This is a genomic window from Stenotrophomonas sp. GD03930 (genome assembly GCF_029839665.1).
Classification (GTDB): Bacteria; Pseudomonadota; Gammaproteobacteria; order Xanthomonadales; family Xanthomonadaceae; genus Stenotrophomonas; species Stenotrophomonas forensis.
Window position 1 is genome coordinate 398,181 of record NZ_JAOCAV010000003.1, and the last position, 54,628, is coordinate 452,808.

Genomic DNA, 54,628 nt, shown 5'->3' on the forward strand with positions numbered 1-54,628 from the left:
CGCGCTGCGCGGACACTCCAACATCCAGGGCCTGACCGACATCGGCCTGATGTCCGACCTGCTGCCCGGCTACCTGACGTTGCCGAAACAGGACGAACAGGACTACGACGCCTACATCGCCAAGCGCACGCAGAAGCCGCTGCGCGCCAACCAGATGTCGTTCTGGCAGAACTATCCGAAGTTCCACGTCAGCCTGATGAAATCGTGGTGGGGCGACGCCGCCACCGCCGACAACAACTGGTGCTTCGATTACCTGCCCAAGCTCGACAAGCCGTACGACATGCTGCAGGCGTACGAGCTGATGAACGAAGGCAAGATCCATGGCTACATCTGCCAGGGATTCAACCCGCTGGCCTCGGCGCCGAACAAGGGCAAGCTGATCAGCGCGTTCTCCAAGCTGAAGTTCATGGTCAGCATGGACCCGCTGGAAACCGAGACGATTGCCTTCTGGCAGAACCACGGCGCGCTGAACGACGTCGATCCCCGCGCCATCCAGACCGAAGTGTTCCGCCTGCCGACCACCTCCTTCGCCGAGGAAAACGGCGCGGTGGTGAACTCCTCGCGCTGGCTGCAGTGGCACTGGAAGGGCGCCAACCCGCCGGGCGAAGCACGCAGCGACATCGAGATCATGTCCGAGCTGTTCCATCGCATCAAGGCGATGTACGAGAAGGACGGAGGCGCATGGTGGGAGCCGGTGCGCGATCTGGCCTGGAAGTATTCCAACCCGGAGGTGCCGACGCCGGAAGAACTGGCGATGGAATACAACGGCAAGGCGCTGGCGGACGTGTTCGATCCCAAGGACCCGACCAGGCTGGTGCGCAAGGCCGGCGAGCAGCTGGCCGCGTTTGGCGACCTGCGCGACGATGGCAGCACCTCATCGGGCTGCTGGATCTACATCGGCGCCTGGGGCCCGACCGGCAACATGATGGCGCGGCGTGACAACAGCGACCCGACCGGCATCGGCAATACGCTGGGCTGGGCCTGGGCGTGGCCGGCCAACCGCCGCGTGATGTACAACCGCGCCTCGTGCGACGTGGCCGGCCAGCCGTTCGATCCCCGGCGCACGCTGCTGGCGTGGAACGGCAAGAACTGGGGCAGCGTGGACGTGCCCGACTTCAAGGCCGACGAAGATCCGGCCGGCGGCATGGGGCCGTTCATCATGAACCCCGAAGGCATCGCCCGCTTCTTCGCCAAGGCCGGCATGGCCGAGGGCCCGTTCCCGGAACACTACGAGCCGTTCGATACACCGCTGCGCAGCAACCCGCTCAGCCCCGGCCAGGCGCTGACGCTTAACAACCCGGCGGCGCGCGTGTTCGCCAGCGATCGCGCGCAGATCGGTTCGCCGGACGAGTTCCCGCATGTGGCCACCACCTACCGCCTGACCGAGCATTTCCACTTCTGGACCAAGCACGGCAAGCTCAACGCCATCATCCAGCCCGAGCAGTTCGTCGAGATCGGCGCGGCATTGGCCGACGAACTGGGCATCAACAACGGCAGCCGCGTGCGGGTCAGTTCCAAGCGCGGCCACATCGAAGCGGTGGCGATGGTGACCAAGCGCATCAAGGCCCTGCAGATCGATGGCCGCACCGTGCACCAGGTGGGCGTGCCGATCCACTGGGGTTTCCTCGGTGCGGCCAAGCCCGGCTACATCGCCAATACGCTGACCAACGCCATCGGTGACGGCAACTCGCAGACGCCTGAATCGAAGTGCATCCTGGTCAAGGTCGAGAAGGTGTAGGAGACACGCCATGTCACTGCAATCGCTGGACATCATCCGCCGCTCGGCCACCACCACGCCCTCGCCGGAGGCGCGTGGTGCGCACACCGGCCAGGTCGCCAAGCTGATCGATGTAAGCAAGTGCATCGGTTGCAAGGCCTGCCAGGTCGCCTGCATGGAGTGGAACGACCTGCGCGACGAGGTCGGCAGCTGCGTCGGCAGCTATGACAACCCGCCCGACCTGAGTGAACAGTCGTGGACGGTGATGAAGTTCCGCGAGTACGAGGACGAGAAGGGCAAGCTGGAATGGCTGATCCGCAAGGAAGGCTGCATGCACTGCAGCGATCCGGGTTGCCTGAAGGCCTGCCCGTCGCCGGGCGCGATCATCCAGTACGCCAACGGCATCGTCGATTTCCAGGAAGAGAACTGCATTGGCTGCGGCTACTGCGTCACCGGCTGCCCGTTCGACGTCCCGCGCATTTCCAAGAAGGACCACAAGGCCTACAAGTGCACGCTGTGCTCGGACCGCGTGGCGGTGGGCCAGGAGCCGGCCTGCGTGAAGACCTGCCCGACCGGTGCGATCACCTTCGGCAGCAAGCAGGCGATGACCGAGCATGCCGCCGGCCGCGTAGAGGACCTCAAATCACGCGGCTACGAGAACGCCGGCCTGTATGACCCGCAGGGCGTCGGCGGCACCCATGTGATGTACGTGCTGCAGCACGTCGACAAGCCCGAACTGTACGCCGACCTGCCCAAGGATCCGCGCATCAGCCCGATGGTGGAAGTGTGGAAGGGCGTGGCCAAGCCGCTGGGCGTGCTGGCCATCGCCGCTACCGCCTTTGTCGGCTTCCTGCATTACATCGGTATCGGCCGCAACACGGTGAACGACGAGGAAGAGGAAGAGGCCGAGCACGAGGCGAAGAAGATCGAAGAGGAGCAGCGGCCATGAAGTACGCACCGCACCCGCGGCAGATCATCCGCTACCGCGCGCCGACCCGCATCAACCACTGGGTCGTGGCGATCTGCTTCGTGCTGACCGCGCTGTCCGGGCTGGCGCTGTTCCACCCTGCCCTGTTTCCGTTGACCCAGCTGTTCGGCGGCGGGCCGTGGACGCGCATCCTGCACCCGTTCATCGGCCTGGCCATGGTGATCGGCTTCGCCTTGCTGGCCTTCCGCATGTGGCGCGACAACCTGCCCACTGCCGACGACCGCGCGTGGCTGCGCGGCATGCGCGATGTGCTGCGCAACGAGGACGAGAAGCTGCCGCCGGTGGGCCGCTTCAATGCCGGCCAGAAGTTGTTGTTCTGGGCCATCATCGGCTGCCTGTCGGCGCTGCTGCTGACCGGCTTCGTGATCTGGCGGCAGTACTTCAGCCACTTCTTCCCGATCGGGGTGATCCGCTTCTCGGTGCTGGCCCATGCGCTGTTCGGCTGGGTGCTGGTGTGCGCGATCGTGGTGCATATCTATGCGGCGATCTGGATCAAGGGTTCGGTGCGGGCGATGACCCAGGGCAAGGTGACCTATGGGTGGGCGTACAAGCACCATCGGCAGTGGTTCCGGGACATCCTGCGCGGGCGGCGGGAAGAGGGGTAGCGGCAGGGCCTGCGGCCCTGCACCCGCTGCAAGCCACAGCAACAGCGGCTCTCCGTGGGATGGCGGGGCACTGTGGGTGTGCGGGGACGCCGTAAACCCGTCCCTGGGGGCTTGGCCGCGGCATCCATGCCGCGGACACCCCGCAAACCCACAGTGCCCCGCCTTCGACAGTTTCCCGCTGCTGTTGGTTTTCCGCTGCTGTTGGTGGGTGTCGACCTTGGTCGACACACTGAACACGGCAATGATCGGAACCGGCTTTTGTAGAGTCGAGCCATGCTCGACTGCGTTGCCTGAACACGCTGGACGCCAGCGCCGACAACGGCGAGGATGGAGGCTGGTTCTTCCGGCTGGCCCTGCATGGCGCAACGCATCCTTGAACCCGGTGAAATCGAGACGCTGGCCTCGCGCGATGTTCCGCGCATCATCCTGCCCGATACCGCGTCGCTGTTTGCCGGACGTGCGGCGCGATTGCGCAGCCTGGCTGCGCACAGCGCCATCGGCGGCTATCTGCAGCTGCTGGCGGCCCTGGCCGATGCGCAGCAGTCGCTGCTGGACGAGTTGACGCCGCAGCAACGCGAGACCCTGCAGGCGCAGGCGCGTTCCCAGCAATCGAGTGCAGCAGCCGGCGCTGGGATGCCGTTGCGGCCGGCCAACACGCTGCAGCTGGATGGGCACTGGCGCGACTGGTTGCGCACCTTGTGCCGGCACTGTGCCGATGAGGCCGGGCTGCCGGCGGAAACCCGGCAGGAACTGCAGCGCGTTGCCGCTGCCGATGACGCATGGCTCGATGCACAGGCGCATGCGGTGCTGGAGCGTGATGACGCGCCTTCGCTGGATGCGGTGGCTGCACTGCTGGTGATGAACGCGCTGCAGGTGTACTGGGCGGTGCTGGCCGACAGCTTCCGCCCCACCGACCTGAAACCGCTGGCCGATGCGCCGGGGCTGTGCCCGTTGTGCGGCACCCTGCCGGTGGCCAGCGTGGTGCAGGCACGGCCGCCCTACGCCTCCTACCGTTATCTTTCGTGCTCGCTGTGTGCCTGCCAGTGGCACTACGTGCGCGTGCAGTGCAGCCAGTGCGGCGCCGCCGGCAAGGACATTGCCTACCGCGCCCTGGCCGATGTGGACGGCGACAGCGGCGAAGCCGTACGTGAAAGCGCCGTGCGAGCGGAGACCTGCGACCACTGCCACAGCTACCGCAAGATCCTCTATCTGGAAAAGGATCCGGCACTGGAACCGGTCGCTGATGATCTCGGCACGCTGTCGCTGGACCTGCTGCTGGGCGAGGAAGGCTACGCGCGTGCCAGCCAGAATCCGCTGCTGTGGCAATCCGACGGCGATTGAGCCAATGACAGCCACGCCCCCCACCCTGGCATCGGCCGCTGCCCTGCCCTCGCTGGACCGGCTGCTGCGCCTGCCTGCGCTGGCGGCGCTGATCGAAGGCCACGGTCGCAGCCGCATCACCCAGCTGCTGCGCGCACATCTGCAGGCGCTGCGTGAACGCATCAGTGCAGCGCAGCTCTCGGCCGAGCAGTTGCACCAGGCCATTGAAGGCCCGGCACTGGTCGCGGCGCTCGACGCCGCACTCACCGCCGATGCACGGCTGGACCTGCAGCCGATGTTCAACCTCACCGGCACCGTGCTGCACACCAACCTCGGCCGCGCCCTGTTGCCCGAAGCCGCCGTGCACGCGGCCACCCGCGCGATGACCGCGCCGGTCGACCTGGAATTCGACATCAGCCGCGGCCGCCGCGGCGACCGCGATGCACGGGTGCGGGCGCTGGTCTGCGAGCTGACCGGCGCCGAAGCCGCCACCGTGGTCAACAACAATGCAGCGGCGGTCCTGCTGCTGCTCAACAGCCTGGCCAACCGCCGCGAGGTGGTGGTCTCACGCGGCGAGCTGGTCGAGATTGGCGGCGCCTTCCGCATTCCTGATGTGATGCGTAGCGCCGGGGCGCGCCTGCTGGAAGTAGGCACCACCAACCGCACCCACCCGGCCGATTTCACCCATGCCATCGGCGCCCGCACCGCGTTGCTGATGGAGGTGCATGCCAGCAACTACGCGATCACGGGTTTCACCGCCAAGGTCGATACCGCGGCGATGGCCGCCATCGCGCACCAGCATGGGTTGCCGCTGGCAGTGGACCTGGGCAGTGGCAGCCTGTGTGATCTGGCCACCTTCGGCCTGCCGCACGAGCCGACCGTGCAGGACGCACTTGCCGCCGGTGCGGACCTGGTTTCATTCAGTGGCGACAAGCTGCTGGGCGGGCCGCAGGCCGGCATCATCGCCGGCCGCGCCGACCTGATTGCGCGGATCAACCGCAACCCGCTCAAGCGGGCACTGCGCATGGACAAGATGGGCCTGGCCGCACTGGAAGCGGTGCTGGCCCTGTACCGCGAACCGGAGTACCTGGCGCAACGGTTGCCAACGCTGCGAACGCTGACGCGCACGCAGCAGGACATCGATGCACAGGCACAGCGCCTGCTGCCGGCCATGCGTTCCGCGCTGGCGACCGACTGCACCCTTGAACGCGCATCGATGCACAGCCAGATCGGCAGCGGCGCGCAACCGCAGGCCCAGCTGGCCAGCGCCGGGCTGCGGGTCACATCGGCCCGTCGTGGTGGTCTGGATCGCCTGGCCAAGCGCCTGCGCCAGCTGCCCCGGCCGGTGTTGGGCCGCATCGCCGATGACGCGCTGTGGCTGGACCTGCGCTGCCTGGAACCTGCCGACGAAGCGGACTTCCTCACCCAATGGAGCACGCTGCAGGCATGATCGTCGGCACCGCCGGGCATATCGACCATGGCAAGACGAGCCTGGTACGCGCACTGACCGGCATCGAGACCGATCGCCTGCAGGAAGAACGCACGCGCGGCATCTCCATCGAGCTGGGTTACGCGTACGTGCCCCTTGAAGGCACCGACGCGCAGGGCCCCGCCTCAACGCTGGGCTTCGTGGATGTGCCGGGCCACGAACGCTTCGTGCACACGATGGTGGCCGGCGCCACCGGCATCGACGTCGCCCTGCTGGTGGTCGCTGCCGACGATGGGGTGATGCCGCAGACCCGCGAGCACCTGGCGATCCTGCAGCTGCTGGGCGTGGATCGCGGCGTGGTGGCACTGACCAAGATCGACCGCGTGGATGCCGCGCGCATCGCCCGGGTCGAGATCGAGATCGCCGCGCTGCTGGCCGGCACGCCGCTGCAGGATTCCCCTGTGTTTGTTTGCAACAGCACCGCACCCGATGATGCAGGCATCAACGCGTTGCGCGCCCACCTGCACGCATGGGCCGCGAGCGATGCCAACGCGCGCCGGGACGCGCTGCGCCGTGAGCTGTTCCGCATGCCGGTGGACCGCGTGTTCTCGCTGGCCGGGCACGGCACGCTGGTGACCGGCGCGGTGCACGGCGGCATCGCCGCGGCAGGCGAACACCTGCAGCTGATGCCGGCTGCCACCGACGTGCGCGTGCGCAGCATCCATGCGCAGAACCAGGCCAGCGAGCATGCGATGGCCGGTCAGCGCTGCGCACTGAACGTGGCGGCCATCGCCCGCGACGACATCAACCGTGGCGACTGGATTGCCGATCCGCGTGCGATGCGGGCCACCACCCGGGTCGACGTGCGCCTGCGGCTTTCCGCGCTGGCGCCGCCGCTGCGCGACCGGGCGCCCCTGCACATCCACTGGGGCACGATGCACCGGCAGGCCCATGTTGTGCTGCTGGAGGATCATGACCACGGCAACGGGCAGCTCGTGCAGCTGGTGTTCGATGTACCGGTCTGCGCGATGTGCGGCGACCGTTTCATCGCCCGCGACTCGGCGGCCACCCATACGTTGGGAGGCGGCATCGTGCTTGACCCGGAGCCGCCGCAACGGCGACGGCGCAGCCCGGGCCGGCTTGCGTGGCTGGCGGCGCTGGAGCAACTGGCGGCGGGCGCCGGGCCTGGCCCGCTGCTGCAACAGGCCCCTGCCGGCATTCCCGCCACTGCCCTGCAGCGCTACTGCCGACGCGCCTGCAACCAGATCGACCTGCCCGCCGACGCGCGGCGCATCAACACCCGCGATGACACGGTGATCATCCTCACCTCGCACTGGCAGGCGCTTGGCGAGCAGGTGATCACCTCGCTACGGGGTTGGCACCAGCGACGACCGGACGAACCCGGTGTCGACAGCGGACGCTTGCAGCGCAGCACCCTTCCTGCGCTGGCGACCGGCCTGTGGAATGCGCTACTGCAGGATCTGCTCGACCACGGCAACGTGCAGCGAGTGGGGGCATGGTGGCGCCTGCCCGGCCACGACCACGCACCACCGGAGCGCGAACGCCAGCTACTCGAACACGTGCTGCCGCAGCTGCATACCGGCGGTTTCGATCCGCCATGGGTGCGTACCCTGGCCGACGGGCTTGGCCTCGCCGAGGACGACGTCCGCGCCATCCTGCGCAGGGCGGCAGCGCGCGGCGAACTGTTCCAGGTGGTACCGGACCTGTTCTATGCACCGGCCCGCATCGCCGAACTCGCTGCGATCATCGCGCAGCTGTCACAGGCCACGGGCACCGTGGATGCGGCCGCCTTCCGCGATGCCATCGGCCTGGGCCGCAAGCGCAGCATCCAGATCTTGGAGTTCTTCAATCGCGTTGGCTACACTCGACGCGTCGGTGACCAGCATCGGCCGCGCGGCGATCTGCAATGGAACGCCCCCCACGGTTGAGCGCACCGGCATCACCGTACTTTCGGAAGGCATGCGCATCCGGGCATGCGGCTGGGCTTCAAACCCAGTAGGGGGCGTCGATCGTTCCCTGGTAGGTTCGACTCCTGCTGCCTTCCGCCATTGGTGTTTCCGCAGGAGATGTCGGCATGGCCACGCACGCGCAGTCCCCCGCCCCTTCACCCGCCGATGCCCCGCAACGCCTGACCTCACTGGCCCATGGTGGCGGCTGCGGCTGCAAGATCGCGCCGGGGGTGCTTTCCGAGCTGCTGCGTGGAATTCCGGCGCTTCCCGCGCCGGCCGAACTGCTGGTCGGGCGTGAGACCAGCGACGACGCGGCGGTGTATCGCCTCGATGATCGCCAGGCGATCGTCGCCACCACCGATTTCTTCATGCCGATCGTCGACGACCCGTTCGACTTCGGCCGCATCGCTGCGACCAACGCGCTGTCTGACCTGTATGCGATGGGCGCGCGGCCACTGTTCGCGCTGGCCATCGTCGGCATGCCGATCAACGTGCTGCCACAGGACACCATCCGCGGCATCCTGCAAGGTGGTGAACGCGCCTGCGCCGCTGCCGGCATCGTGGTTGCCGGCGGCCACAGCATCGATTCGGTGGAGCCCATCTACGGCCTGGCCGCGATCGGCGTGCTCGATCCACAGCGGCTCAAGCGCAATGCCGATGCCCGCGCCGGCGATGTGCTGGTGCTGGGCAAGCCATTGGGCGTGGGCGTGTATTCGTCGGCGCTGAAGAAGGAACTGCTGGATGCCGACGGCTACCGGCAGATGGTCCAATCAACCACCCGCCTGAACAGCGTTGGCGTGCCGCTGGCCGCATTGGACGGCGTGCACGCGATGACCGACGTCACCGGCTTCGGCCTGCTCGGCCATCTGCTGGAAGTGTGCCGCGCCAGCGGCGTCGCCGCCGAGGTGGACAGCACACAGGTGCCGCTGCTGCCACAGGCGCTGGACCTGCTGCAGCGGGGTTGCGTGACCGGCGCATCCAGCCGCAACTGGGCCTCGTATGGCGCCGAGGTGCGCTTCGCCGCGGGCATGGCGGCGCACTGGCAGCCACTGCTGACCGATCCGCAGACCAGTGGTGGCCTGCTGGTGTCGTGCGCGCCGGAAGCGGTGGATGCGGTGCTGGCCTGTTTCCACGATGCGGGGTTCGCCCAGGCAGCCGTGGTGGGCCGCCTGAACGCGGGAGCGCCGGGCGTTAGCGTGGTCTGAATGCCGGACCGAAGAAGGGCGCCCGAAGGCGCCCCTGCCGTCTCACTCGATGTTCTGCACCTGCTCGCGGATCTGGTCGATCAGCACCTTCAGTTCCACCGCGGCATTGGACGTACGGCTGTCCACCGACTTCGAGCCCAGCGTATTGGCTTCGCGGTTGAACTCCTGCAGCAGGAAGTCCAGGCGGCGACCGACCGGCTCGCGCTGCTTGAGCACGCGACGGATCTCGACGATGTGGCTGCCCAGGCGGTCCAGTTCCTCATCCACGTCCAGCTTCTGCAGCCACAGCACCAGTTCCTGCTCGGCGCGGCCGGGATCGACCGGGTGCGGCAGGTCGGCCAGGCGTGCGGCCAGCTTGGCGCGCTGGCCGTCGCGAATGGCCGGAATCAAGGTGCGCACCTCGGCGGCGATGCGCTCGATGCCATCCACGCGCTCGGCAATCGCCGTGGACAGCTTGTCGCCTTCACGCTCACGGGCGGCAACGAAGCCGTCCAGCACCTGGTCCAGCAGCGACAGCGCCTCGGCCTGCAACGCTGGCGCGTCGGTGGCCTCGCCCTGGGTCACGCCCGGCAGCTGCAGCAGTTCAGTGAAGCTGACCTGCAGGTTGGGGAAATCGGAGGTCAGCCGGTGTGCCAGCTGGCCCAGCTGCCCCAGCAGCACCTCATTGACCTGCAGGCTGCCCGCCGCTTCCGGCGCGCGCAGGCGCATCACCAGATCCAGCTTGCCGCGGCTCAGGCGCGCTGCAATGCGTTCACGCAGCTGCGGCTCCAGCGCCCGCAGTTCCTCGGGCAGGCGGGTGCCGACCTCCAGGAAGCGGTGGTTGACCGAGCGCAGCTCGCAGCCCAGCGTGCCCCACGGGGTGACCCGCTCGCCGCCGGCATAGGCGGTCATGCTTCGAATCATGGATTGTGTCCGGTGCGTGCAAAGGGGGAATGGTACCCTAGCGCCCTCACCAGAGCCCCCTTGCCCGCCCCGTGAAGGCCGCGGGCGTGGCGGCGTACTCCCACGCCATTACGGAACCCGCATCATGTCCGATTCCCGCCCCAGCGGCCGCCAGCCCGACCAGCTCCGCCCGGTCGTCATCCAACGCGGCTTCACCCGCCACGCCGAAGGTTCGGTGCTGGTGTGCTTCGGTGAAACCCGCGTGCTGTGCACCGCCAGTGTCGAGAACCGCGTGCCGGGCTTCCTGCGCGGCAAGGGCGAAGGCTGGGTGACCGCCGAGTACGGCATGCTGCCGCGTGCCACCCACACCCGCAGCGACCGCGAAGCGGCGCGTGGCAAGCAGGGCGGCCGCACGCTGGAGATCCAGCGCCTGATCGGCCGCAGCCTGCGTGCCTGCGTGGACCGCAACGCGCTGGGCGAGCGCACCATCACCCTCGACTGCGACGTGCTGCAGGCCGACGGTGGCACCCGCACCGCCGCCATCACCGGCGCCTACGTGGCCCTGGTCGATGCAGTGAACGTGCTGATGAAGCGCGGCGACATCAAGCGCAACCCGATCCTGGGCGCGGTCGCGGCCGTGTCGGTGGGCGTGTACCGCGGCACCCCGGTGCTGGACCTGGACTACGCCGAAGACAGCGACTGCGACACCGACATGAACGTGGTGATGAACGACGGTGGCGGTTTCATCGAACTGCAGGGCACCGCCGAAGGCCATGCCTTCCGCCGCGATGAACTGGACGCGCTGCTGGGCCTGGCCGAGAAGGGCGTGCGCGAACTGCTGGCCGCGCAGCAGGCGGCGCTGTCGGCATGAACCGGCGCCTTGCCCTGAGCACCCTCGTGGTGGCCGATTACGACGAAGCCATCGCCTGGTACACCGGCAAGCTCGGCTTCTCGCTGCTGGAAGACATCGACCAGGGCAGCAAGCGCTGGGTGGTGGTCGGGCCGACCGACGGCAGCGCCGCCGCCCTGCTGCTGGCCCGCGCCAGCAACGAGGAACAGCGCAGCCGCATCGGCAACCAGACCGGTGGCCGGGTCGCCTTCTTCCTCAACACCGACGACTTCCACCGCGACCACGCGGCGATGCTGGCCGCCGGGGTCGAGTTCCTGGAAGCACCGCGCGAAGAAGCCTATGCAACGGTCGCGGTGTTCCGCGATCTGTATGGCAATACCTGGGACCTGCTGGAGCCGCGTCAATGAAGAAACTGGTACTGGCCAGCCACAACGCCGGCAAGCTTGTGGAGATGCAGGAGATCCTCGCCGACCTGCCGTTGCAGATCACCTCGGCCGCCGAGCTGGGCCTGGGCGACGTGGAAGAGACCGGCCTGACCTTCGTCGAGAACGCGCTGCTGAAGGCGCGCGCGGCCTGCGAAGCGACCGGCCTGCCGGCGCTGGCCGATGATTCGGGCCTGATCGTCGATGCCCTCGGCGGTGCACCGGGCCTGTACAGCGCGCGCTATGCCGGCAAGCCGACCAATGCCGCGGCCAACAACGCCAAGCTGCTGGACGCGATGGCTGAAGTGCCCGACGGCCAGCGCAGTGCCCGCTTCTATGCGGTGATCGTGCTGCTGCGCCATGCCACCGACCCGCAGCCACTGATCTGCGAGGGCCGCTGGGAAGGACAGATCACCCGCGAACCGCGCGGCAGCAACGGCTTCGGCTACAACCCGGTGTTCCTGGATACCACCCACGGCCTGACCGCCGCGGAGATGGAAACGGCCCTGAAGAACGCCATCAGCCATCGCGCCCTCGCCCTGCAGCAGCTCAAGCAGCAGCTGGCCACGCTGTATTGATGCGTTCCTGATTACCCAAGGGAAGCCGGCCAACGGCCGGCACTACCGATGAAGCCCATGCCGCACGCCCACGACCACTGCAACCACCTGCCCGGCGAAACCTGCCCGGGCGACCACGACACTCCGCCGCGCCTGGTGCCGCCGCCGTTGTCGCTGTACGTGCACCTGCCGTGGTGCGTGCGCAAATGCCCCTACTGCGACTTCAACTCGCACCAGGCCAAGGGCGAGCTGCCGTTCGATGCCTACATCGACGCGCTGCTGCGCGACCTGGACCAGGACCTGCCGCTGGTCTGGGGACGGGTGGTGCACAGCGTGTTCTTCGGTGGCGGCACGCCCAGCCTGTTCCCGCCGGAAGCGATCGACCGCTTCCTGCAGCAGGCCAGCGCGCGCCTGCGCTTCGCGCCCAATGCCGAGATCACCCTGGAAACCAACCCGGGCACCGCCGAACACGGCCGCTTCGACCGCTACCGCGCGGCCGGCGTGAACCGCCTCAGCTTCGGCATCCAGAGTTTCGACGACGCGATGCTCAAGCGCCTGGGCCGCATCCACGACAGTGGCGAGGCCGAGCGCGCGGTGAAGATGGCGCAGGACGCGGGCTACGACAATTTCAACATCGACCTGATGTACGCGCTGCCGGAACAGACCCTGGCCGGCGCCGAGGCCGATCTTGAACGCGCCTTCGCACTGCAGCCGGCGCACATCTCGCACTACCAGCTGACCCTGGAACCGAACACGGTGTTCTTCGCACGGCCGCCGCAGGGCATTCCCGATGAGGACAACGCCTGGGACATGCAGGAACACTGCCAGGCCCTGCTGGCACAGGCCGGCTTTGGCCAGTACGAGGTCAGCGCCTATGCGCGCCCCGGCCGGCAGAGTGCGCACAACCTGAACTACTGGCGCTTCGGCGACTACCTGGGCATCGGCGCCGGCGCGCACGGCAAGATCAGTTCCGGTGCCGAGGAGCACGTACTGCGACGCTGGAAACTGAAACATCCGCAGGCCTACCTCGACAGCGCGGGCACCCCCGCCTCGTTCGGCGGCGACGATGTCATCGCCCCCGGGCGGCTGCCGTTCGAGTACATGCTGAACCTGCTGCGCCTGCACGAAGGTTTCAGCCTGCGCGATTTCGAGTCGCGCACCGGCCTGCCGCGCAGCGTGCTGGACGCACCGCTGGCCGACGCCGTGCAGCGCGGCTGGCTGCACATGGCGGACGGCCACGTGCAGCCAACCGAGCTGGGCCGCCGCTTCACCAACGATGTGGTGAGCCTGTTCCTGGACGAGTAAGGCCTCCGCCGTAACGGGTAGTGCCGGCCGCTGGCCGGCAATCCGGTGCGGATCGCGTTGCCGGCCAGCGGCCGGCACTACCGCGCATCGGGGCCATGCCCGGCAGATGCATTTCACATTCACCCTAAAGTAGCGCCGACATCGGCCGACACGGTAGATTCACCAGATCGATCCGCGGGAATCCGGGTACCGCTCGCCGATGTCAGCTGTTTTTTCCCCCACCCCTGCCGACAAGGCCCGCCTGGCCGCAGCCGACCTGCCGCCGCGGGTGCGCGAACTGCTGGGCGCGTTGATCGGCCTGTGCCGGCAGACCCTGGCCGCGCCGCTGATCCTGACCGTCGAGGCGCTGGAACAGACCCTGCTGCACGACGCCGATCGCGCGCGCAATCCGCTGCAGCAGGCCGAACTGATGGCCCAGCGCGGACAACTGCATGCCTTTGCCGGTCACTTCCCCGACCGGATGCTGGATGCCGTTGCCGAGGCCTTGGCACGCCTGCGCGAGCCTGCGACTGCAGCCACCGCCGGGGCCACCCCGCCGCCGCTGCCCGGCGTGCTGGGGCTGTCGCTGGTGGCCGAGCATGACGTCGACCGCGACCTGCTGCTGACCGAGATGATCCGGCGCGAAACCCTGCGCTCGACCAATACCCTGAACCTGCTCGGGCAGCGGCTGGGCGTGCTGGCGGCGGCGCCGGCATTCGAGGCCGACGCGCTGCCGCTGGCGCCGCAGGCATTGTGCGCGATGGTGCGCCGGCTCGCGGAGCAGGACACCCTCGGCGCCGACGTACAGCTGGCGCTGTATCGCAGCTTCGAGCGCCAGGTGCTGGAACGGCTGGGCGATGTGCTCGACCGCGCCAATGCGCTGCTGGCCCAGCACGGCGTTCTGCCCGGCCTGGTCTACACGCCCTACCTGGCCCGTTCGTCGAGCACGCGACGCATCATCACCCACTCCGTCGGCGGTGGCCGCGCGACGCAGCCGGCCAAGCGCGCCCCCGCAGCGCCGCTGACCGGCTGGAACGGATCGGCACCGTCGGGCTCGTGGTCGAACCTGGTGCAGGAAGCGGTCAGCGACGCCGGTGGCCGCGACACCGCCGTGCCTGGGCTCACCACCTCCACCGGCAGCGCGTTGCACGACCTGCTGCAGCAGGCCCGGCACGCCAGTACCGCGCCCGCGCCGTCCGCTGCGGTACCCAGCGCCGCCGTGGATGCGGTGCTCGCGCGCCTGCAGGCCCAGTCCAGTGCCGCTACCGGCCTTGCCGACCTGCAGACCGCGGTGGTCGCCCAGCTGCGCAGCGAACACGGCGCGCAGGCCCAGCTGGGCAGCCACGACCGCGACAATCTCGACCTGCTGCGCCTGCTGATGCAGCAGGTACAGCAGCAGCAACGTCCCGACCCGGTACCGGCCGCGCTGCTGGCGCGCCTGCAGGTACCGCTGGCGCGCGCGGCCATGGCCGACCCTGGCTTCTTCGTGCGTGACGAGCACCCCGCCCGCGAACTGCTCAACCAGATCGCCGAAGCCGGCGCCCACTGGCTCGGCGATGATGACGTTGACCCCCAGCTGCTGCAGCGCATGGCGCAGAGCGTGCAGGGGCTGCTCGGCCAGGATGCGCGGACGCCCGAGGCCTTCGCTGCCGCCAATGAAGACGTGCAGCAGCACCAGCGCGCGGCTGCCCATCGCGCCGAGCTGGCCGAGCGCCGCCACGTCGAGGCCGCGCGCGGCAAGGAACGCCTGGACCTGGCACGACGCCAGGCCAGCGCACAGATCGACCAGTGCTGCGATACCCAGGCGCCGCCGCGCTTCGTGCAGACCCTGCTGCGCCAGGCGTGGGCCGACGCCCTGACATTGACCCGGCTGCGCCATGGTGACGATTCACCGCAGTGGCAGGAGCGCCTGCAGCAGACCCAGCGCATCGCGGCGGTGACCGCCCAGGCCGCGGACGCTGCGGATGGCACCGACGCTGCGCTGGCCACCGAGGTGGAAGCGGCGCTGGTGCAGGTCGGCTACCACGCCGAGGAGGCCGCCGCCGTCGCGCGTCGCCTGGCCACGCCCGGCGGCGAGGACGAAAGCACATCGCGTACCGAACTCAGCGCACGCCTGAAAGCACGCGCGCGACTGGGCGAGCATGCCGGCACGTCCAGCGCAGGCGCGCCCGCCGAGCCACGCAGCAGTGCCGAAGAAGCCGCCTACCAACAGCTGTCCACCCTGCCGTTCGGCAGCTGGTTCGACATCGACACCGGCGACGGCACGCTGCGCCGCCAGCGCCTGTCGTGGTACAGCCTGCTGACCGGCCATGCGCTGATGGTCAATCCACGCGGACAGAAGATCGCCGATACCGACCTGGATACCCTCGCCCGCCAGCTCAGCGCCGGCCGCGCGCAGCTGGTCACCGAAGACAAGGGCCGCCTGGTTGATCGTGCCTGGCAGGCCAGCCTCGATGCGCTGCGTGCGCTGGCCGCTGGCCACAGCCGGAAAACCCCTGCATGAACACCCAGCCGCCACAGGACACCCGTCGCGCACCGCGCCGCCAGGTCTCGGACCTGGTGCCGGTGACCGACCAGATGCGCGACAGCGTAGTGGGCCGCCTCGGCAACGTTTCTGAAACCGGCATGCTGATGCTGGCCAGCGTGCCGTTGCGCGAGGATGCGCTGTACCAGCTGCGATTCCCGCTGCCGATGGCCGATGGCCGCCAGGAAGCCATCGACGTAGGCGTGCACCTGCTGTGGAGCGAACCGGCGCACGTGCCGGGACAGAGCTGGACCGGCTTCCGCTTCCTCACCCTGTCACGCGAACATCGGCAGCTGCTGCGCCAGTGGGTGGGCGAAGACAGCGACGAGGGACCGGTTTCGACGGCCTGAGTGCCGGTTCCGGCACAGCGGTTTTTCGCGGTATGCGGCAGAATCTAGGGCCGTTTTCGTGTCGAGCCACCGCAATGATCCAGCAAGACCCCGGCGCCCTGTATTCCGACCACCTGGCCGTGCTGTGCCGGCGCGCCGAACAGGCGCTGGCCCGCGGCGGCTTCGATCACCTGGTGGTGCCCAGTGGCACCCTGCACTACCAGGTGTTCGACGATCGCGACTACCCGTACGCGGTGAATCCGCAGTTCAAGGCGTGGCTGCCGCTCACCCGCGTACCGAACAGCTGGATCGTGTTCACGCCCGGCAAGCGCCCGGCGGTGATCTTCCACCAGCCCTTCGATTACTGGCACGTGGTGCCGGATGCACCGAGCGGCTGGTGGGTGGAGCACTTCGACATCCACATCATCCGCACCCCCGAAGAAGCGCTGGCGCTGCTGCCGGCCGACCCGTCGCGCTGCGCGATCCTCGGCGAGCCGCAGAGCACGCTGGGTGCATTCGTGCCGAATAACCCGGCGCCGGTGGTGAACTACCTGGAATGGCACCGCGCCTACAAGACGCCGTATGAAATCGCGCTGATGCGCCAGGCGCAGGTGCTCGGCGTGCGTGGCCATCGCGCCGCCGAGGCCGCATTCCGCAATGGCGCCGACGAATTCAGCATCCACATGGCCTACTGCCAGGCCGTGGGCCAGGATGCAAATGAACTGCCGTACGGCAACATCGTCGCGCTGAACGAACACGCCGCCGTGCTGCACTACACCGAGCTGGGCCGCAAGGCGCCGCAGCCGCTGCGCAGCTTCCTGATCGATGCCGGCGCCAGCGCGCAGGGCTACGCCAGCGACATCACCCGCACCTACGCCGCGCACGGCCACGACGAGTTCGCCGCGATGATCGCTGCCGTCGATGCCGCCCAGCAGCAGATGTGTGCGGCGGTGCGCGCCGGCTTCGACTACAAGCAGCTGCACGTGGACGCGCATCTCTCGCTGATGGGCGTACTGAAGGACTTCGGCGTCATCAAGGTGTCGCCGCAGACCGCCGTGGAAACCGGCGTCAGCGCCGCCTTCTTCCCGCACGGCATCGGTCACCTGATCGGCCTGCAGGTGCACGACGTGGCCGGTTTCGCGGCCAGCGACGAAGGCGGCCGCGTCGAGCGCCCGGCGGGGCATCCCTACCTGCGCCTGACCCGCGTGCTGGAGCCGGGCATGGTGGTGACCATCGAACCGGGCCTGTACTTCATCGACATGCTGTTGAACGAAGTGAAGGACGCAGGCCATGGCGATGCGATCAACTGGGACCGCGTGGACTTCTTCCGTCCGTATGGCGGCATCCGCATCGAGGACGAAGTGCTGTGTACCGAGGGCGAAGCGGACAACCTGACTCGGCCGGAGTTTGCTGCGGCCAACGGCTGAGCCCCCTCGTGGTTGGATGCTGGATCAAAAGCCGCGCTTTGCGGGGCGGGGTGGGTTCGCGGGGGACGCCGTGAACCCATCCATGGGGGCTTGGCCGCGGCATCCATGCCGCGGACACCCCCGCGAACCCACCCCGCCCCACCTCTGACAGTTTCCTGCCTCGTCCAACCACGGAAAAGAAGAAAGAAAAGCAAAAGCGGGTCGCTTGCTGCGCTCGCTCTGTGTCGACCAAGGTCGACACCTACCAACAGCCGCGCGTCCCAACAGCCGCAGTGGCCAGTAGATCCACGCCATGCGTGGATGATTCATTCGATATCTGACAGATGTGCCGACCAACGGTCGGCACCCACCAACAGCCGCAGGAACCTGTCGAAGGCGGGGCACTGTGGGTTTGCGGGGTGTGTGATCTGGCTCCCCGTGGGCGGACGCCAAGAAGCGATACTTTGATCGCACTGGGAGGTCCCTTATGTCCCGTATCACCCGTCGTAGCTACACCGATGAGTTCAAGCACCAAGCCGTGGAGCTGGCCGAGTCGCTCGGCCCAGCCGCAGCGGCCCGCCAATTGGAAATGTCCGTCAAAACGCTGGCAAATTGGATTGACGCGGTCCGTGCTGGCCGGTCGTTGACCTCTGAGGCCCGCAGGCCGGCCACTGATCTGGAAAGCGAGATCAGCCGCCTTCGGGCCGAGAACGCCAATCTGAAGATGGAGCGGGAAATCCTAAAAAAAGCGGCGGCGTTCTTTGCCAGAGAGTCCAAGTGAGGTACGCCTTCGTCGCCAGTCAAAGGACTCGCTACCCGACCAGGTTGCTGTGTCGGCTTCTCGGGGTTTCTGTCTCTGGATTCCATGACTACCTGCGCCGCCAGTGTGCCCAAACGTGCGATGTCGATTCGGCCCTTCGTACCGAGCTTCGGGCCATCCATGTGGCCAGCAAACGCAGTTATGGGCGGCGTCGGCTGGTCAGGGCCTTACGAGCCAGGAATCATCTAGTCGGCCACAAGCGCGTGGCACGGTTAATGGCCGAGGAGCGAATCCAGGGCAAGACCAAAGGCCGATTCCGGCCCAAATCCTCCGGCGGCTCATCTCAGCTCGCCCCCAACCTGCTGGATCGGCAATTTGCCCCCGGAACCGGACCGACGGCGTGGGTCGGGGATATCACGTATGTCCCCACCCGCCAGGGATGGCTGCATCTGGCCGTGGTCATCAGCGTCCAGACCCGGCAGGTGCTGGGCTACAGCGTTTCCAAGCGCTTGACTGAAGAACTGGTAGTGAAAGCATTTGCCAATGCCTGGGCTCTGCATCCACAACGACCTGGCCTGATCTTCCATTCCGATCGTGGCGGGCAGTACTGGGGGAACGAGTTTCGCCAGCTGCTGCAGTCCCATGACGTGGTCCAAAGCATGAGCCGGCCTGGCAATTGCTGGGACAACGCCTTGGCCGAGAGCTTCTTTGCGACGCTCAAGACAGAAGAGGCTGCCGAGCCTTACGCCAGTAAGGAACAAGCCAGCCAGTCCATCGCTGCTTACATCCACGGCTTCTACAATCCAGCCCGGCTACACTCGGCGCTGGGCTACCACTCTCCTAACAACTACGCCCGGCAGCTCCGGGCTGCCGCCTGACACGGCTTCATGGCGTCCGTTTTCAGGGAGCCAGATCAGTGAGCCGCATGGATGCGGCGACCAAGCCCCCATGGATGGGTTTACGGCGTCCCCGCAAACCCACAGTGCCCCGCCATCCCACGGAATGCCGCTTCGGCTTTTGCACTTGCCGTTGCATCGAGCGGGTGCAGGGCTGCAAGCCCTGCCGAAACCCCTTACCCCGCCATCACCGCTTCGATCTCGTCGGCGCTGCGCGCCAGGCCTTCGGTCAACACGCGATGGCCATCATCGGTGATCAGCACATCATCCTCGGTGCGGATGCCGATACCGCGCCAGCGTGGCTCCACCGTCGTGTCGTCCACGCCGATGTACAACCCCGGCTCGATGGTGAACGCCATGCCCGGCTCCAGCAGGCGCGAATCACCGGCCAGGCGGTAATCGCCCACGTCGTGCACATCCAGCCCGATCCAGTGCCCGGTCTTGTGCCGGTAGAAGCGCTGGTACAGGCCTTCGGACAGGTTCTTTTCCAGCGTTCCCTTCAGCAGGCCCAGCCGCAGCAGGCCCTCGGTCAGGGTCTGCACCGCCGCCAGGTGGCCGCTCTCGTACGGCACGCCCGGCTTCGCCTGCGCCAGTGCCGCGGCCTGTGCCTCACCGACCAGGTCGTGCAGCGCGCGCTGTTCGGCACTGAAGCGGCCATTCACCGGGAAGGTGCGGGTGATGTCGCTGGCGTAGCCGCGGTACTCGGCACCGGCATCGATCAGCACCAGCTCGCCATCGCGCGACCGCGCGTTGTTGTCGCGGTAGTGCAGGATGCAGCCGTTGCGGCCTGCACCGACGATGCTGCAGTACGCCGGAACGGCATCATTGGCGCGGAACACGCGTTCCAGCTCGGCCTGCAGCTCGTACTCGTGGATTCCCGCCTTGGCCGCCTTCATCGCCGCCAGATGGGCGCGCACGCTGATCTGCGCGGCATGCTGCATCAGCGCCACTTCGGCACCGGACTTGAACAGGCGCTGTTCGTGCAGCAGGTGGCCCAGCTCCAGGAACTCATGCGGCGGCTGCGCGCCATGGCGCACCTGTGAGCGCACGCGGTTGACCCAGCCGATCAGCTTCAGGTCGAAATCCGCATCGCGGCCGAAGTGGTAGTAGACGCGCGAACGCCCTTCCAGCAGGCCCGGCAGGATGTCGTCCAGATCATCGATCGGGTAAGCGTCGTCCATGCCGAACTGCGCCACCGCGCCTTCCTGGCCGGCCCGGCTGCCGTCCCAGGCCTCGCGCTCGGCATCACGCTCGCGACAGAACAGGATGGCCTCGCCATGGCGACGGCCGGGAATCAGCACCAGCACCGCTTCCGGCTCGGGGAAGCCACTCAGGTACTGGAAGTCCGAATCCTGCCGGAACGGATAATGGGTATCGAGGCTGCGCACCTTCTCCGCCGCAGCCGGCAGCACCAGGATCGCGTCCTCGCCGGCCATGTCCATCAGCTGGCGGCGCCGACGCTTGTACTCGCCGGCCGCGATGCCGGTGCGCTGCTTGATATCCATCAGTTCAGGCGCTGCCGATGGCGCGAGGCCAGCACCACGTCGCCGTGCAGCAGCAGCACCGCCACGCGGATGAATTCCTCGATCTCCGACAGGGCGTCGTCGTCGTCATCGCCACCGGCCTCGAAATCCTCGCTGGAGGCACGGGCCAGGCTGGCCATGTCGGTCAGCGCCTCTTCGCCCTCTTCGGACAGGGTCGGGCGGCGGCCGCCGCTGCCCAGGCCGAAACCGCCCAGGAACGAGCGGGTCCAGCTGAACATGGCATCGGCCTGCGCGGCCACCTCGTCGCTGTCGGTCAGCAACAGCTCGAACGCGAAGTCGCGGTCTTCCAGCTGCTTGATGGTGACCTGCAGCAGCTGGCCCAGCACGCTGTCGGCGGCCACCGGCGACAGGTTGTCGTCGGCCAGCACGCGCGCCGGCCAGTCGTTGCCGGGGGCGCCGCCGGCGGCCAGCCAGCCGCACAGTGCGCCGTGCAGCTCGGCGGCGGTGGCGCCCAGGCCCAGTTCCTGGCTGGCGCGGTTAACGTCGTCGACGGAGGGAAGTTCAGTCATCGTGCGGCTCGTTCGGAAAAGGAAACCCGGGGCGCGCCGGCGCGCCCGTGAGACCCCGTAGTGTAGCAATCCGACGGCCTCCTCCCCGTGGCCGTCCGGCCTTGCTGCGACAACGCTTGACCGCCCTTGCCCGGCTTGCCTATCGTGCCCGCATGGAACCCGCCGATCCCCTTGCCCAGCTGCAGGACTTCGCCGCCCGCGTGGAGGCGTTGCTTGAACGCAACCAGCGCCTGGCCGAGGAGAACCGCAGCCTGCGCCACCAGCAGGAACAGCTGGTGGCCGAGCGTTCCACGCTGCTGGCCAAGAACGAGCAGGCACGCTCGCGGGTGGAAGCAATGATCAGCCGGCTCAAATCCCTGGAGCAGCACACATGAGTGCCGAACCGGTCAGTGTCCGCATCCTCGATCGTGAATACACCGTGGGCGTCGGTGGCGATGAACGCGACAGCCTGATGGCCGCCGCGCGCCTGCTCGATGCCCGCATGCGCGAGATCCGCGGCAGCAACCGCATGGCCGCCGTGGACCGCGTGGCGGTACTGGCCGCGTTGAACCTGGCCCATGAACTGCAACTGCTGCGCGACGAGAACGCCCGCCAGGCAGTGGCGCTGCAGCAGACGCTGGCCGATCTGAACCGGCGCCTGGACCGCGCGATCGACGGCGGCGCCTGAAGAACGCGCACAACGCGTCTTCTCATATCTGAATTGGCACGGACTGTTGCCGACGAACGGCCTATCCAGATCCTGCGCGCTGGCTATAATGGCCACGCGTTCTCTGCGGTACTCGACGGCATGTGCAAACATTCGCCTTGTCCCTTAAGAACGACACCGGGAGCGCGACAGCGCCGGGAGTGCAGGTCCGCCTTGTAGCGGGAAGCCCGATGGTTCTCCAGCGTTCCCACTTGAGCCCCCGGGTTCAAGGTCGTTTCGCATGCATCGACATTGCGGAGAATGCAATATTCCAGCAAGGGCGGCGTCTTCGGGCGTCGCCCTTGTTCTTTGCGGCACAATGGCGGCTGATCCTTGCCGCACGCCGCCATGACCGACCCGCGCCAGGCCCTGCGCCACGACCTGCGGCAACGCCGCCGCGACCTTTCCGCCGCTGAGCGCATTGCCGCCGCCGAATTACTTGCCGATGCCCTGCTGGCACTGCCGTTCGCGCCGCGCGAAGGCGCCGTGGCCGGCTACTGGGCGCTGGATGGCGAGATCGCCCTGCACCGCTGGCAGCTGCAGTTGCCCGAAGGCCTCACCTACTGCCTGCCGGTGTTGGCCGGCGACGTGCTGCGCTTCGCACCGTGGCGCCCCGGCCAACCGCTGACCAGCAACCGTTACGGCATCCCCGAGCCCGACGTGGCGCCGGCAGACACGCTGGAACCGGCGCAGATGGCGCTGGTGGTGGCCCCGCTGGTGGGCTTCGACCCGCAGTGCCGGCGGCTGGGCATGGGGGGCGGCTGGTATGATCGCAGCTTCGCCTTCCGCCATGACCGGCCGGCGCCGCCCTGGCTGGTCGGTGCGGCGTTCGCGGTGCAGCAGGTCGAGTCCTTGCCGGTGGCGTCGTGGGACGTGCCGGTGGATGCGATCTGCACCGAAGGCGGCACCCTGTTCCCCTCCGCTGCCCCCGTGAACGCATGACCGCCCGCAAGCGCTACTGGCTGATGAAGTCCGAACCGGACGCCTTCTCCATCGATGACCTGGCCAAGGTCAAGGTCGAACCCTGGAACGGGGTGCGCAACTACCAGGCGCGCAATTTCATGCGCGATGGCATGCAGGTCGGCGACGGCATCCTGTTCTATCACTCCAATACCAAGGTGCCGGGCATCGTCGGCCTGGCCACGGTGGCCAGCGCGGCCTACCCGGACGACACCCAGTTCGACCCGGCATCCGACTACCACGACCCCAAGAGCACGCGCGAGAACCCGCGCTGGATGCTGGTGGACGTGGCTTTCGACCGCAAGCTCAAGCAGGTGATCGCGCTGGACGAGATCAAGCTGCACGCCGACGAACTCGGCGAAGGCTTCCCGCTGGTTGCCAAGGGCAACCGCCTGTCGGTGTTCCCGGTGACCGCCGCGCAGTGGAAGCTGCTGCTGTCGCTGGAAAAGAAATCCTGATTCCCTGCCTGAGAGTTCTCCCATGTCCGAAGCCAAGCGCCTGGCCGCCGAGAAAGCCATCGAATACGTCGAAGACGGCATGATCGTCGGTGTCGGCACCGGTTCCACCGTGGCCTATTTCATCGATGCCCTGGCCCGCATCCAGCACCGCATCAAGGGCGCGGTGTCCAGTTCCGAGCAGAGCACCGCGCGCCTGAAGCAGCACGGCATCGAGGTGATCGAGCTGAACCACAGCGGCAACCTGTCGCTGTACGTGGACGGCGCCGACGAGTGCGACCCGAACAAGTGCCTGATCAAGGGCGGTGGTGCCGCGCTGACCCGCGAGAAGATCATCGCCGAGGCCAGCGAGCGCTTCATCTGCATCGTCGACCCGAGCAAGCAGGTGCCGGTGCTGGGCGGTTTCCCGCTGCCGGTGGAAGTGATCCCGATGGCGCGCAGCCTGGTCGCCCGCCAGATCCGCGACATGACCGGCGGCCAGCCGACCTGGCGCGAAGGCGTGGTCACCGACAACGGCAACCAGATCCTGGACATCCACAACCTGCAGATCACCGATCCGGAGAAGCTGGAGCGCGAGCTCAACCAGCTGCCGGGCGTGGTCTGCGTCGGCCTGTTCGCGCGCCGTCGCGCCGACGTGGTGATCGTCGGCGGCGAGCCGCCGGTCGTGCTCTGACCCTTCCAAGGATCCTGACGATGTCGCTGTTGCGTTCGCTGCTGATGCTTCCGCTGCTGGCCCTGGCCGGCTGCGCCACCGACGCGGCCCGCCACTGGGTCGAGCTGGACGGCGCCCGCTACCAGGTCGAGCTGGCCACCAACGATGAAACCCGCGCGCGCGGGCTGATGTTCCGCGACCAGATGGCGGCCGACCACGGCATGCTGTTCGTCCACGACCGCGAAGAGATGCAGGCGTACTGGATGAAGAACACCAAGATCGCGCTGGACATCCTGTACTTCGACAACGAACGCAAACTGGTCAGCCAGCAGCGCGACGTGCCGCCGTGCTCGGCCGGCGACATGTGTCCGCCGTACCCCAGCGGCGGCCCGGCGCGCTACGTGCTGGAACTCAACGCCGGCCAGGCCGAAAAGCTGAAGCTGAAGGACGGCACCGCGCTGACCTTCGGCCCGGGCATCGAGTAGCAAACGATGCGACCGGCCAGCGGCCGGCACCCGCGGTAGTGCCGGCCGCTGGCCGGCAACCCTGCAGGGGTCAGATCCCTTTCGCACGCGAAAGGGATCTGACCCCTGAATTTTTCACGCGGCACCGCTTGAAACCGTCTGCGAATGACGCCAGTCTGTGACCATGCAGGACCGGATCACACTCCCCGACTGGGATGCACTGGCCGACCTCGAAGACGAGGCGCTGCCGCTGTTGCCGACCGCGCTGCTGATCGCGCGCGATGAATACCCCGATCTGCAGCCGTCCACCTATGACGCGCTGATCCAGAGCCATGTCGACCACCTCCGCTCGGAAGTGGAGGCCATCGACAACAGCCCGTTGAAGATGGCGGCGATCAACCGCCACCTGTTCGACGAGCTGGGCTACAGCGGCGACCACGACGAGTACTACGACCCGCGCAACAGCTACCTCAACCAGGTGTTCGAGCGCCGCCTGGGCAATCCGATCTCGCTGGCCCTGGTGCAGATGGAAGTCTCGCGCCGGCTGGGTATTCCCCTTGATGGCGTGTCTTTCCCCGGCCACTTCCTGGTGCGCCTGCCGGTGGATGACGGCGTGCTGGTGATGGACCCGTTCAACGGCGGCCGGCCACTGGACGTGGATGAACTGCGCGAGCGGGCCAAGTCACACCTGGGCGGGCAGATGCCCGACGACCAGGTGCTGGCGCAGATCCTCGACCCGGCGCCGGCGCGCGCGATCCTGATGCGCATGCTGCGCAACCTGCATGGCGTCTATGCCGAGGCCGGCGAATGGGACCGCGCTGCACGCAGCGCCGATCGCCTGCTCAAGCTGGCCCCGGAACAGGACGACGCCCTGCGCGACCGCGGCCTGGCCTACCTGCAGCTGGAGTACCTGGCCGGGGCCCGTCATGACCTGGGCCAGTACCTGAAGCGCAACCCCGAGGCGAGCGATGCGCAGTGGCTGCGGGACAAGCTGATCGACCTCGGCGGGCCGATGCCGCGGCTGCATTGATTCTATCAGGTGTGCGGACCAACGGTCCGCACCCACCCCAACGGTCCGCACCCACCCCAACGGTCCACACCCACTGGAAGGTCCGGTCAATCGACCTCGACCATCTCGAAATCGGCCTTGGTCACCCCGCAGTCCGGGCAGGTCCAGGTCTCGGGAATGTCCTCCCAGCGCGTGCCCGGCGCGATGCCCTCCTCCGGCAAGCCGTCCGCTTCGCTGTACAGGAAGCCGCAGACCACGCACATCCAGGTACGCAAGGTGGTGGGGGTGGCATCGCTCATCGGATAATCAGGGCTGGATTCACGGGCCGCCATTGTCCCATTGCGGTCCACTCACCGGTAGCCATCGATGACTTCAGCTTCCCCGGCGCCCCGCGGCGTCTACCTGATCACCCCGGATGAACCCGATACCGCACGCCTGCTGGTACGCACCGCGCCGCTGCTGGCCGCCGGCGCCACCTGGCTGCAGTACCGCAACAAGACCGCCAGTGACGCCCTGCGGCAGGAGCAGGCCACTGCCCTGCAGGGCCTGTGCGCTGCCCATGGCGTACCGCTGATCATCAATGACGACCCGCTGCTGGCCAAGGCGGTCGGCGCGGCCGGCGTGCATCTGGGCGGCACCGACGGCGACATCCCCAGCGCGCGTGCGCTGCTGGGGGCCGAGGCCATCATCGGCGCGTCCTGCTACGACCAGCTGGCCAATGCAGAAAAGGCCGTGGCCGCCGGCGCCAGCTATGTGGCCTTTGGCGCCTTCTTCCCCACCACCACCAAGATCACCAGCAGCCGCGCCCACCCCGACCTGCTGCGGCAAAGCGCCGCACTGGGCGTGCCGCGGGTGGCGATCGGCGGGCTGACCCCGGACAATGTCGGTCCCATCATCGACGCCGGCGCCGACCTGGTCGCCGTGGTCAGCAGCGTGTTCGCCGCCGAAGACCCGGTCGCAACCCAGCACGCCCTCCTCGCCCAGTTCGCGTAACACCCAGGAAAGCCCCATGAACCACGACCAGTCCCACGCCCTGTTCTCCCGCGCCCAGCAGCTGCTGCCGGGCGGCGTCAATTCGCCGGTGCGCGCGTTCAAGTCGGTCGGCGGCGAGCCGTTCTTCGTCGAGCGTGCCGACGGCGCCTACCTGTACGACGTCGACGGCAACCGCTACATCGACTACGTCGGTTCCTGGGGCCCGATGATCGTCGGCCACAACCACCCGGCGGTGCGCCAGGCGGTGAAGAAGGCCATCGACAACGGCCTCTCGTTCGGCGCACCGTGCGCGGCCGAAGTGACCATGGCCGAGACCATCACCCGCCTGGTGCCGTCGTGCGAGATGGTGCGCATGGTCAACTCCGGCACCGAAGCCACGCTGTCGGCGATCCGCCTGGCGCGCGGCGCCACCGGCCGCAACCGCATCGTCAAGTTCGAAGGCTGCTACCACGGCCACGGCGACTCGTTCCTGGTCAAGGCCGGCAGCGGCATGCTGACCCTGGGCGTGCCGACCTCACCGGGTGTTCCGGCCGGGCTGAGCGAGCTGACCCTGACCCTGCCCTACAACGACTTCGAAGCCGCCACCGCACTGTTCGAACAGCAGGGTAACGACATCGCCGGCCTGATCATCGAACCGGTGGTCGGCAACGCCAACTGCATTCCCCCGCGCGAGGGTTACCTGCAGCACCTGCGCGAACTGTGCACGAAGCACGGCGCGCTGCTGATCTTCGACGAGGTGATGACCGGCTTCCGCGTTGCCCTTGGCGGTGCGCAGGCGCACTACGGCATCACCCCGGACCTGACCACCTTCGGCAAGATCATCGGCGGCGGCATGCCGGTCGGTGCCTATGGCGGTCGTCGTGAGCTGATGCAGCAGATCGCCCCGGCCGGACCGATCTACCAGGCTGGCACGCTGAGCGGCAACCCGGTGGCGATGGCGGCCGGCCTTGCGATGCTGGAACTTGTCCAGCAGCCGGGCTTCCATGCCGACCTCGCCGAGCGCACCGCGCGCCTGTGTGCCGGCCTGGAAGCGGCGGCCGCAGAAGCAGGCGTGGCGGTGACCACCACCCGCGTGGGCGCGATGTTCGGGCTGTTCTTCACCAGCGAAAAGGTGGAGACCTATGCGCAGGCCACCGCCTGCGACATCCCGGCGTTCAACCGCTTCTTCCACGCGATGCTGGAACAGGGCGTGTTCCTGGCACCGTCCGCCTACGAGGCCGGTTTCCTGTCCAGCGCCCACGACGATGCCGTGATCGAGGCGACGCTGGCCGCTGCACGCGTGGCATTCAAGGCCGCCAAGGGCTGAGCCCGCTCTGGTGGGTGCCAACCTTGGTTGGCACTGCCGCATCTGGTAGGTGCCAACCTTGGTTGGCACAGAGCAGTCGAGCATGGCTCGACTCTACAGACGGCATCAACCGAAGACGAGCTTGCCCTTCATCATGGCGAAGTGGCCGGGGAACGAGCAGAAGAAGGTGTAGTCGCCGCCCTTCTGCAGGCCCTGGGTGGAGAAGCGCACGCGCGTGGTCTCGCCACCTCCAATCACCTTGGTGTGGGCCAGCACGCGCTTGTCGGCCTTCGGCAGGTAACTGTCGGCCAGGGTCATGCGCATGCCCGCCATCGCCACCGGCTGGTAGTCGGCCGTGCGGGTCAGCACCCAGTTGTGGCCCATCGCGGTAGCGGCCAGCTTGCCGGTGTGGCGCAAGGTCAGGTCCACGGCGCTGCAGTCGGCGGCAACCTTGATCTCGCGACTGCTGAAACTCATCTGGTCGGTGCTGTCGATGCTCACCGCACACACGCGCGCCATTGCCGATGGCGCCAGCATCAGCGCACCCAGTCCAACCGCCACCGTCCAAGCCTTCATCGCTGCATCTCCTGCGGATTCAAACGTCATTCTAGGCAGGCCCATGCGCTCCCGTCTGCGACCGTCTGTCGCATGCACGCTCCAGGGTTTGCGCGCATCCATGGCAATGGCATGCTCGGCCGATGCGGATCGACCTGTTGCTGCTGGATGTGGATGGCGTGCTGGTGCAGTACCAGCGCGCGCAGCGCGTGCTGCACCTGGCGCAGGCGCTGGACGTTTCCCCGCAGGCCGTGCAGGCCGCGCTGTACGACAGCGGGCTGGACGCCGCGCATGACCGTGGCGCACTGGATGGCCCAACCTATCTGGCGCAGCTTGGCGGGCTTCTGGGCAGGACGCTCGATGTGGTCGCCTGGGTGGCTGCACGGCAGGCCGCCAGCCATCCGCAGGTGGCCGTGCTGCAGCGGCTGCAGGCGCTGCAACTACCCATGGCGGTACTGACCAACAACGGCGCGCTGATGGTGCAGGCATTGCCCGCCCTGCTGCCGGACCTGTTTCCGGCGCTGCAGGACCGCGTGTTCTGCAGTGCCGATTTCGGCCTGCGCAAACCGCAGCCAAGGGTGTTCCAGCGCGTGCTCGAGGTACTGCAGGTTGCGCCTGCGCGCACCTTGTTCATCGATGATCTTTTCGCCAACGTGCGCGGCGCGCGCGCGGCCGGCCTGCACGCCGAAACGGTGCGCGACGGCCGCGGGTTGGGGAAGGTGTTGAAGCGCTACGCAATCCTGTAGAGCCGAGCATCGGCCCGGCTCTACAGCCGAGGATCAGCGCGTGGCGATGAACGCGGCAATCGCCGCGCGCAGGCGCTTCAGGCCTTCGGCCACTTCTTCGTCGGTGATGTTCAGCGACGGCACGAAGCGCAGCACGTCCGGGCCGGCCTGCAGGGTCAGCAGGCCCTGCTCGGCGGCATGGTCGAGGATGGCACCGGCCTGGCCGGCGAAGTCCTTGCTCAGCACCGCGCCCAGCATCAGGCCGCGGCCACGCACCTCGCTGAACACGCCAAACTCGTCGTTGATGCGGGCGAAACCATCACGCAGCGCCTTCGATTGGCGGCTGACGTTGGCGGCGATCTCCGCCGAGGCCAGCTTGCGCAGGGCCACACGAGCGACCGCCGCGGCCAGCGGGTTGCCACCGAAGGTGGTGCCGTGCGCGCCGAACTGCATGGTCTCGGCCACCTTCGGGCCGGCCAGCATCGCGCCGATCGGGAAACCACCGCCCAGTGCCTTGGCCAGGGTAACCATGTCCGGCACCACATCGTCCTGCCAGTGCGCGAACAGCGTGCCGGTGCGGCCCATGCCGGCCTGGATCTCGTCCAGCACCAGCAGTGCGTTGTGCTGGTCGCACAGTTCGCGCACGCGCTTGAGGAAACCGGACCTGGCCGGCATCACGCCGCCCTCGCCCTGGATCGGCTCCAGCATCACCGCCGCCACGTCACCGGCGGCCATTGCGGTTTCAAGCTGCACTTCATCGTTGAAATCGATATAGCGGAAGCCACCGGGCAGCGGCTCGTAGCCTTCCTGGTACTTCGGCTGGGCTGTGGCGGTCACCGCGCCCAGGGTGCGGCCGTGGAAGCTGCCACGGAAGGTGATGATCACCCGCTTGTCGGCCGGGCGGCCCTGGCTGGAGGCCCACTTGCGGACCATCTTGATCGCCACTTCGTTGGCTTCGGCGCCGGAATTGCACAGGAACACGCGCTCGGCGAAACGGCTGGCCTTCACCAGCTCTTCGGCCAGGTGCAGCGGCGGCGCGCTGTAGAACACGTTGCTGGTGTGCCAGAGCTTGCCGGCCTGCTCGACCAGCGCGGCCACCAGGTCCGGGTCGTTGTGGCCCAGGCCACACACGGCGATGCCGGCGGCCAGGTCGATGAACTCACGGCCCTGGCTGTCCCACACGCGGGCGCCCTGGCCTCGCTCCAGTACCACCTGGCGGGGCTTGTAGACCGGCAGGTAGTAGTGCGAAAGGGAGATCAGCGGGTCGGTCGCGGCGGTCATGGCAGTCGGCAGGGTTCAGGAATCCCCATTCTCGCGCCGGAACCCCTGCGGCACAATGCGCCCATGCGACCGTTTTCCGCCCCCCAGCTGAACCCCGCCACCGAGACCGGCTGGCGCCGTCGGTGGTTCGACATCATCTACCGCCACGACTCGCGGCCCTCGCGCAACTTTGACCTGATCCTGGTGGTGGCGATCATCGCCAGCATCCTGGTGGTGATGATCGACAGCGTGCAGCACCTGCATGCCGAATGGTCCACCGGCCTGTACATCCTGGAATGGGCATTCACGATCATCTTCACCGCCGAGTACCTGCTTCGCCTGGCGGTGGTCAAGCGCCCGCTGCGTTACGCGGTGAGCATCTGGGGCATCATCGACCTGCTGTCGATCCTGCCCGCCTACCTGTCGTTGTTCATCCCCGGCGCGCAGAGCCTGCTGGTGGTGCGCGCGCTGCGCATCCTGCGCGTGTTCCGCATCCTCAAGCTGACCCGCTACATCGAGGAAAGCGGCGTGCTGATGACGTCGCTGTGGCGCAGCCGGCGCAAGGTGCTGGTGTTCCTGTTCACGGTGATCACCATCACCATCATCGCTGGCGCGCTGATGTACGTGATCGAAGGGCCGGAACATGGCTTCAGCAACATTCCGGCCAGCATGTACTGGGCGGTGGTGACCATGGCCACGGTCGGTTTCGGCGACATCGTGCCGCAGACCGTACTCGGCCGCTTCGTCACCTCGGTACTGATCCTGATCGGCTACAGCATCATCGCCGTGCCCACCGGCATCTATACCGCCGAACTGGCCAGCACCATGCGCGAAGCCGAGCTGGCCGCACGCCGCGATGCCCGCGGCTGCCCGCACTGCGGGCTGGAAGGCCACGAGCCGGACGCCCGCCACTGCCGCAGGTGCGGCGGTGAACTGCCGGATGCGTTCAACCATTGAGGCACATGCCGGCCAGCGGCCGGCACTACCCTCGGTAGATCCACGCCATGCGTGGATCCTCCTCAACGCATGCGATTGCTGGTGGTCACCAGGTCGTTGTAGGCGTCCAGGATCGTCGACTGCGCGCCTTCAGGATCGGTGGTGAGCCAGCTGCCCGAGGCCTTGCGCTCGGCCGCCAGCGCTTCGGCGCTGATCGGCTTCCCCTGTTCCAGGCGCTCGACGCCGCGGCCTGCGGTACGCACCAGCTTGTCAGCCGAGCGTTGCACATGGCCCCACATCGGGTCATCCTTGCCGACACCGCCGTTCTGCACTTCGGTCACCAGCGCCTGATACTCGGCCAGCTGCTTGCGCACTACCGCCAGGTCCGGCGCGTCGCCCTGGAACGCCATGGCCAGCTGCTTGCCGTCGCCGAGGATGCGCAGGTGGTAGTAGGCCAGCGAGCGACCCTCGCTTTCCTCGATCCGCTTCAGCTCCGCGGCGCGGCGCTCGTTCTCGTTCTTCTCCAGCGCCACATCCATCGCTTCGCTGGCCTTGAAGAAGGCGGCATAGGCCTGCATCAGCGGCGCATGCTGTGCGCGCATGCCTTCGCCCCCATCACGACGATAGTCTTCGCGGGTGAAGTAGCCATCGGCGCGCTCGGTCAGGGCATTCAGGGCCTGGAACGCCTGCTGATAGTCGCGCGCGGGGCCATCCATCGGCAGTACCGGGGTCTTCGCCAGTGCGTCGGTCATCGGCTGGCCGCAATACTCGACCCGGTGCGACAGCACCTTGCCGGGCGAGCGCGGTTGCGCTTCCTTGCCGGTCGGGCCGGCCTCGGGATCCTTCATCCAGCCGGTGTAGGCCTGGAAGCCTTCGTGAACGGGCTGTTCGACGCCGTTGTAGCACTCGATGTAGGCATTGACCTTTACCAGCCCGGGGTCGGCCACGGCCAGCCCGGCCGGCTTGTTGCAGCCGGTCAGGCCTGCCAGCGAGCCAAGCAGAAGCAACGGAAGCATACGTGTGGATGCGTTCAAATCAGTTCCTTGCACAAGTAAAAACTGCAGTCATCGTGATTCATCGCGCCCACACCCATCCCGGCAGCGCCGGAAGACGCCGCCCTTCGGCGCCCCGCCATGGGTCACGTCGCAATCGACCTGTTCGATTACGACAAAATGGCGCGATGAACGCCTCGGTTACTGGCGATTGCTCTGGAAAACGAGCGTGTTGTATTCCTGCATCAGCTTGCTGGCAGAGCCGCGCGGCGCCATCGAGGGCGAATCAAGCATGCGCCGCTCGAAATCGGTGTAGGGCTTGTTCTCGCTGACACGCTGCAGCCGCTCCTTGCCTTCGCGCCGGAAATTCTCGGCTCCACGCTCGAAGCCTTCCCAGTCCGTCTTGCCCGGCTGCTGGTCGGCAACCTTGGCGTGCGCTTCATCGGAAATGCGGTTGAAGGCATCCAGGTGTTCGCGGGCCGCGGCCTGATCAAAGCCGTCATCGGTCATCAACTCCACGATCGCCTTCGCTTCCAGCATCATCGCCAGGCGGTAGTACTCGCGCGTGCGCCCCTCGGCCTGTTCCAGTGCTTTGAGCTGCTCGCGCTGGGCAGCGTCGTTGTGGCGCTCCAGCGCGGTGTTGAACGTTTCGCTGGCAACCACGAAGTCCTTGAAGGCGGCCATCAAAGGCGCATGCATCTGCTTGCCCTTGGCAAACTGGTCGTCTTCGTAGTCCTGGCGATCGTAGTAGTCGTGCGCGTCCTTGCTGAGCGGCACCAGTGCCTTCAGCGCCTGCTGATACCGGCCAGCAGAGGCATCAAGATCGGCCAGGGCCGGCTTGGCAGCGATCGCTTCGGTCACCGGCGCGTCGCACTGCTTCATGTCGTAGTCGCTGATCTCGAACGGCCCGTACACCTGCGTCTCGCGCCCGCTCGGGCCGGCGTCGACGTCCTTGATCCAGCGCGTGTAGGACTCGATGCTGCCGTGTGTTTTCGAATCAAGCGCGTTGAAGCAGCCGATGTAGGCGTTGAGCTTTGCGGTCAACTGCTGCTGTGCGTCGGAGCTTGCGGTACTTGCGTCCGGCTTGCCGGAAGGACCAGCGTCACCCGCGGTTGCCGGCGCCTTGCCACCGCAGGCGCCCAGGATTAATGACAGCGACGCGGCCAGCGCCGCGAGGGAAAGAGTGCGTGACATGCGTTCACTTCCTTGTTGAAAACGATTACAGCTGCACATTCTAGCGCAGCAGGCCGAGGGTCGCAGCCCTCGGCCTCGTCCAGCGGGTCACGCTCAATCCAGGAACAGGTCCGGCAGCAACGGCCGCGACGCATCCACTGCATAGCCCGACAGATCGGTGACACCGGCCTGCGCCAGCACCTCATCATCGATCAGGAACCGGCCGTGGAAACCCGCCGCTTCGCGCACCAGCACGGCATGCGCGGCGTCGGCCATGATCTGCGGCGTGCGGCAGCCGGCGGCATCCACGCCCGGAATCATGTTGATCGCATCGGTGGCAATTACCGTGCGCGGCCACAGCGCATTGACCGCCACGCCCTGCGGGCCGAACTCCGCGGCCAGGCCGAGCGTGACGAAGCTCATGCCCATCTTCGCCAGCGTATAGCCGGTGTGCGGGCCCCACCACTTCGGCTCCAGGCTGGGCGGCGGTGCCAGGGTGAGGATATGCGGGTTGGGCGCCTGCAGCAGGTAAGGCAGGCAGGCCTGCGCGCACAGGAAGCTGCCGCGCGAATTGACCTGCTGCATCAGGTCGAAGCGCTTCATCGGCGTATCCAGCGTGCCGCGCAGCCAGATTGCGCTGGCGTTGTTGACCAGGATGTCGATGCCGCCGAAGGTGTCGACGGTGGCGGCGACGGCCGCCTGCACCTGCTCTTCCTCGCGGATGTCGCACTTCAGGGCCAGGCCCTGGCCACCGGCCGCCGTAACCGCCTCGGCCGCGCTGTGGATGGTGCCCGGCAGCTTCGGGTTCGGTACCGACGACTTGGCGGCGATGGCCACGTTGGCGCCGTCACGCGCGGCGCGCAACGCGATGGCCAGGCCGATGCCGCGCGAGCCACCGGTGATGAAAAGCGTTTTGCCCTGCAGACTGCCCACGTTCCACACTCCAGCGTATGCAATGAGCCGCTAGTATGCCGCGCCGACGCGGAGTTCACCCGGCCTTGACGATACTCGGGCCTCCAGACAACGCACGAGGTCCACGCCATGCGCCGTTCCCGCCTGCTGCTGCCTGCCTTGGGGCTCGCCCTGCTGACCGCCTGCCAGGGCCGTTCGCCGGAACCCGGAAAGGAGCCGTCCGCCGGTGACGCGCCCAGCGCGGCCAAGGCCGCTGCGGATGGCAGGATGCGCTGGAGTGAGGCCGTGGTCTGGGATGGCGACCTGAACGCCTGCCGCCAGGGCGAGAATGCGGCCACGCGTGACTGCCTGCGCGATGCGATGCACGCCGGTGGCGCCAGCGCCGATGCGATCACCGCCGCCGAACAGTTGTCCACCGGCGGCGAACTGGCCTACGTGACCGCCTGGCACGAGAGTGACGGGCTGGGCGTGGCCACGGTGGAGTACCCGTTCCGCGCCAACACCAACGAAGGCACCCGCCTGGTCGACGCCAGTGGCAAGCGCATCGATGTGGATGCCGTGCAGCTGGATGACACCCTGCGCGCGGACCCGACGGTGCAGGAACTGCTGAAGGCCAACCCGCAGGCGACGCCGTTCGCACCCGCGCAGTCGGCGGGAGCAACGCCGCTGGAGAACGGCGGCATCCGCCTGCTGTACCGCACGCCGCTGCGCGACTGCCACGCCTGCCCGGATGTGGGCCAGCTGCAGATGGCCTACGACTTCGACGCCAAGCGCAACTTCATTGGCCAGCAGGTGGTGCCGGCGGCGCCGTAAGGTCACCGGCACTTACCTTCGTAGAGTCGAGCTTGCTCGACTGATTCTGGCGTTTCAGTCGAGCGAGCTCGACTCTACAACGGCCTCGGCGCATCCACGCATTGCGTGGACCTACCCATACGCGCGTACCTGCTTCTGCAGCAGGTGCGGCACGATCAGCCGGTGCACCGGGGCTACCGGCAGCATGTACAGGCGCCCGAACGCGTTGTGGGTGTGCACCACCGTCGCCACTTCCAGCACATCGCCCTGCCACTGCAGGGCCAGCTGCACGCGCAGGTGGCGGTCGTTGTCTTCCAGCACGATGGCGTCGGCATCCAGCGCCTGCAGCGTGAAGATGCCGAGCCGCTGCCCCGGACGCGGCTGCTCGATGTCCTGCACTGCGCGCAGCGAACCCAGGTCCTTCATGCCGAGCATGCGCATGCCGCGGTTGCGCAGCGCCATCAGCCCGTCGAACCAGCCGGGAATGCTCGCCGCCATGTCACGGTAGGCCTGCAACGCGGTTCGATCCCCGCGATGTGTGCTGGCCTGGCAGGCATGTACAAAGTGGGCACCGGCCATCTGCGCGCGCAGCACGCTGCCCGCACTCGGCGCGGCGGTCACCACCTGCGATGCCCTCACGGCTTCGGCCCCTGCCCCTCGTTGTCTTCCCAGTGCAGGATGCGCCGGGTGACGAAGCGGTAGACCGGCTTGCCGGTGGCGAACCACAGCTCGCGCACCCACGAAGTGCGCTTGAGCACGCGCTTCTCCACCGGAGTGAGCGACTCGCGGCAATACATGCGCTTGTGCTTGAGCAGGTGGCGCAGGTCCTCGCGGGCCAGCAGGCGCATCCAGCGCGAACGCGGATCGCCGATCACCGCCAGCTGGAAGTCGATCAGCGCCGGACGGCCATCCTCGGTGACCAGCCAGTTGGCTTCCTTGGCCAGATCGTTGTGGGCCACGCCACGCCGATGCAGGTGCTGCAGCAGCCGTCGCGCCGAATGGAACCAGGCCACGTCGCCGCGGGGTGGACGCTGGTACATCGCATCGCCCGCCATGAAGCTGCGGTCGAGGTGGCGGCCATCCCAGGCCAGCAGCTGCGGTACGTCAGGCATGCCATGGATGTGCTGCAGCGCGCGTGCTTCGCGGCGTGCCAGCCACCACGCAGGCAGCCGCAGCCACAGCGGCGTGGCGCCCAGATCGCGGCGCACGAACGGGCCATCGGGGCCTTTCACAAGGAGGATGCGACCGAAGCTGTCGGCCTTCAAGGCATGCGGTGGAGCGTCTGGCGTATGCGGCATGGGCCCATTCTAGGCGATGGCGCCGGTTGCAAACGGTCACGAAGCGGCTGGGAACCAGTCACCTTCACGCCCCTATAATCGAGCAATGGACTCTTCATGGATCGACGCCACCCTCGCGTGGATTGCCGCTCACCCCGTGCTGGCGGGTGCCGTTATCTTCCTCATCGCCTTCTGCGATGCGGTCATCATTCTCGGCGCCATCGTGCCGGCCCTGCCGCTGCTGTTCGCGGTGGGCGTGTTCATCGGCCTGGGCCAGATCTCCGGGCCGTACGCGGTGGCGGCGGCAGCGTTGGGCGCGTTCGCCGGTGATGGCATCAGCTACTGGATCGGCCGTCGCTGGGGTGACCGCCTGCGCGGCATCTGGCCGTTCAGCCGCTATCCGCAGCTGCTCGATCGCGGCGAGAACCTGTTCCGCCGCAATGCGTTCAAGAGCATCCTGATCGCACGCTACGTCGGTGCGATCCGCCCGTTCGTGCCGGCCATTGCCGGCATGATGAAGATGCCGGCCAGCCGCTACATGCAGGCCAGCGGCATCGCCAGCATTTCCTGGGCGGTGCTGTTCCTGGCCCCCGGCTGGGTTCTGGGCGAAGCCTATGACGCGGTGGCCGCCGTGGCCGGACGCCTGGTGGTGGTGGTCGGCCTGCTGATGGTGATCCTCGGCCTGGTCTGGGCCATCGTGCTGTACGGCTACCGCTGGTCGGCCGCACGCATGGACAACTGGCTGGCGCGCCTGCTGGACTGGTCCAACCGCCACCCGACGCTGGGCCGCTACACCGTCGGCGTGCTCGACCCGAAACGCCGTGAATCGGTGCCGCTGGCGATGCTGGCGCTGATGCTGCTGGTGCTGGGCTGGGGCTGGTTCGCGCTGCTGACCGTGGTGGTCGCGCATGGCGAACCGCTGGCGATCGACCTGCTGGTGCACCAGGCCATGCTGGCGCTGCGCAACCCGCTGGCCGACTACCCGATGGCGGCGCTGGCGTCGCTGGGCGCCTGGCAGGTACTGCTGCCGGCCACCGCGGCGGCGATGGGCTACCTGATCTGGCGCCGACGCTGGATGGCCGCCGCGCACTGGCTGGCCGCACTGGCCTTCGGCCTGGCGCTGACCATGCTGCTCGGCGCCACCGTGGATGTGGTGCGTCCGGTCGATGCCAGCAGCGGCTTCGGCTTCCCGTCGGTGTCGGTGACCATGGCCACCATCACCTTCGGCTTCTTCGCGGTGCTGATCGCGCGCGAGATGCCCGGCCGCACCCGCGTCTGGCCGTACCTGGTGTCGGGCATCGTGGTCAGCCTGATCGGCTTCTCGCGGCTGTACCTGGGCGCGCACTGGCTGAGCGATGTGATCGGCGGCATGCTGTTCGGCACGTTCTGGCTGCTGGTGCTGGGCATCGCCTACCGTCGGCGCTTCAACCGCTCGTTCTGGGTGAAGCCGGTGGCGTGGCTGTTCTACGGCGTCTTCGCCCTGGCGGCGATGTGGTACGCGCCGCGCCACATCCCGGTGAAGCTGGAGCGCTTTGAACCGACCCTGCCGGCGCCGCAGGCGATGGACATGCAGGCCTGGTGGCAGCACGACTGGTCGACGCTGCCGGCGCGCCGCAACGAGTTCGACGATGACCAGCGCTGGCCGCTGGACGTGCAGGTGGCCGGCCCGCTGGCGCCGCTGCAGGCGCAGCTGGAAGCCCGCGGCTGGAAGCGGCAGGAACAGGCCGGCTGGCAGGAAGCCCTGCTGATGCTGGACAAGAACACCGGCGCCGACCAACTGCCGGTGTTGCCGGCCACGCTGGAAACGCGGGTGGAAGCGCTGCTGATGGTGCGCCAGGGTGCGCAGCCGGATGAGCGCTACGTACTGCGCCTGTGGCCGGCCCCGGCCCAGCTGCAGCCCGGCGATACGCCACTATGGCTGGGCAGCGCACAGACCCTGCGCTACGAGCGCCACTTCGAATGGATCGGCATGTGGCACCCGCTGCGCGGCGTCGACCCGGCCATGAACGCGGTGAAGGAGGCCGTACATGGCCTGCCGCAGCGCGAGGACGTGCACGGCGAGACCGGGTTGCCGGTACTGCGGTTGAAGACCACCGCGCGCTGACGGAGGCGGTGCTGCTCTGGTAGTCGCCAACCGTGGTTGGCGCTTCGGGTAAAGGCTGCCAACCAAGGTTGGCATCTACCGGCTACGCCGCGCTCTGGTAGTGGCCAACCTTGGTTGGCCTTTGCCGGCTACGGCATCCAGCCCAGCAACTGCTGCAGGCGCTGATGCGGGTCGTCCATCTGCAGCAGCTGCAGGCGCTGCTGCTCGCTCAGCGGCAGCAGTTCGGCCAGGCGCCAACCGACCCAGCTCGCCTGATCCAGCAGTGCCGGATTCGCCGGCGCATACGCCTCGCCCGCCTGTTCGATGATGTGCCCCAGCACCGTGGCCAGCAGCGCATGCTGTGGCCGCAGTTCGTCGTCGGGATCTTCCTCGCACCAACTCACGTCGGCCACCACCAGGCCGTTGTCACGGACCCGCGTGCGCTCGACATGGAAGCGGCGGGTGCCACGCAGGCGCAGCTGCAGCACGCCATCGGCGCCGACATCGAAATCTTCGATGCGGACCTGCACGCCATACGCCGCCGGCGTCGCCGGTGCGCCCACTTCCTGGCCGTCGAGAATCAGGCAGACGCCAAAGCCCTCGCCACTGCGGCCGCTGTCGCGGACCAGATCCAGATAGCGTCGCTCGAACACGCGCAGGCCCACCGCTGCACCCGGCACCAGCGTGCTGTGCAGCGGGAACAGCGGCAGCGAACCGTCGGCGCTCATCGGGCCTGCAGGGCGGCGAGGAAGCGGCGCGGTGCGCCGTCGAAGCCACCGTTGGACATGAACACCACATGGTCACCACTGCGTGCATGGGACTGCAGCTGTGCCAGCAGTGCATCGGTATCGGGTACCGCGTGCGCTTGGCCGCGTACCGCGGCGATCACCGCGGCAGCGTCCCAGGCCAGCTCCGGGCGGTGCAGGAACACCACTTCATCGGCCAGTGCCAGCGACGGCGCCAGCGCCTGTGCATGTGCACCCAGCCGCATCGAGTTGCTGCGCGGCTCCATCGCGACCACGATGCGTGCATCGCCGACCTTGGCACGCAGGCCTTCCAGCGTGGTGGCGATCGCCGTCGGGTGATGGGCGAAGTCGTCGTAGACGGTGATGCCATCAACGCTGCCGATCACTTCCATGCGGCGCTTGACGCTGCGGAACCGCGCCAGCGCCGGGATCACATCAGCAGGCGCCACGCCTACCGCATGCGCGGCCGCCAGCGCGGCCAGGCCGTTGAGCACATTGTGCCGGCCCAGCAGCGACCACTGCACATCACCCAGCGCCTGGCCTCGATGATGCACGCGGAACGCGCTGCCATCGGCAGCCAGCAGCTCGGCATGCCACTCCAGCGACGGATCGAATCCGAAGCGCTCGACCGGGGTCCAGCAGCCCATCGCCAGCACTTCGGCCAGGTACTTGTCTTCGCCGTTGACGATCAGGCGGCCACGCGCCGGCACCGTACGCACCAGGTGGTGGAACTGGCGCTGGATCGCCGCCACGTCCGGGAAGATGTCGGCGTGGTCGTATTCAAGGTTGTTGAGGATGGCCACCAGCGGCCGGTAGTGCACGAACTTGCTGCGCTTGTCGAAGAATGCGGTGTCGTACTCGTCGGCCTCGACCACGAACTCGCGGCCCTGGCCGAGCCGGGCGGAGACGCCGAAATCCTCGGCCACGCCGCCGATCAGGAAGCCCGGCGAACGCCCGGCGCTTTCCAGCAGCCAGGTGAGGATGGTGGTGGTGGTGGTCTTGCCATGGGTACCGGCCACGGCCAGGGTGTCACGCCCCGGCAGCACCCGTTCGGACAGCCATTGCGCGCCGGAAATGTAGCGCTGGCCAGCGTCAAGCACGGCCTCCACGGCCGCGTTGCCCCGCGACAACGCGTTGCCGATCACCACCTCATCGGTGCCGGCCGGCACGCTGTCGGCGCGATAGCCCTGGTCCAGGGTGATGCCCAGCTGTTCCAGCTGGGTGGACATCGGCGGATAGATGGCCTGGTCGCTGCCGCTGACCGGATGGCCCAGTTCCCGCGCCAGGGCGGCCACGCCGCCCATGAAGGTGCCGGCGATTGCAAGGATATGTACGCTGCTCATGACCGAGGATTGTGACCGATGACGGCTGTATAGGGCCAATGTCCGCGCTTGGGTAAGACAAGTCCTACACAGGATGTGAGAAAACTCCAATCATCTGTCAGGGAATTCCCGATAGCGATGTTCTGTGAACCCGGACACAATTCGAACTGCCAGCCGCAGTACCCGAACCGGTCCTACTCCCCAAGAGGCCATCCCCAAGGGAGCTCATGCTGCGGGGCCCTGAGCAAGCCCTCTGCTGGCGCCTATCAAACGACACAGGCCTGATCCTCGCGGACCAGGCCTGTGTTTTTTTGTGCCGGGGGCCGGAACAGTGTCCCGGCCGCGCCGGATCAAGCCTTGATCGCCGCCAGGATGCGCGCTTCGATCTCGTCCAGCTCACCGACGCCGTCGACGCGGGCCAGGGTGCCACGGCCGGCGTAGAAGTCGACCACCGGGGCGGTCTGGTCGTTGTAGACCTGCAGGCGCTGGCGCACCGCTTCCGGCGTGTCATCGGCACGCCCCTGCTCCTTGGCACGACCGGCGATGCGCTCGACCAGCAGCTCGGTGGCCACGTCCAGCTGCACCACCGCGTCCAGCGGCTGGCCGATCTTGGCCAGCAGGCCGTCCATCGCATTGGCCTGGGCCACATTGCGCGGGTAGCCATCCAGGATGAAGCCCTTGGCGACATCGGCCTGGGTCAGGCGCGATTCCAGCATGCCCAGCAGGATGTCGTCCGACACCAGGTTGCCGGCATCCATCACCGTCTTGGCCTGCTTGCCCAGCTCGGTGCCGGCGGCGATTTCCGCGCGCAGCATGTCACCGGTCGAAATGTGGGCGATCCCCAGCTTTTCCTTCAGGCGCGTCGCCTGTGTCCCCTTGCCCGAACCGGGCGGTCCCAACAGAACCAATCGCATTGACCTGACTCCAACGTGTTGAAAACAAAGAAGGTTCGCGTCCCGGACGGTCCGGTATCGCTGCACCGCAATAGCGCCACTTTACCGCATCCGGGTAATGTCCCTGCAATGTCCCCTCCCCCGAGCAGGTAGAAGCATGCGCAACGGTACTCTCCTCTATGCCCAGTCCGGTGGTGTCACCGCGGTCATCAACGCCACCGCAGCTGCGGTGATCGAGCAGGCCCGGGCCAAGGGCATCAAGGTCCTGGCCGCCCGCAACGGCATCCTCGGCGCCCTGCGCGAAGAGCTGATCGACACCAGCAAGGAGAGCGCCGCCGCCATCCGCGCGCTGGCCCACACCCCGGGCGGCGCGTTCGGTTCGTGCCGGGTCAAGCTGAAATCACTGGACGCTGACCGTGCACGTTACGACCGCCTGCTGGAGGTGCTGCGCGCGCACGACGTGCGCTGGTTCCTCTACAACGGCGGCAACGACTCGGCCGATACCGCGCTGAAGGTCTCGCAGCTGGCCAAGGCGTCGGGCTACGACCTGACCTGCATCGGCGTGCCCAAGACCATCGACAACGATCTGGCGGTTACCGACACCTGCCCCGGCTTCGGCTCGGCCGCCAAGTACACCGCGGTCTCGGTGCGCGAGGCCGCGCTGGACGTGGCGGCGATGGCCGAGACCTCCACCCGCGTCTTCATCTACGAAGCGATGGGTCGCCACGCCGGTTGGCTGGCGGCGGCGGCGGGCCTGGCCGGCAACGGCGATGACGAAGCCCCGCACATCATCCTGCTGCCCGAACGCGCCTATGACGAGGCGCTGTTCCTGGCCAAGGTGAAGGCGGTGGTCGAGCGCGTCGGCTACTGCGTGGTGGTGGCCTCGGAGGGCATCGCCACTGCCGATGGCCGCTTCGTCGCCGATGCCGGTGGCGGCAAGGATTCGTTCGGGCATTCGCAGCTGGGCGGCGTGGCCGCGCACCTGGCCGGACGGGTCAAGGACCAGCTGGGCCTGAAGGTGCACTGGGCCCTGCCGGACTACCTGCAGCGCTCGGCCCGGCACCTGGCCAGCAAGACCGACTGGGAGCAGGCGCAGGCGGTGGGCAAGGCTGCGGTGCAGTTGGCGCTGAAGGGCCAGAACGGCGTGATGCCGGTGATCGTGCGCAGCAGCGACGCGCCGTACCGCTGGAAGATTGAAGCGGCGCCGCTGTCGAAGATCGCCAACCACGAGAAGAAGATGCCGGCCGGCTTCATCCGCCGCGACGGCTTCGGCATCACCGCCAAGGCACGCGCCTACCTGTCACCGCTGATCAAGGGCGAAGCACCACTGCCCTACGGCCCCGACGGCCTGCCGAAGTACGTCACCCTGAAGAACCTGGCGGTGAAGCAGAAGCTGCCGCCCTTCGAGGGCTGAATCGAAAATGGGGACGGAGGGGATCAAGTCGTAACCGCCCCTCCGTCATCACTCTCCGATCCGCGTTGGGGCGGTTGCGACTTGATCCCCCCCGTCCCCTTTTCATCGAGGTGTGCCATGGCACTGCGCGTTGTTCGACTCGGTACGCCGCGCGTACCCGGCGAGGGCCTGCGCATCGGCACGGTGCGGCGACCGCCGCGTGGCGTGCCGCGCAGCGAGTTCGCCCGCCAGGACTGGTACGACGTCTGGTTTCCGACCCTGTCACCCAGCGCCGAGCTGGTGAAGCAGGCGCACTCGGCGCAAAGCGCAGCCGACTGGAATGCGTTCTTCCGCCACTACAAGGCCGAGATGAAGGCGCCCGATGCCGCCCACGCGCTGGACCTGCTGGCCGCGCTGTCGCAGCACAGCGACATCAGCGTAGGGTGCTACTGCGAAGATGAGGCGCACTGCCACCGCACGGCGCTGCGCGAGCTGCTGGTGGCGCGGGGAGCTACATTGGCCGCGTGAAGCCCGGTTGCCGGCCAGCGGCCGGCACTACCCCACGCCACGCCCTGCGTGGATTCGCGTCGCCGGACGGCCTCAGTTGCAGGCCTTGCCTTCCATCTGCAGCTGCGCGGCGAACATCGTCACCTGCGGAATCCTGCCGGCGGCAGCCTGCTTCTTCGCCTCTTCCAGGTAGATGCGCGACTGGCCCTGTCCATCCAGCTCGACCTTGTTGCTCGACGGCAGGCGCCACACCCGCACCACCGCCTGCTGCGCCGGGCACGCGGCACTGGGCACGCGGATCACATCGTTGAGCTTCCAGCCCTTGTCGGCACTCGGCTGTGCCTTGGCATAGTCGACGAAGCGCGCGCGTGGCTGGCACTGCTCGCTGGTACGCACGGCGGAGAAGCGGTACGGCTCTGCCGCATCGCCGGTGAACACGCCTTCCAGCCGCGCGCAGGCCTCGGGGATCTGGCGCAGCGTATGCGCCGCGCCCACCGCCTGCGGGGCACCCACCGCACGCTGCAGCTCCGGGGTTTCCGCGGCGAATGCCGGGGCGGCAGGCACCAGGGCAGCAAGCATCAACAGGGACAGGCGCATGGGGGAATCTCCTTCTGGACTCTTCGCAGGCTTGCAGAGCATGGCTTAACGGGGTGCAAAGGGCGTGATCGCGCTTTGCGCCAGGGGACAGTCGAGCAAGCTCGACTCTACGGTGCGTCGAACGCATACTGCGGGCACCAGGGAATGCTGAACACCGCCATACGTCGGACGACCTCCAAGGTCGGTACGGGTTGGTTCCAGGCTGCAGCCCGTCGTCCCCCTCGTGGTGCCGTTCATCGCCACTGGATGCTTGTCCATCCATTCTGCGGAGGGGTCTAATGCTGGAACGTCACGGGCTGTCACTGGCGCTGGGCTGCGCCATTCTCGCGATCCTGTTCGGAATCGTCTCGGCGCGCTGGATCCTGCGCCAACCCACCGGCAATGAACGCATGATCGCGATCGCCACCGCGATCCAGGAAGGCGCACGTGCCTACCTCAACCGCCAGTACCTGACGATCGGCATCGCCGGCGTAGTGCTGTTCGTGCTGGTCGGCATCTTCCTCAGCTGGTACACCGCCATTGGATTCGCAGTGGGTGCGGTGCTGTCCGGCGCGGCGGGCTACATCGGCATGAACGTGTCGGTACGCGCCAACGTGCGCACCGCCGAGGCCGCACGCCACGGCATCAGCGCGGCGATGGACGTCGCCTTCCGTGGCGGTGCGATCACCGGCATGCTGGTGGTCGGGCTGGGCCTGCTGGGCGTGGCCGGCTACTACGCACTGCTGCTGCGCATGGGCCTGCCGATGGAACAGGCGCTGCACGCCCTGGTCGGGCTGGCCTTCGGCTCCTCGCTGATCTCGATCTTCGCGCGCCTGGGCGGCGGCATCTTCACCAAGGGCGCCGACGTCGGCGCCGATCTGGTCGGCAAGGTGGAAGCCGGCATTCCCGAGGACGACCCGCGCAACCCGGCGGTGATCGCCGACAACGTCGGCGACAACGTCGGCGACTGCGCCGGCATGGCCGCCGACCTGTTCGAGACCTATGCGGTCACTGTCATCGCCACCATGCTGCTGGGCAGCCTGATGCTGGCCGAGGCGGGCGCCAACGCGGTACTGTATCCGCTGGTGCTGGGCGGCGTGTCGATCATCGCCTCGATCATCGGTGCGCTGTTCGTCAAGGTGAAGCCCGGCGGCTCGATCATGGGCGCGCTGTACAAGGGCGTGATCGTGTCCGGCGTGCTGGCTGCGATTGCGTTCTACCCGATCACCACCGGGCTGATGGGTGACAACGTGCACGGTCCGATGGCGCTGTACGGCTGCGCGCTGATCGGGCTGGTACTGACCGGCCTGATCGTGTGGATCACCGAGTACTACACCGGCACCCAGTACAAGCCGGTGCAGCATGTGGCACAGGCCTCGACCACCGGCCATGGCACCAACATCATCGCCGGCATCGGCATCTCGATGAAATCCACCGCGCTACCGGTGGTGGCGGTGTGCGCGGCGATCTGGGGCGCGTTCGCACTGGGCGGCCTGTACGGCATCGCCATCGCTGCCACCGCGATGCTGTCGATGGCCGGCATGATCGTCGCCCTGGATGCCTACGGCCCGATAACCGACAACGCCGGTGGCATCGCCGAGATGGCCGAGCTGCCTTCGGAGATCCGCGACATCACCGATCCGCTGGATGCAGTGGGCAATACCACCAAGGCGGTGACCAAGGGCTACGCCATCGGTTCGGCGGCGTTGGCCGCACTGGTGCTGTTCGCCGACTACACCCACAACCTGCAGGCTGCGCATCCGGGGCAGGAGTTCCGCTTCGATCTCAGCGACCACACGGTGATCATCGGCCTGCTGATCGGTGGCCTGATCCCGTATCTGTTCGGCGCAATGGCAATGGAAGCGGTCGGCCGCGCCGCCGGTGCCGTGGTAGAGGAAGTGCGCCGCCAGTTCCGCGAGATTCCCGGCATCATGCAGGGCACCGGCAAGCCGCAGTACGACAGGGCGGTGGACATGCTGACCCGCTCGGCCATCCGCGAAATGATCGTGCCGTCGCTGCTGCCGGTGGCGGTACCGGTGGTGGTCGGCCTGCTGCTGGGGCCACGCGCGCTGGGCGGGCTGCTGATCGGCACGATCGTGACCGGCCTGTTCGTGGCCATCTCGATGACCACCGGCGGCGGCGCCTGGGACAACGCCAAGAAGTACATCGAGGACGGTCACTTCGGCGGCAAGGGCAGCGAGGCGCACAAGGCCGCGGTGACCGGCGATACCGTCGGCGACCCCTACAAGGACACCGCCGGCCCGGCGATCAATCCGTTGATCAAGATCATCAACATCGTGGCGCTGCTGCTGGTGCCGCTGCTGTAATCCACGCCATGCGCAAACCCGTAGAGTCGAGCTTGCTCGACTGCTTTTGGCCCGCACCGCAAGAGCAGTCGAGCAAGCTCGACTCTACGGCTCCGACCGCTTGCTCAAGCAACGGCTGGTCAGCGCCCGCGCAGGAAGAACGACACCGGCACCATCACCTGCACCGGGTCGCCGGCCACTTCGGCCGGCGGCGCCGGTACCGGGCTGGCGCGCTGCACGGTGTCCAGCGTCTCCTGGTCGAGCAGTTCGAAGCCGCTGCTGCGGCCCAGCTTCAGGCCCGACACTGCACCGTCGCGGGCGACCGCGAAACGCACATAGACCACGCCCTGCTGGCGCAGGCGCTCGGCCTGGCGCGGATAGCGGCGGTGCTTCTGCAGGTGCCCGAGCAGGCGTCCTTCCCAGGTCGCCTCCGCGCGACTGCGCTCACCGGCGGTGGTCTGCGGTGCGGTATAACGCGCGGCGGCGTCAGCGGCCACCTGCGGCGGTGCGCTGGTCTGCGCGACATTGGCGTCGGCGGTCTCCGGCGAGGGCGTTGGTTCCGGTGCTTTGGGCGGAGGCAGATCACCCTGTGGCTGCACGGGTGCCTTCGGCTGCTCGCGCACGGCCGGCGTCGGCGCCTGCCGCTGCTGTTGCTGCTGCAATGGACCGGTGGCCACCTCACGCGGGGGCACCGGCGGTGCCTGGGCCATCGGCGCCAGTTCCAGCATCAGCGCTGCAGGCGGAGCGGCAGCCGCCAGCGCCGGCGCGCGCGCCGCCCACCAGCACGCCGCGCCGATCAGCAGTGCGTGCACCAGCAGCACGATCGCCAGGCTGGTCGCCCAGCGCCGCAGTCCGCTCATCGTGCGCCCTGCTCCAGCCCCACCAGTGCCACCTTCAGGTATCCGGCAGCGCGCAGCGCGTCCAGGGTCGCCATCAGTTCGCCATAAGGCACACGGGTATCGGCACGCAGGAAGATGCGTTGTCCGCTGTCATCGTGGGTGGCGGCCTTCAGTGCAGCCGCCAGCGCGTCGCGCGCCACCGGCTGCTCGCCCACCCGCAGCGACAGGTCGGCCTGCACGGTCACATACACCGGCGCCTGTTCCGGCGGCGTGGCGACGGCGCTGCTGGCCGGCAGCTGCACCGGCACCGACACGGTGGCCAGCGGCGCGGCCACCATGAAGATGATCAACAGCACCAGCATCACGTCGATGAAGGGCGTGACATTGATCTCATGCGCTTCTTCCGGCGCATCGTCGCGGTCGGATGCGGTCCTGATCGCCATCGCCGCGCCTCAGTGCACCGCACGCAGCGGTGTCGCTGCGGTACGCGGCACGGCGCGGTCAAGATCGCGCGACACCAGCTGCTGCACGGCCGCGGACAGATCACCGAGCAGGCCACGCAGGCCGGCCAGCACGCGGCTGAAATGGTTGTAGACCAGCACCGCGGGAATCGCTGCGACCAGGCCGAGCGCGGTGGCCAGCAAGGCCTCGGCGATGCCCGGTGCGACCACCGCCAGGTTGGTGGTGTTGCTGTGGGCGATGCCGATGAAGCTGTTCATGATGCCCCACACCGTGCCGAACAGACCCACGAACGGCGCCACCGCGCCGATGCTGGCGAGCACGCCGATGCCCCGTCGCTGCAGGCGCGCGGTCTCCAGCTCGATGCGGTCAAGGCGCGACGCGACGCGTTCCTTGATGCCGTCGCGGCTGTCCAGATCCTGCGACAGACGCAGTTCGGTGCGTGCGGCCTCCAGCATGGCCAGCGCGGTCCCCTGCTGCGCGCTGGCCTCCGCGCTTTCGGCCGGCAGGCTTGGCGCCTGCAGCAACAGCGCGCGCGCCGCACGCAGCTGGCGGGCCTGCCGGGCCAGCTCCCAGCCCTTGGCCAGCAGCACGGTCCAGGTGGCCAGCGATGCCAGCGCAAGCGCGATCATCACGCCCTTCACCACCACGTCGGCGGCCAGGTACATGCCCCAGGGCGTCAGTGCAGGGGCAGCCACGGGGGCCAGGTCAGCAGGCAGCATCGTCTCGGTTTCCATCAGCATCGGGGGTCGCGGCACGGCGGCGGGCCGTGCGCGGATCATTGGCATCGTCGACTTCCACGACCGGATTGGGCTCCAGCCGCGGTGCCGGGCGGCTGAGCACGTAGCCGGCGCTGACCGCGAAGAACAGGCCCACGCCCAGCAGCAGGCGCCACGACGGGTGCGCCCCCCAGCAGAACAGCGCGAAGCCGACCGCCATGCCGGCGCTGGCGAATGCCTTGCCCTTGCGTGAGACCGCGCCCTGTTCGCGCCACAACCGCAGCGACGGGCCATAGCGCGGATGCGCCAGCAGGCGCTGCTCGAACTTCGGCGAGCTGCGCGCGAAGCAGCCCACCGCCAGGATCAGGAAGATGGTGGTCGGCATTACCGGCAGCAACGCGCCGATCACCCCGAGGCCGACCATCACCCAACCCAGCGCGAACCAGAGCCAGCGCATCAGCGCGGTGCCCGCAGGCGGCCGGCGTACATCAGGCGAATTCCACTTCGACGTGGCCATGCACGCTGCGGAACGCGGCATCGGCGGCATCGATCACCTGCTGCTCCTGTTCGGCGCTCAACGGCACCGCATCCAGTGCAGCGGTGAACTCACGCCAATGGCGCGCGGCGCCATCCGGGTGCGCGGCCAGGTGGCGGGCGCCGAAGTCGCGATCCAGGCCCAGCTTGGCCGCCATCTTGTACAGGATGGTGCCACCGAGGTTTGAGCCTTCAGCCACGTACAGCCAGCCCAACGCCGCCGGCAGCGGCAGGTCGGCCGGCAGCGCGGCGATATCCGCACCCGGCAGGGTCTGCTCCAGGTCCTGCAGGTCGCGTGACACCTGCTTCAGGCGACGGCGCTCGCCGAGGTCCGGCAGCAGTGCGTCCAGCGCAGGATTGGCATACAGCGCGTCGATGCTGCGGTGGAAGCGGTACTGCACGCGAAGGAAGCGGGCGAAGTTGCTGCGGTCGGCGAAGATGTCGCCGGCCATGATGCGCTTGTCGAGCGCGCCGTGACTGTCGCGGGTGGCGGCCTTGAGCCGCAGGCTGCGGCTGTCTTCAGGGGCGATGTGTGCGTTCATGGGGGATGCCAAGGGGGTCGTCGTGCTGTAGACGTTCGCCGTGGGGCTTTCCCCAAGGCCGTGTGCACCGATAATGGACCATCCCTTCTTCCCGCAGGAACCGATGATGATCACCACCGAACCGCGCATGACCAACCTGTTCCTGCAGCTCGGCCTGGACGCCAGCGCCGAGGGCATCGCCCGCTTCATCCGCGAGCACCAGCTGGCCACCGATGTGGAAGTGGTCGAGGCGCCGTACTGGAACGACGCCCAGCGCCAGTTCCTGTCCGAGTCGCTGCAGGCCGATGCGGCGTGGAGCACGGTGGTGGATGAGCTGAACGAATCGCTTCACGAAGACGCGGTGAAGGCCGCGACCGGTCTGTAAGCACGCGATGGGCAGCGCCGGGCATGGCCCGGTGCTACCCGTTACAGCGCAGGAGCGGTGCGGACCAGGGTCCGCACCCACCGAAAGCGCACTGCGCAGTCGATCAGTACTTCCAGGTCAACGCCAGGCGCGCGGTGCGGCCCGGGGCCGGCATCACGCCCAGCGCCAGCGGATCCAGGTAGTAGCGGTCGGTCAGGTTGTCCACGCCCGCTTCCACGGACAGCTGGTCGTTGAAGCTCCAGCTGGCAAACAGGTCGACCAGGGTGGTCGGCCGGTACAGCTGCTGGATCGCCGACAGGCCGACGTTCCATTCCTTGTCCAGCTTGCTGATCGGGCCGGCGTTGTGCACCACGCGGGTGCCGAAGGTCAGGCGCTCGTCGAACAGGCGCGACCCCAGGGTCAGGTTGACCATGTAGCGCGGCGGGTTCTGCGTGTTGGTGTAGGAGCCTTCGAAGCCGCCATCGACGCAGTCCGGCGTGCCGGCCAGCTCCGCGTTCTTGCGCTGTTCGCCATAGGCGCGGCGCTCGGCGGCGATATCCGGCGCACAGGTCTTGGCCTTGAAGTAGTAGTGCGCGGACAGATCGGCAAACAGCTTGCCGCTGTCATAGCTGGACTGGAACTCCATGCCCGACACCTTGAACCGGTCGACGTTGCGGATCAGGCCGGCCGACAGTGTGCGGTAATCGCGGGTGATCAGGTCGTCGATGCGGGTATCGAAGTAGGCCAGCTTCAGCGCCAGGCGGTCGCCGGCGGTGAACAGGTCGTAGCGGATGGTGCTGGCACCGATTTCCCAGCTGCGCGCACGCTCCGGCTTCAGTTCACCCACCGGCTTGGCAGCGGTGAACAGGCCCAGCGTGGTCTCGAACAGGCTTGGCAGCTTGGTGCCTTCGGCGTACTTCACGTAGACCATGGTGTCTTCGCTGAAGCGGTAGGCCACGCTGGCAGTCGGCGAGAACGCACTGTCGCGGCGGCGGATCGGCTGCGACCAGCTCCAGCTGACCGGCACTTCCAGGTCCTGCGCCTTGCCCGCGTCGTAGAAGTTCCAGCCACCGATGTCGGCCACCGTGCCCTTCTTGTACGGCGAGGCCAGCAGCGATTCCTGGGTGAAGTTGCCGTTGGCATCCGGATACCAGTTCAGCAGCGCGATGCGCTTGGCCCGCCACGATGGCAGCGCCGGGTTGCCGTTGAGCAGCTCGGTGTAGCGGTACTGGCCCTGCACCTCGTAGGCGTCGGGCGTGGCCAGGCGGTTGCGGTCATGCACATCCACGCGGTTCCAGCGGCCACCGGCCAGCAGCTCCCAATGCTCGTCGGGCTGCCACTTCAGCGAGGCCACGGCGCTGTACTCCTTGCGCTCGGCGTTGCGCAGGAAGCGGTTGTTGACCAGATCGTCGTGCATGACCGGCCCGGAGCTGCCCGGCGCGATGTCTTCATCGCTGTAGGACAGGCCGTAGTCGAGCGTGAACGCACCCGCCTGCGTATCGAACCTCGAGGTGTTGCTGGCGTCCAGGCCGAAGCGCTTCTGCCGCAGCAGATTGCGGTAGGCATCCTTGTAGCCCGGGTCGCCACTGAAGCTGGGCGCGTCATACCACTCGGTGCGGCGGTCGAAATACCACGGCGTGATGCCGGTCAGGCTGTTGTACATCACGCTGTCGGTATCGGTGTAGGTGGCATTGACGCGCAGGTCGACCAGCTCGCTGTCCGGATTGAAGCGGTAGCGCAGGGTGTAGCTGTCCATGTCGACATGGCCCGGATCCCACTGCGGGATGCGGTCACGATCAACGCGGATGATCTGCGAGGCCATGATCTCGCCGGCGGTGCCTTCGTAACGGCGGTAGCCCGCCTCAAGCGTCTGCGCATCGTCGATGCGCCAGGTGCCCTTGAGCAGCGCCGACTTCGAGCGCGAGGAGGTGTTGAACACCTCGGTACGCGGCGGGTTCAGCGGGGCCAGCGTGCGCCGGGTCTGCGGGAAATCGTCGTAGCCATGCTTGCCCGAGAAATAGTTGCCCGTATCGCGGTAGGCGTAGGCGGCGACCAGGTCGAAGCGATCCCAATGGCCGGCGGCGGCGACGTTGAAGAACTGGTTGCCGGTAGCGCTGCGGTCGGTGCGCGGCGCAGCACTGTACGCCGGCAGGTTGTTGGCGCTGGCGTTGGCCAGGCCACCACGCACGCGCACGCCGAAATCGCGGCCTTCGCGCAGCACGTCACCGATCTTCAGCGTCTCCATCTCGACCACGCCGCCGATGCCGCCAGAGGCGTTGGCCTGCAGGCTGGGGCCCTTGGTGATGGTCAGGCTGGAGATCAGGTCCGGGTCCAGGTAGGTGCGCTGCGACTGGCCTGCATAGCCACGGTAGGTGTCGATGCTGGACTGGCCGCCGTCGATGATCACCGGCACGCGGCCCTGGCCCTGGATGCCGCGGATGTTGACGTCGAAGCCGTTGCCGACGCGCGGATCGCCGGCGGTGACACCGGCCACGCCCTTGACGATGTCGCCGTTGGATGTGCCGCGGAAGCGCTCCAGGTGCGTGCGGTTGAGCGTGGTGGTGGAGCCGACGCTGCGGTAGCTGTCGAGCAGGCGGGCTTCGTCGCTGGTCGCGCCGGCATCGACACGGTCGCCGGCCACGCTCAGCGTGTCGGTGACGATCACGCCATCGCCGGCCTGCGCTGGCGTCGCTGCTTCCAGCGTGACTGCATCGGCGCTGACCCGGCGTACCGCCAGGCCACTGCCCTGCAACAGCCGCTGCAGCGCGTCGTTGGCAGACAGGCTGCCGTTGACCGCACGCGAGGTCACGCCCTGGGCCAGCGTCGCCGGATAGACGACCTGGATGCCGGACTGGCGCATGTAGCTGCGCAGCGCTTCGTCCAGCGGCAGCGCCGGAATGTCGAAGCGCTGCACGGCGGCATGATCGCCGCGGGCGCTCTGCGCCAGCACGGACGGCGCGGCGCTGGCCAGGCCTGCGGCCAGCAATGCGATGCACAGGCGGGACGGGCGCAGCACGCGGCCCGGACGATGGGAGTCGAACATGGGGGAACCTGTCAGGTAATCAGTGCCGCGGGCGCGGCGTCATCCGCAACACAGGCGGACACGGCGACGTACGTGGCGGCGGCGGGTACGTTCGCGGAGTAAGACGGATGGGAGCGCGAGGACCCCAAGGGAGATTTGCGGAAGATGACGGGTGAATGCATCCACGCATGGCGTGGATCTACTGGACGATGGCAACACCGAAGGGAAGACGGGTCACCTGCAGGCCGGCCGTTGCAGCCAGCGCATCCAGTGCCTGTTCCGGGCGATCGATGCGCAGCGCTGCACTCACCGCCGGCAGCCGCGAAAGGTCACCGCGCACGAAGGTAGGCCCGGCACGATAACGTCCCACCCATTGCACGGCATCGGCGACGCTGGCCTGCTCCAGCAGCAGTTCGCCCTGGCGCCACGCGCCTACGCTGTCCGCCGCCACGTCTCCCAGGCGGGCCACGCCACTGTGCTCGCCATAGACTGCGCGCTGGCCCACCTGCAGGTAGGTCCAGCCACCGTCGGCCGGGCTGGCCACCCGCACCCTGCCCTGCCCGACCTGGGTTTCCACCTGGCCATCGCCGCGCGCGACGGTGAACGCGGTCGAGATGTCCTCGACCACGCCATTGCCCGCACGCACACTGAAACGCCGCTCTGCATCAGGCGTGACGTCGAACCAGGCGCGTCCGCGCAGCAGCTCGACCTGGCGCGCATGCGCGTCGAAGTTCACGGCGATCGCGCTGTCCGCATCCAGCACTGCACGGCTGCCGTCGGGCAGTTGCACGTCCTGCACGACATGCGTGCTGCGATGATCGGACTGCAGGCGCAGCCAGGCTTCCGGCCAGGCCACCAGCATCGCCAGTGCCGCCGCGGCAGCCATCGCCCAGCGCAGTCGCCGCGACCGCGGCCGCGGCCGCTGCACCGGCCTGGCCTGCGGACGCGGCCCGATGCTGCGCCACAGCGCGCGCTCGTGTTCGAAAGCCCGGCGGTGCCCCGGCTGGGCCAGCCAGCGTTCGAACTCGTGCATCCGCGCCTCGCCGACGTCGCCCGACGCCAGCCACGCGATCCAGCCCCGGGCCTGTTCGGCCAGGGCATCGTCATTGGCGGCGGGCAGCATGTTCGGCGGGCTCATCGGCTGGCGGACAGGCGCATTCAAGCGCGGGCAGGGGAACTAGACCGCATCCACGGTCCAGTGATCAAGACGTTCCAGCGGGGAGCACCCCCAAGCCTGGACGATCATCGACCGCTGCGCGCCCAGGCCAGGCGTTGCAGCGCAGTGCGCACATGGTTCTCGACGGTGGTGACCGATACGCCGAGGCGGCGCGCGATCTCGGCCTGGGTCAGGCCCTGCAGGCGGTTGAGCCGGAAGATGCTGCGCGTCGGTTCCGGCAGGTGGCCTGCCGCATCCAGCACGCGCTGCAGTTCGTCCTGCGCCATGGCCTGCTCCTCGGTCGAGATCACCTCGTCCGGCCCCCACAGATAGTGGTCCGCCAGCAGGCGGTTGCGGCGGGTCGATTCGCGGCCGTGGTCGGTGGCCAGGTTGGCCGCCAGCCGGTACAGATATGCGCGCGGGTTGTCGATGGCCTGGCTGTCGTCGACCCCACGCGCCTTGAACCACACCGCCTGGATCACGTCCTCGGCGCCGCCGTCGCTCCCCAGGATACGTTGGACGCGGCGCAGCAGCGCAGACCGCTCGCGGATCAGCAGTTCGGTGAGGGTGGCGGCATTGGAGGACATGCGCGGAGCCGGTACCACGGACAAGAAGGCGTCGCGCATGCTACTCCGTTAATGCGAATCAGTCACGTTTGCATTCCTGACGACTCTCACAGGCAGTCGGTCAGCCCGTCGTAGACGCTCTGCGAGGTCCCGGGCAGCGGGTCATGCAGCGGATCGCGCGCGGCCAGCGCGGCATGGAAGGCTTCCACCGGGGTTCCCGGCACCAGTGGCAGCCGGCACAGCCAGGTCGGTTGCCGGGCCACGATCGCTCCATCCTCGCGGGAGACCTCCAGATCGCTT

The 54,628-nt window shown here is 67.8% G+C and carries 57 protein-coding genes, 1 tRNA gene and 1 other RNA gene (2 of these 59 only partly in view); 35 read left to right on the forward strand and 24 right to left on the reverse strand.

The window, feature by feature from the left end; translation table 11 throughout:
* The 8 genes from fdnG to selD all read left to right on the forward strand — a co-directional run.
* Positions 1-1,738 carry the 3' portion of a formate dehydrogenase-N subunit alpha gene (fdnG, locus tag N5C18_RS17455; RefSeq protein ID WP_154582935.1) on the forward strand. It extends 1,331 nt beyond the left edge of the window, so the window shows 1,738 of its 3,069 coding nt (coding positions 1,332-3,069); the start codon falls outside the window, past its left edge; its stop codon occupies positions 1,736-1,738.
* A 10-nt stretch (positions 1,739-1,748) separates the two neighbouring features.
* Positions 1,749-2,666: a formate dehydrogenase subunit beta gene (gene fdxH / locus N5C18_RS17460; protein ID WP_053450686.1), complete on the forward strand. Its 918-nt coding sequence runs from the start codon at positions 1,749-1,751 to the stop codon at positions 2,664-2,666.
* Positions 2,663-3,310, forward strand: coding sequence for a formate dehydrogenase subunit gamma (locus tag N5C18_RS17465; RefSeq protein ID WP_279945248.1), 648 nt, complete (start codon positions 2,663-2,665; stop codon positions 3,308-3,310). The genes fdxH and N5C18_RS17465 overlap by 4 nt, the downstream gene beginning before the upstream one ends.
* Before the next feature lie 357 nt (positions 3,311-3,667).
* Positions 3,668-4,651 (forward strand): formate dehydrogenase accessory protein FdhE, encoded by a 984-nt coding sequence (gene fdhE / locus N5C18_RS17470; protein ID WP_053450688.1) that lies wholly within the window; start codon positions 3,668-3,670, stop codon positions 4,649-4,651.
* A gap of 4 nt (positions 4,652-4,655) precedes the next feature.
* Positions 4,656-6,080 (forward strand): L-seryl-tRNA(Sec) selenium transferase, encoded by a 1,425-nt coding sequence (gene selA / locus N5C18_RS17475; protein WP_164242500.1) that lies wholly within the window; start codon positions 4,656-4,658, stop codon positions 6,078-6,080.
* Complete coding sequence (gene selB / locus N5C18_RS17480; protein WP_279945249.1) at positions 6,077-8,008, forward strand: selenocysteine-specific translation elongation factor; 1,932 nt, start codon at positions 6,077-6,079, stop codon at positions 8,006-8,008. Before selA ends, selB begins: the two co-directional genes overlap by 4 nt.
* Positions 8,009-8,032: 24 nt before the next feature.
* A tRNA-Sec gene (locus tag N5C18_RS17485) sits at positions 8,033-8,128 on the forward strand.
* Positions 8,129-8,154: 26 nt separating this feature from the next.
* The gene (gene selD / locus N5C18_RS17490) at positions 8,155-9,234 is read left to right on the forward strand and encodes a selenide, water dikinase SelD (RefSeq protein ID WP_164242498.1); all 1,080 of its coding nucleotides are present in this window, start codon (positions 8,155-8,157) and stop codon (positions 9,232-9,234) included.
* Between the two features lie 42 nt (positions 9,235-9,276).
* On the opposite strand, the gene N5C18_RS17495 is transcribed toward selD, so the two are convergent.
* Positions 9,277-10,137 (reverse strand): YicC/YloC family endoribonuclease, encoded by an 861-nt coding sequence (locus N5C18_RS17495; RefSeq protein WP_279945250.1) that lies wholly within the window; start codon positions 10,135-10,137, stop codon positions 9,277-9,279.
* 124 nt (positions 10,138-10,261) lie between these two features.
* Between N5C18_RS17495 and rph the strand changes: the two genes are divergently transcribed.
* From rph to N5C18_RS17540, 9 genes are all read left to right on the forward strand, one after another.
* On the forward strand, positions 10,262-10,987 hold the full coding sequence (rph, locus tag N5C18_RS17500) for a ribonuclease PH (protein ID WP_008267511.1): 726 nt from the start codon (positions 10,262-10,264) through the stop codon (positions 10,985-10,987).
* Complete coding sequence (locus N5C18_RS17505; protein WP_164242496.1) at positions 10,984-11,373, forward strand: VOC family protein; 390 nt, start codon at positions 10,984-10,986, stop codon at positions 11,371-11,373. Before rph ends, N5C18_RS17505 begins: the two co-directional genes overlap by 4 nt.
* Entirely contained in the window at positions 11,370-11,966 is a 597-nt protein-coding gene (rdgB, locus tag N5C18_RS17510) for an RdgB/HAM1 family non-canonical purine NTP pyrophosphatase (RefSeq protein ID WP_164242495.1), read from the forward strand. Before N5C18_RS17505 ends, rdgB begins: the two co-directional genes overlap by 4 nt.
* Positions 11,967-12,023: 57 nt before the next feature.
* Entirely contained in the window at positions 12,024-13,250 is a 1,227-nt protein-coding gene (gene hemW, locus N5C18_RS17515; RefSeq protein WP_164242494.1) for a radical SAM family heme chaperone HemW, read from the forward strand.
* A gap of 199 nt (positions 13,251-13,449) precedes the next feature.
* Positions 13,450-15,732, forward strand: a complete 2,283-nt coding sequence (locus N5C18_RS17520) for a DUF1631 family protein (protein ID WP_279945252.1) — start codon at positions 13,450-13,452, stop codon at positions 15,730-15,732.
* On the forward strand, positions 15,729-16,103 hold the full coding sequence (locus tag N5C18_RS17525; RefSeq protein WP_053511717.1) for a PilZ domain-containing protein: 375 nt from the start codon (positions 15,729-15,731) through the stop codon (positions 16,101-16,103). Before N5C18_RS17520 ends, N5C18_RS17525 begins: the two co-directional genes overlap by 4 nt.
* Positions 16,104-16,177: 74 nt before the next feature.
* Positions 16,178-17,509 (forward strand): Xaa-Pro dipeptidase, encoded by a 1,332-nt coding sequence (gene pepQ, locus N5C18_RS17530; RefSeq protein ID WP_279945254.1) that lies wholly within the window; start codon positions 16,178-16,180, stop codon positions 17,507-17,509.
* A gap of 466 nt (positions 17,510-17,975) precedes the next feature.
* Positions 17,976-18,269, forward strand: coding sequence for a transposase (locus tag N5C18_RS17535; RefSeq protein WP_087921478.1), 294 nt, complete (start codon positions 17,976-17,978; stop codon positions 18,267-18,269).
* Complete coding sequence (locus tag N5C18_RS17540) at positions 18,266-19,126, forward strand: IS3 family transposase (protein ID WP_279943796.1); 861 nt, start codon at positions 18,266-18,268, stop codon at positions 19,124-19,126. The genes N5C18_RS17535 and N5C18_RS17540 overlap by 4 nt, the downstream gene beginning before the upstream one ends.
* A gap of 194 nt (positions 19,127-19,320) precedes the next feature.
* Here the strand turns inward: N5C18_RS17540 and N5C18_RS17545 are convergent, their stop codons facing one another.
* Together N5C18_RS17545 and N5C18_RS17550 are read right to left on the reverse strand one after the other, a co-directional pair.
* Positions 19,321-20,643, reverse strand: coding sequence for an aminopeptidase P N-terminal domain-containing protein (locus N5C18_RS17545; protein WP_154582916.1), 1,323 nt, complete (start codon positions 20,641-20,643; stop codon positions 19,321-19,323).
* Between the two features lie 5 nt (positions 20,644-20,648).
* Positions 20,649-21,197 (reverse strand): UPF0149 family protein, encoded by a 549-nt coding sequence (locus N5C18_RS17550; protein WP_279945256.1) that lies wholly within the window; start codon positions 21,195-21,197, stop codon positions 20,649-20,651.
* Positions 21,198-21,349: 152 nt separating this feature from the next.
* Here N5C18_RS17550 and N5C18_RS17555 point away from each other — a divergent pair, with 152 nt between their 5' ends.
* The 8 genes from N5C18_RS17555 to N5C18_RS17590 all read left to right on the forward strand — a co-directional run bounded on the left by N5C18_RS17555 (position 21,350) and on the right by N5C18_RS17590 (position 25,443).
* Positions 21,350-21,571 (forward strand): TIGR02449 family protein, encoded by a 222-nt coding sequence (locus N5C18_RS17555; protein WP_005410898.1) that lies wholly within the window; start codon positions 21,350-21,352, stop codon positions 21,569-21,571.
* Positions 21,568-21,864 carry a cell division protein ZapA gene (locus N5C18_RS17560; protein WP_006467013.1) on the forward strand — a complete coding sequence of 99 codons (297 nt, stop codon included), beginning with the start codon at positions 21,568-21,570 and terminating at the stop codon, positions 21,862-21,864. The genes N5C18_RS17555 and N5C18_RS17560 overlap by 4 nt, the downstream gene beginning before the upstream one ends.
* Before the next feature lie 97 nt (positions 21,865-21,961).
* Positions 21,962-22,147: non-coding RNA, 6S RNA (gene ssrS, locus N5C18_RS17565), on the forward strand.
* A gap of 83 nt (positions 22,148-22,230) precedes the next feature.
* Complete coding sequence (locus tag N5C18_RS17570) at positions 22,231-22,824, forward strand: 5-formyltetrahydrofolate cyclo-ligase (protein ID WP_279945258.1); 594 nt, start codon at positions 22,231-22,233, stop codon at positions 22,822-22,824.
* Entirely contained in the window at positions 22,821-23,300 is a 480-nt protein-coding gene (locus tag N5C18_RS17575) for an EVE domain-containing protein (protein WP_008264983.1), read from the forward strand. The genes N5C18_RS17570 and N5C18_RS17575 overlap by 4 nt, the downstream gene beginning before the upstream one ends.
* A gap of 22 nt (positions 23,301-23,322) precedes the next feature.
* Positions 23,323-23,970 (forward strand): ribose-5-phosphate isomerase RpiA, encoded by a 648-nt coding sequence (gene rpiA / locus N5C18_RS17580; protein WP_006467017.1) that lies wholly within the window; start codon positions 23,323-23,325, stop codon positions 23,968-23,970.
* Between the two features lie 20 nt (positions 23,971-23,990).
* Positions 23,991-24,434 carry a DUF192 domain-containing protein gene (locus N5C18_RS17585; RefSeq protein WP_008266483.1) on the forward strand — a complete coding sequence of 148 codons (444 nt, stop codon included), beginning with the start codon at positions 23,991-23,993 and terminating at the stop codon, positions 24,432-24,434.
* Positions 24,435-24,597: 163 nt separating this feature from the next.
* Positions 24,598-25,443, forward strand: coding sequence for a SirB1 family protein (locus N5C18_RS17590; protein WP_164087612.1), 846 nt, complete (start codon positions 24,598-24,600; stop codon positions 25,441-25,443).
* 86 nt (positions 25,444-25,529) lie between these two features.
* Here N5C18_RS17590 and N5C18_RS17595 read toward each other — a convergent pair whose 3' ends face one another.
* Positions 25,530-25,754: a rubredoxin gene (locus tag N5C18_RS17595; RefSeq protein WP_006467103.1), complete on the reverse strand. Its 225-nt coding sequence runs from the start codon at positions 25,752-25,754 to the stop codon at positions 25,530-25,532.
* Between the two features lie 34 nt (positions 25,755-25,788).
* Here N5C18_RS17595 and thiE point away from each other — a divergent pair, with 34 nt between their 5' ends.
* Both thiE and hemL read left to right on the forward strand, forming a co-directional pair.
* Complete coding sequence (gene thiE / locus N5C18_RS17600) at positions 25,789-26,415, forward strand: thiamine phosphate synthase (protein WP_053450699.1); 627 nt, start codon at positions 25,789-25,791, stop codon at positions 26,413-26,415.
* A gap of 16 nt (positions 26,416-26,431) precedes the next feature.
* Positions 26,432-27,721, forward strand: coding sequence for a glutamate-1-semialdehyde 2,1-aminomutase (hemL, locus tag N5C18_RS17605; RefSeq protein ID WP_279945259.1), 1,290 nt, complete (start codon positions 26,432-26,434; stop codon positions 27,719-27,721).
* A 105-nt stretch (positions 27,722-27,826) separates the two neighbouring features.
* Here the strand turns inward: hemL and azu are convergent, their stop codons facing one another.
* Positions 27,827-28,276, reverse strand: a complete 450-nt coding sequence (gene azu, locus N5C18_RS17610) for an azurin (protein ID WP_049456925.1) — start codon at positions 28,274-28,276, stop codon at positions 27,827-27,829.
* A gap of 122 nt (positions 28,277-28,398) precedes the next feature.
* Here azu and N5C18_RS17615 point away from each other — a divergent pair, with 122 nt between their 5' ends.
* Positions 28,399-29,001: an HAD-IA family hydrolase gene (locus N5C18_RS17615; protein ID WP_053511075.1), complete on the forward strand. Its 603-nt coding sequence runs from the start codon at positions 28,399-28,401 to the stop codon at positions 28,999-29,001.
* Positions 29,002-29,034: 33 nt separating this feature from the next.
* Here N5C18_RS17615 and N5C18_RS17620 read toward each other — a convergent pair whose 3' ends face one another.
* On the reverse strand, positions 29,035-30,261 hold the full coding sequence (locus N5C18_RS17620) for an acetylornithine transaminase (RefSeq protein ID WP_053511073.1): 1,227 nt from the start codon (positions 30,259-30,261) through the stop codon (positions 29,035-29,037).
* A 63-nt stretch (positions 30,262-30,324) separates the two neighbouring features.
* Here N5C18_RS17620 and N5C18_RS17625 point away from each other — a divergent pair, with 63 nt between their 5' ends.
* Positions 30,325-31,197, forward strand: coding sequence for an ion transporter (locus N5C18_RS17625; RefSeq protein ID WP_053511071.1), 873 nt, complete (start codon positions 30,325-30,327; stop codon positions 31,195-31,197).
* 62 nt (positions 31,198-31,259) lie between these two features.
* Here N5C18_RS17625 and N5C18_RS17630 read toward each other — a convergent pair whose 3' ends face one another.
* The 3 genes from N5C18_RS17630 to N5C18_RS17640 form a co-directional block, all read right to left on the reverse strand.
* Entirely contained in the window at positions 31,260-32,192 is a 933-nt protein-coding gene (locus N5C18_RS17630) for a YiiG family protein (protein WP_279945260.1), read from the reverse strand.
* A 177-nt stretch (positions 32,193-32,369) separates the two neighbouring features.
* The gene (locus N5C18_RS17635; RefSeq protein ID WP_279945261.1) at positions 32,370-33,362 is read right to left on the reverse strand and encodes a YiiG family protein; all 993 of its coding nucleotides are present in this window, start codon (positions 33,360-33,362) and stop codon (positions 32,370-32,372) included.
* A gap of 93 nt (positions 33,363-33,455) precedes the next feature.
* A complete protein-coding gene (locus N5C18_RS17640; protein WP_053450707.1) occupies positions 33,456-34,274 on the reverse strand; it encodes an NAD(P)-dependent oxidoreductase in 819 nt (272 codons plus the stop codon).
* 108 nt (positions 34,275-34,382) lie between these two features.
* Here N5C18_RS17640 and N5C18_RS17645 point away from each other — a divergent pair, with 108 nt between their 5' ends.
* A complete protein-coding gene (locus tag N5C18_RS17645; protein ID WP_279945262.1) occupies positions 34,383-35,066 on the forward strand; it encodes a hypothetical protein in 684 nt (227 codons plus the stop codon).
* A 111-nt stretch (positions 35,067-35,177) separates the two neighbouring features.
* Here N5C18_RS17645 and N5C18_RS17650 read toward each other — a convergent pair whose 3' ends face one another.
* A complete protein-coding gene (locus tag N5C18_RS17650) occupies positions 35,178-35,684 on the reverse strand; it encodes a DUF2867 domain-containing protein (RefSeq protein ID WP_279945263.1) in 507 nt (168 codons plus the stop codon).
* A complete protein-coding gene (locus N5C18_RS17655) occupies positions 35,681-36,343 on the reverse strand; it encodes a serine/threonine-protein kinase (protein WP_006467385.1) in 663 nt (220 codons plus the stop codon). Before N5C18_RS17655 ends, N5C18_RS17650 begins: the two co-directional genes overlap by 4 nt.
* A gap of 85 nt (positions 36,344-36,428) precedes the next feature.
* On the opposite strand from N5C18_RS17655, the gene N5C18_RS17660 reads away from it, so the two are divergent.
* Positions 36,429-38,426 carry a bifunctional DedA family/phosphatase PAP2 family protein gene (locus N5C18_RS17660; RefSeq protein WP_053511058.1) on the forward strand — a complete coding sequence of 666 codons (1,998 nt, stop codon included), beginning with the start codon at positions 36,429-36,431 and terminating at the stop codon, positions 38,424-38,426.
* Positions 38,427-38,554: 128 nt separating this feature from the next.
* Here the strand turns inward: N5C18_RS17660 and N5C18_RS17665 are convergent, their stop codons facing one another.
* From N5C18_RS17665 to N5C18_RS17675, 3 genes are all read right to left on the reverse strand, one after another.
* A complete protein-coding gene (locus N5C18_RS17665) occupies positions 38,555-39,133 on the reverse strand; it encodes an LON peptidase substrate-binding domain-containing protein (protein ID WP_053450711.1) in 579 nt (192 codons plus the stop codon).
* Positions 39,130-40,494: a UDP-N-acetylmuramate:L-alanyl-gamma-D-glutamyl-meso-diaminopimelate ligase gene (mpl, locus tag N5C18_RS17670; protein WP_053450712.1), complete on the reverse strand. Its 1,365-nt coding sequence runs from the start codon at positions 40,492-40,494 to the stop codon at positions 39,130-39,132. Before mpl ends, N5C18_RS17665 begins: the two co-directional genes overlap by 4 nt.
* Positions 40,495-40,823: 329 nt before the next feature.
* Complete coding sequence (locus tag N5C18_RS17675; protein WP_008268721.1) at positions 40,824-41,387, reverse strand: adenylate kinase; 564 nt, start codon at positions 41,385-41,387, stop codon at positions 40,824-40,826.
* A gap of 136 nt (positions 41,388-41,523) precedes the next feature.
* On the opposite strand from N5C18_RS17675, the gene N5C18_RS17680 reads away from it, so the two are divergent.
* Both N5C18_RS17680 and N5C18_RS17685 read left to right on the forward strand, forming a co-directional pair.
* Positions 41,524-42,780, forward strand: a complete 1,257-nt coding sequence (locus N5C18_RS17680) for a 6-phosphofructokinase (protein ID WP_053450713.1) — start codon at positions 41,524-41,526, stop codon at positions 42,778-42,780.
* 117 nt (positions 42,781-42,897) lie between these two features.
* On the forward strand, positions 42,898-43,287 hold the full coding sequence (locus N5C18_RS17685) for a DUF488 family protein (RefSeq protein WP_279945265.1): 390 nt from the start codon (positions 42,898-42,900) through the stop codon (positions 43,285-43,287).
* Positions 43,288-43,359: 72 nt separating this feature from the next.
* On the opposite strand, the gene N5C18_RS17690 is transcribed toward N5C18_RS17685, so the two are convergent.
* Positions 43,360-43,863, reverse strand: coding sequence for a hypothetical protein (locus N5C18_RS17690; RefSeq protein WP_049456940.1), 504 nt, complete (start codon positions 43,861-43,863; stop codon positions 43,360-43,362).
* Positions 43,864-44,141: 278 nt separating this feature from the next.
* On the opposite strand from N5C18_RS17690, the gene N5C18_RS17695 reads away from it, so the two are divergent.
* The gene (locus N5C18_RS17695) at positions 44,142-46,169 is read left to right on the forward strand and encodes a sodium-translocating pyrophosphatase (RefSeq protein WP_279945266.1); all 2,028 of its coding nucleotides are present in this window, start codon (positions 44,142-44,144) and stop codon (positions 46,167-46,169) included.
* A 119-nt stretch (positions 46,170-46,288) separates the two neighbouring features.
* Here the strand turns inward: N5C18_RS17695 and N5C18_RS17700 are convergent, their stop codons facing one another.
* The 5 genes from N5C18_RS17700 to N5C18_RS17720 are packed head-to-tail and all read right to left on the reverse strand — an operon-like array spanning position 46,289 to position 49,241.
* Positions 46,289-47,008: an energy transducer TonB gene (locus tag N5C18_RS17700; protein WP_164241793.1), complete on the reverse strand. Its 720-nt coding sequence runs from the start codon at positions 47,006-47,008 to the stop codon at positions 46,289-46,291.
* Complete coding sequence (gene exbD / locus N5C18_RS17705) at positions 47,005-47,430, reverse strand: TonB system transport protein ExbD (protein WP_279945267.1); 426 nt, start codon at positions 47,428-47,430, stop codon at positions 47,005-47,007. The genes N5C18_RS17700 and exbD overlap by 4 nt, the downstream gene beginning before the upstream one ends.
* Before the next feature lie 9 nt (positions 47,431-47,439).
* On the reverse strand, positions 47,440-48,168 hold the full coding sequence (gene exbB / locus N5C18_RS17710) for a tonB-system energizer ExbB (RefSeq protein WP_279945268.1): 729 nt from the start codon (positions 48,166-48,168) through the stop codon (positions 47,440-47,442).
* Positions 48,155-48,622 carry a YbaN family protein gene (locus tag N5C18_RS17715; protein WP_049456947.1) on the reverse strand — a complete coding sequence of 156 codons (468 nt, stop codon included), beginning with the start codon at positions 48,620-48,622 and terminating at the stop codon, positions 48,155-48,157. Before N5C18_RS17715 ends, exbB begins: the two co-directional genes overlap by 14 nt.
* A gap of 31 nt (positions 48,623-48,653) precedes the next feature.
* Positions 48,654-49,241: a biliverdin-producing heme oxygenase gene (locus tag N5C18_RS17720; protein WP_008267425.1), complete on the reverse strand. Its 588-nt coding sequence runs from the start codon at positions 49,239-49,241 to the stop codon at positions 48,654-48,656.
* A gap of 106 nt (positions 49,242-49,347) precedes the next feature.
* On the opposite strand from N5C18_RS17720, the gene N5C18_RS17725 reads away from it, so the two are divergent.
* A complete protein-coding gene (locus tag N5C18_RS17725) occupies positions 49,348-49,605 on the forward strand; it encodes a DUF2789 domain-containing protein (protein ID WP_010483993.1) in 258 nt (85 codons plus the stop codon).
* Between the two features lie 103 nt (positions 49,606-49,708).
* On the opposite strand, the gene N5C18_RS17730 is transcribed toward N5C18_RS17725, so the two are convergent.
* The 4 genes from N5C18_RS17730 to N5C18_RS17745 form a co-directional block, all read right to left on the reverse strand.
* The gene (locus N5C18_RS17730) at positions 49,709-52,627 is read right to left on the reverse strand and encodes a TonB-dependent receptor (RefSeq protein ID WP_279945269.1); all 2,919 of its coding nucleotides are present in this window, start codon (positions 52,625-52,627) and stop codon (positions 49,709-49,711) included.
* A 178-nt stretch (positions 52,628-52,805) separates the two neighbouring features.
* A complete protein-coding gene (locus N5C18_RS17735) occupies positions 52,806-53,744 on the reverse strand; it encodes a FecR domain-containing protein (protein ID WP_164241788.1) in 939 nt (312 codons plus the stop codon).
* A 104-nt stretch (positions 53,745-53,848) separates the two neighbouring features.
* Positions 53,849-54,349, reverse strand: a complete 501-nt coding sequence (locus N5C18_RS17740; protein WP_049456982.1) for an RNA polymerase sigma factor — start codon at positions 54,347-54,349, stop codon at positions 53,849-53,851.
* An 86-nt stretch (positions 54,350-54,435) separates the two neighbouring features.
* A protein-coding gene (locus N5C18_RS17745) for a hypothetical protein (RefSeq protein WP_164241787.1) crosses the window boundary here: on the reverse strand, positions 54,436-54,628 show its 3' end. It continues 278 nt past the right edge of the window; the window shows 193 of its 471 coding nt (coding positions 279-471); its start codon lies off the right edge, out of view — the gene reads right to left on this strand; its stop codon occupies positions 54,436-54,438.

Excerpts from the sequence above, each read along its gene's own strand:
- fdxH (WP_053450686.1), top strand. The coding sequence starts at position 1,749 with ATGTCACTGCAATCGCTGGACATCATCCGCCGCTCGGCCACCACCACG.
- N5C18_RS17465 (WP_279945248.1), top strand. The coding sequence starts at position 2,663 with ATGAAGTACGCACCGCACCCGCGGCAGATCATCCGCTACCGCGCGCCG.
- fdhE (WP_053450688.1), top strand. The coding sequence starts at position 3,668 with ATGGCGCAACGCATCCTTGAACCCGGTGAAATCGAGACGCTGGCCTCG.
- selA (WP_164242500.1), top strand. The coding sequence starts at position 4,656 with ATGACAGCCACGCCCCCCACCCTGGCATCGGCCGCTGCCCTGCCCTCG.
- selB (WP_279945249.1), top strand. The coding sequence starts at position 6,077 with ATGATCGTCGGCACCGCCGGGCATATCGACCATGGCAAGACGAGCCTG.
- selD (WP_164242498.1), top strand. The coding sequence starts at position 8,155 with ATGGCCACGCACGCGCAGTCCCCCGCCCCTTCACCCGCCGATGCCCCG.
- N5C18_RS17495 (WP_279945250.1), bottom strand. The coding sequence starts at position 10,137 with ATGATTCGAAGCATGACCGCCTATGCCGGCGGCGAGCGGGTCACCCCG.
- rph (WP_008267511.1), top strand. The coding sequence starts at position 10,262 with ATGTCCGATTCCCGCCCCAGCGGCCGCCAGCCCGACCAGCTCCGCCCG.
- N5C18_RS17505 (WP_164242496.1), top strand. The coding sequence starts at position 10,984 with ATGAACCGGCGCCTTGCCCTGAGCACCCTCGTGGTGGCCGATTACGAC.
- rdgB (WP_164242495.1), top strand. The coding sequence starts at position 11,370 with ATGAAGAAACTGGTACTGGCCAGCCACAACGCCGGCAAGCTTGTGGAG.
- hemW (WP_164242494.1), top strand. The coding sequence starts at position 12,024 with ATGCCGCACGCCCACGACCACTGCAACCACCTGCCCGGCGAAACCTGC.
- N5C18_RS17520 (WP_279945252.1), top strand. The coding sequence starts at position 13,450 with ATGTCAGCTGTTTTTTCCCCCACCCCTGCCGACAAGGCCCGCCTGGCC.
- N5C18_RS17525 (WP_053511717.1), top strand. The coding sequence starts at position 15,729 with ATGAACACCCAGCCGCCACAGGACACCCGTCGCGCACCGCGCCGCCAG.
- pepQ (WP_279945254.1), top strand. The coding sequence starts at position 16,178 with ATGATCCAGCAAGACCCCGGCGCCCTGTATTCCGACCACCTGGCCGTG.
- N5C18_RS17535 (WP_087921478.1), top strand. The coding sequence starts at position 17,976 with ATGTCCCGTATCACCCGTCGTAGCTACACCGATGAGTTCAAGCACCAA.
- N5C18_RS17550 (WP_279945256.1), bottom strand. The coding sequence starts at position 21,197 with ATGACTGAACTTCCCTCCGTCGACGACGTTAACCGCGCCAGCCAGGAA.
- N5C18_RS17555 (WP_005410898.1), top strand. The coding sequence starts at position 21,350 with ATGGAACCCGCCGATCCCCTTGCCCAGCTGCAGGACTTCGCCGCCCGC.
- N5C18_RS17560 (WP_006467013.1), top strand. The coding sequence starts at position 21,568 with ATGAGTGCCGAACCGGTCAGTGTCCGCATCCTCGATCGTGAATACACC.
- N5C18_RS17570 (WP_279945258.1), top strand. The coding sequence starts at position 22,231 with ATGACCGACCCGCGCCAGGCCCTGCGCCACGACCTGCGGCAACGCCGC.
- N5C18_RS17575 (WP_008264983.1), top strand. The coding sequence starts at position 22,821 with ATGACCGCCCGCAAGCGCTACTGGCTGATGAAGTCCGAACCGGACGCC.
- rpiA (WP_006467017.1), top strand. The coding sequence starts at position 23,323 with ATGTCCGAAGCCAAGCGCCTGGCCGCCGAGAAAGCCATCGAATACGTC.
- N5C18_RS17585 (WP_008266483.1), top strand. The coding sequence starts at position 23,991 with ATGTCGCTGTTGCGTTCGCTGCTGATGCTTCCGCTGCTGGCCCTGGCC.
- N5C18_RS17590 (WP_164087612.1), top strand. The coding sequence starts at position 24,598 with ATGCAGGACCGGATCACACTCCCCGACTGGGATGCACTGGCCGACCTC.
- N5C18_RS17595 (WP_006467103.1), bottom strand. The coding sequence starts at position 25,754 with ATGGCGGCCCGTGAATCCAGCCCTGATTATCCGATGAGCGATGCCACC.
- thiE (WP_053450699.1), top strand. The coding sequence starts at position 25,789 with ATGACTTCAGCTTCCCCGGCGCCCCGCGGCGTCTACCTGATCACCCCG.
- hemL (WP_279945259.1), top strand. The coding sequence starts at position 26,432 with ATGAACCACGACCAGTCCCACGCCCTGTTCTCCCGCGCCCAGCAGCTG.
- azu (WP_049456925.1), bottom strand. The coding sequence starts at position 28,276 with ATGAAGGCTTGGACGGTGGCGGTTGGACTGGGTGCGCTGATGCTGGCG.
- N5C18_RS17615 (WP_053511075.1), top strand. The coding sequence starts at position 28,399 with ATGCGGATCGACCTGTTGCTGCTGGATGTGGATGGCGTGCTGGTGCAG.
- N5C18_RS17620 (WP_053511073.1), bottom strand. The coding sequence starts at position 30,261 with ATGACCGCCGCGACCGACCCGCTGATCTCCCTTTCGCACTACTACCTG.
- N5C18_RS17625 (WP_053511071.1), top strand. The coding sequence starts at position 30,325 with ATGCGACCGTTTTCCGCCCCCCAGCTGAACCCCGCCACCGAGACCGGC.
- N5C18_RS17630 (WP_279945260.1), bottom strand. The coding sequence starts at position 32,192 with ATGCTTCCGTTGCTTCTGCTTGGCTCGCTGGCAGGCCTGACCGGCTGC.
- N5C18_RS17635 (WP_279945261.1), bottom strand. The coding sequence starts at position 33,362 with ATGTCACGCACTCTTTCCCTCGCGGCGCTGGCCGCGTCGCTGTCATTA.
- N5C18_RS17645 (WP_279945262.1), top strand. The coding sequence starts at position 34,383 with ATGCGCCGTTCCCGCCTGCTGCTGCCTGCCTTGGGGCTCGCCCTGCTG.
- N5C18_RS17655 (WP_006467385.1), bottom strand. The coding sequence starts at position 36,343 with ATGCCGCATACGCCAGACGCTCCACCGCATGCCTTGAAGGCCGACAGC.
- N5C18_RS17660 (WP_053511058.1), top strand. The coding sequence starts at position 36,429 with ATGGACTCTTCATGGATCGACGCCACCCTCGCGTGGATTGCCGCTCAC.
- N5C18_RS17665 (WP_053450711.1), bottom strand. The coding sequence starts at position 39,133 with ATGAGCGCCGACGGTTCGCTGCCGCTGTTCCCGCTGCACAGCACGCTG.
- mpl (WP_053450712.1), bottom strand. The coding sequence starts at position 40,494 with ATGAGCAGCGTACATATCCTTGCAATCGCCGGCACCTTCATGGGCGGC.
- N5C18_RS17675 (WP_008268721.1), bottom strand. The coding sequence starts at position 41,387 with ATGCGATTGGTTCTGTTGGGACCGCCCGGTTCGGGCAAGGGGACACAG.
- N5C18_RS17680 (WP_053450713.1), top strand. The coding sequence starts at position 41,524 with ATGCGCAACGGTACTCTCCTCTATGCCCAGTCCGGTGGTGTCACCGCG.
- N5C18_RS17685 (WP_279945265.1), top strand. The coding sequence starts at position 42,898 with ATGGCACTGCGCGTTGTTCGACTCGGTACGCCGCGCGTACCCGGCGAG.
- N5C18_RS17690 (WP_049456940.1), bottom strand. The coding sequence starts at position 43,863 with ATGCGCCTGTCCCTGTTGATGCTTGCTGCCCTGGTGCCTGCCGCCCCG.
- N5C18_RS17695 (WP_279945266.1), top strand. The coding sequence starts at position 44,142 with ATGCTGGAACGTCACGGGCTGTCACTGGCGCTGGGCTGCGCCATTCTC.
- N5C18_RS17700 (WP_164241793.1), bottom strand. The coding sequence starts at position 47,008 with ATGAGCGGACTGCGGCGCTGGGCGACCAGCCTGGCGATCGTGCTGCTG.
- exbD (WP_279945267.1), bottom strand. The coding sequence starts at position 47,430 with ATGGCGATCAGGACCGCATCCGACCGCGACGATGCGCCGGAAGAAGCG.
- exbB (WP_279945268.1), bottom strand. The coding sequence starts at position 48,168 with ATGCTGCCTGCTGACCTGGCCCCCGTGGCTGCCCCTGCACTGACGCCC.
- N5C18_RS17715 (WP_049456947.1), bottom strand. The coding sequence starts at position 48,622 with ATGCGCTGGCTCTGGTTCGCGCTGGGTTGGGTGATGGTCGGCCTCGGG.
- N5C18_RS17720 (WP_008267425.1), bottom strand. The coding sequence starts at position 49,241 with ATGAACGCACACATCGCCCCTGAAGACAGCCGCAGCCTGCGGCTCAAG.
- N5C18_RS17725 (WP_010483993.1), top strand. The coding sequence starts at position 49,348 with ATGATCACCACCGAACCGCGCATGACCAACCTGTTCCTGCAGCTCGGC.
- N5C18_RS17730 (WP_279945269.1), bottom strand. The coding sequence starts at position 52,627 with ATGTTCGACTCCCATCGTCCGGGCCGCGTGCTGCGCCCGTCCCGCCTG.
- N5C18_RS17735 (WP_164241788.1), bottom strand. The coding sequence starts at position 53,744 with ATGAGCCCGCCGAACATGCTGCCCGCCGCCAATGACGATGCCCTGGCC.
- N5C18_RS17740 (WP_049456982.1), bottom strand. The coding sequence starts at position 54,349 with ATGTCCTCCAATGCCGCCACCCTCACCGAACTGCTGATCCGCGAGCGG.